This is a genomic window from Echinicola pacifica DSM 19836 (assembly GCF_000373245.1).
Lineage (GTDB): Bacteria > Bacteroidota > Bacteroidia > Cytophagales > Cyclobacteriaceae > Echinicola > Echinicola pacifica.
Genome location: NZ_KB890744.1, coordinates 1 through 48,198, shown reverse-complemented (window position 1 = coordinate 48,198; position 48,198 = coordinate 1). Strand labels below are relative to the sequence as shown.

Genomic DNA, 48,198 nt, shown 5'->3' with positions numbered 1-48,198 from the left:
GTGGAGATGAGCGAAGCAGTGGTTAACTTGACTAAGGTTAAAATAGCCCATTTCTCGGCCCCTGCTAAAGGATTAGGCGAAAAAATATTGAAATCATCAGCTTCATTGGCCGATGATGCCGCTAAGGGGGGAAGTAATTTAGTGTATCAGGGATTTGACAAAGCAGGGGTTGTAAGATATGTTGGTATTACTGAAAGACAGGCAGCAGTTAGGTTTGGTGAGCATCTAAGTTCAGGTACAGGGAAATCACTTTTAAGATATGAGGTTGTTCCAGGCGCAACTAATTTATCAAGGACAGGTGCAAGAGTTTGGGAGCAAGGACTGATCAATCAGTATGGTTTGCAAAAGAATGGCGGGATGCTTTTGAACAGGATTAATTCAATCGCACCGAAATATTGGTGGCAATACGGTATCAAATAATGGCAAGAGCAAACACGAAAATAGGAGACATTTTTTCTGTCAAAATAAATGACAGCAGTAAGAAATATTTTCAATACATAGTCAGCGACCTTACACAACTGAACAGTGATGTAATCAGGGCTTTTAAGAAAGTACATCCAGTTAATGCTAATCTTGATGATCTAACGGAAATTGTAAACGGAGAAGTAGAGTTTTATGCCCATTGTGTAACGAAACTTGGACTTAAAATGGGCTATTGGGAAAAGATTGGGAACACTAATGATGTAGGGAACTTTGATGATGTGCTTTTTAGAAGTAGTGGGGATAATCCACAAACTAAAGTATCCCAAGATTGGTGGGTTTGGAAAATCAACGAAGAACAAAGACAAGTCGGCAAGTTAGAAGGAGAAAACCGAAAAGCAGAAGTGGGAAGTGTTATACCGCCTGATAGCATAGTCCACCGAATGCAAACAGGGAAATACGATTTTGTCTATCCTGAATTTGAATAGGAATTAAGCCTCGGAGAAATCCGGGGCTTTTTTAATGCCTAAAAATTAGCTTTACCATCGAGTAAATCCTTCATCCGTTTTTTTGTCAGCATCGAGTTGATTATTTTGATAAGGGCATTTTTCTCTTCCTTGTCCAGTTGGTTAATGAGCATCAACTGTTCGTTAAGTGCGTGATTTTCCAGTTCAACCACGCTATTTTCATTATCGTTTAAAAGGTTATCAGCACTTACGGCAAATACCTTCATCAATCTTTGCACAATATCAATAGAGGGCAGTAAATGACCGTTCTCAATATCCGTCCGACAAACCCCATATTGATACAGGCATTATGAATACCTAATGTTGAAGGATGAAAAAGAATTCCAACCAAGCATATTACTCCCTGTTCTGTAAGTGGCAGGAATCGGGTTTAAGAAAGACCACTGCTTTTATTTTACTCGTCTGGTAGATCCACCTCCTCACTAAATGTCGGGATTGATATTTATACGGGTAATCTTCCTAACTTTGAAAATCCTGGTGATATTGCTAAGTATGTTGGTTATAAAGTCTTGGATGGTGCTTCTGCAGGAGGAGCGGGGAGTTTGTCAAGAGGGGTTGTTAATTTTGCACAAAGTGGATTTAAGTTTGGAAGTGTAGTTACGGGTTCCAATTCAGCGCTACAATTAATTGACAAATCTGCGGGACTGGCCGGAGGAGTGAAGATGAGCGAAGCAGTGGTTAACTTGACTAAGGTTAAAATAGCCCATTTCTCGGCCCCTGCTAAAGAATTAGGTGAAAAAATATTTTAATCATCAGCTTCATTGGCCGATGATGCCGCTAAGGGAAGTAGTAGCTTTTTAAGAGGCGGAAAAACTTTTTCACAGTTCAAAGCTGCAAGAGGTGGAACACAAACGCTTGCTAAAATTTCAACTTCCACAGGTACTCAAAGGATTAGTACTGAATTTCATCATGTTTTCCTAACTCAACGAATGCAACGTGCTTATAATTTACCGAATTGGGCAGTAAAAAATAGATTGAATGTTTGGAAGTTGAATACTGTTCAGCATTCTCTTATTGACCCATATAGGTATAATTTCTTGCGGGCAGGATTTAAGCCTGATGTTGGGTGGTTTGGAAAATACAACTGGTTTACAAAGTTTTAGAATAATAAAATGTTCGGATTATTTAAAAGAACTAAAGTAGAAACTTGGGAGACAGAATTGCTTCGCTATACAATAGAGAAGCTTCCCAAAGAATATTCAAGTTTAATAAGCCAGATAACAGATGGGTTATTTAGAGGAGTGCTTGTAGATGTAAGTGATATTACTGGTTATGTAGCTTTCACTTTTAACCATGATGTTTTAAAGAAGTATGATAAAGAAGGAGATAAAGATTATAAGCTAACCAATATCAAAGTTTACGATAATAAATCATCTGGTTCATTGCCGTATGAAATTTATATTTCAAGCGGTACAATCAGCGGATATTCTTTAGGAGGTAGCAAGAAGCGTGATATTGATTTGAGTAAAATTGATGTTTCAAGTTTTAAGAAGGAGTTAGTTGGTGAATCTGACTACAATCGCATTGTCAACCTGCTCAATGACGAAGAAAAAACAGTTGTGTCTCCCTCGGAAGTTTATTCAGTTTTTGTTGGTGATGAAGAGTATTTTCATCTCAAAGATTTAGAAGATGGAGATTTTATCGGAATGGATGCCAAGAAGATTATCTACAAGATAACTCATGACCCAATGGAAGTGAATAGGGTCGATAAAACTTTAAAAGAAATCTTAAGTTAAAGAAATGAATAGGGAGCCTCGCAGTAGCCGGGCTTTTTGCTTACAGAGCAGCGATCTTTTCCTGAATATAATCCTTGAAACTTTTATTGGAGACAAAAGTCTCAATGACCTTCAGTAGGAGGGTTTTTTCTTCCTCTTCCAGCTCCTTATTGAGCTAGAGCTGTTCGAGGGCTGCCTTGTCGCTTATAGAAATCTCATTGGGCACCCCGCTTTTTTCATCGAAATAGATCACCTCATCCCCTGACATGCCGAACCCTTTGGCGATCAGGACAAGGGCATCGACGGGATCTTCTGCTGGTTGTTTTTATTCTTGGAATATCAGGTCCTATGGGTATGGACCAGATCAGCCATCTGCGGCTGATATATACCTTACTTTACCTGAGTTTTTTGAGGCTGTTCGGAGTTTTATGGCGTTTTTTATTTCTATAAACCCCAATAGGGTAATAGCTGCTTTGGGAGGCAAAGCATACCTCTTTTTAATGTTCTTCTCTCACCTTATCTATTGCCAGGCTTAAGGTGTTTTTGATTGGTTTGAGGCTTTTCTTGACCTATAATATAAAAAAAGCGATGGGAGAACTACTCCATCGCTTTTATGGCTGCTAATTATCAGTTGGCTTATAATTCCTCTGTACATTCTATGACAGCATCCTCAGCTCTCAGTTCCCACTTGTCTAGCAGGTCAAACCCCTCGGCGCTGATGTTTTCAAGGGTGATTTTAAACTCACCATTGGCAGCATCTTCACCATAAGCGGTGTTTAATACGGGGCTAATCGATGGGCCTTCGTAGATAGAGGCACCTTCATAAGGGGTCTCTACTTGGATAATTTGGTCTCTCAGTTCACAAGGCATATACCTGAAATGCTTCCATTTCAACTGGGAAGTTTCGCCGTACTCTACATGGATGTTTTTGATAAAGCTAGTCTCATCAAATGTTCCCGGCTGTATGTCTAAGTGCTCCTGGGACTTTGCCACATATCCACCGCCGATTCTAACCCCGATACCGCAGTTTTTGGCAGTGATATTCTCCATTTCAAAGCGCCCATTTTGAATGGAATGAGGAGAGATCATTAGCGCAGCATTTCCATTGTCGCAGGATATATTTTTGCCTATAATATCAAATAATCCTCCAATTTGGAGTTCATTCATCAGCTTATAGCCCGTTTCTAATCGAAGGGTCACGCCACCATCGCCATGGATGTTTTTGAATTTTATATTTTGCCCTGCTTGCATTTGTACCAGCCCATAGCCATAGGAAGCCTGATAGGTGCTGGCATTTTTTATCATGCCATTGCGAGGGTAGAAGTATTCCCCTTCGTACTCTGCAAATCCAAAGGTGATCGCGCTGAATTTGGTGAGATTGTCCTGGATATCAATATTGGCCAGGTAAAATTGATCCACGTTATTGAGTTGGAAGCCTCGGATATTGCCATTTTCCACCTCTGACATATCAATGGTGAAACGGCCATTTACGCCAGTGATACTTACATTTTCCACCACGGCAGAATTATCTCCAAAATAAAATACCGAATAGTTTTTTCCTCCTTCTCTTTCCACAGGAATAAGAACGGACTCTCCCTCAATTTCAATATGGATATTGGAGGCCATTTTGATCTGTCCAATATGGTAAGTACCCTTGGGGATGTAGATGGTGCCCCCTTCATGGTCAGTGGATAGCTCAGTGATTGCCTGAGCTAGGAATGGGGTGTCATCCAAGGCATCACTGCCGTTGGCGCCATAATCGTCCACCAGGTTTACCCTGATTCCCACATCCCGATTTACATATTCGTCAATATCACTGTGGCCCTGGGGTGAATCCACGATGCAGCTGCCTATAAGCAGGCAAGATAATACTGATGGGATCAATGGTTTTAATTTGTTCATAATACTAATGGGTTATGTTAATTGAAATTATTTATGCTCCAATTTCCATGCATCCTCCATGTTTGTTGTATTTACTGGTTATTTAATTGTTTTCTTTGGTAAATATGAGTTATTATGCTTCTTTGTTTTACCTGTGAGCCTTTTTGGCTTACTATGATTGGGGGAGAGGCAGAGATGTAAGGGAGTGGAATTCCATTAGGAAGGGGTTCCTATGGGCATAAAAGCGCCTATTCACCACCAAAAGACAGGTTTTGGATTGGGAGATACATCATAATGATGGAGAGCGACTCATACCTTGATAAAAAATAGAATTTAGCTGTTCGAAAATAATAAATTAGATATACACACATACCTATTGTCAATAACCTAGAATACTATGAAATTAAAAAGAAGAACTTTTCTTCAAGGAATGGGAGCCTTGGTTCCTGCCATCATGCCATTGCCAGACCTGCAAGCTGGCCAAAAATTAATACATACCATTTCAAAAGAAGGGGCTTTTTCAGTGGATTTCAAGAAATTCCCCGACCGCGTATGGCCGGGGAAATCACTTTGGTCCATCCCTATGGAGGACTGGAAGGTGGAGTCTGGAGCCTTACGTTTTTTTGGAAAGGAAAAGGAGTCTAGAGTCAATCTGCTGGAATATCAGCTGGAGCCAGGCAAGGGTGATTTCACTGTTCAGGCTTCTTTGAATTATAAACAAGGGAGCAATGCGGATTTTTCAGCGGGCATTTCGGTGGGCTTGGTGGACTCCACTGATCCCGAAAGTGCCAAGTCGGCCTGTTATTTTGGGAAGGGGATATTTGGTGGTATTTCCTCTTCCGGGCACTTGGTCCTGGGCAAGGAGACCATCAGCCTACCTGCGCTGGATGAGGGGACCTATGAACTCACGCTCATAGGTCAGGACGATGGATCGCATACGGGACTGGAATTACATTTGTCCCAAAACCAAAAGCCCATAAAATCCCTAAGCCTGGACCACCCTGAAAGCCTAAAAGGCCTAATTGCCCTGACCTGCTTAGGCTCCAATACGGATGGGGAATGTGCCTGGAAAACCCTTAGTGCTAATGGTACTAAGCTTCTATACAGTCCAGAATCGTGTTTTGGGCCGATATTATGGTCCATGTACACACTGTCTAAAGGCGAACTGCGGATTTCCGCTCAGCTGCCTCCTGTAGCAGAGAAAGACCTAAAGCAAATCAGCCTGTATTTCAAGGAAAAAGGCAAATGGAGCTTATCCCAAAAAACGTCTATAGACCCTAAATCCTATGTGGCCACCTTCACCTATGCCGACTGGGAGCCGGAGGAGGATACCGCCTATAAGTTCCAGTACAAGCATGATGGAGATCTGCACGAGTATGAGGGTACGATCCGCAAGGACCCCAAAGACAAACCTCTGGTAATCGGCGGATTGACCTGTCAGCATGCCGCAGGGTTTCCATATCGCCCTCTGGTGGAGAATCTCAGCCGATATAATCCTGACTTACTGTACTTTTCAGGAGACCAGATTTATGAAAATAATGGCCAATATGCTATCAAAAGAAGCCCTGAGAGGGAAAGTATACTGAGCTATCTTGGCAAATGGTATATGTTTGGATGGGCGTTTGGGGAGGTGATGAGGGACAGGCCCACTGTATGTACACCGGATGATCATGATGTGTTTCAGGGAAATCTCTGGGGTGAGGGTGGCGAAGGGATCTCCATGGAGCAGTGGGAAGAAGTGATGGACGCCCATGGTGGACTGGTGCAGTCGGTGGAGATGATCAATGTGGTGAATCAAACGCAAACGGCTCATCTACCTCCTCCAGTGAAGCCTGCTAGTATGAAGGGTGGTATAAGCTCCTGGTTTACGGAGATGAATTATGGCGGAATTAGCTTTGCCATTATCAGTGACCGTCTGTTTAAGTCGGGGCCCGAAATGCTGAATATCGGTACGGGCAGGATCGATCATATCAAAAAGCTATACTCGCCAAATGCCTTGTCCAAAAAGGGCCTGAGCATGGTGGGCGAGCAGCAGCTATCCTTTCTGAAGGATTGGGTGGAGGATTGGGATGGGGCCAGCATGAAAGTCCTGCTGAGCCAGACCCTGTTTGCGAATGTCTGCACTCATCATGGACCTGCCAAGGACTTTTTGTTTGGGGACCTTGACTCGGGAGGCTGGCCAAAAGAGCAGCGTGATGAGGTGCTGCGGATTGTGAGACGTGCCAGTGCTTTCCATATCAATGGAGATCAACATATCCCGTTCTTGGTGCAGTACAGCATCGATGAGGATAGAGATGGCCCCTGGACTTTCTGTACCCCGGCGATATCCACAGGGTACCCGCGCTGGTGTGAGCCAGACCATGTGAATATGCCTTTCTCTGATCGCCCCCTTCATAATCTCCCCAATACGGGCGTTTATCGAGATGTCTTCGGCAATAGAAATTATATATATGCCACCGGCAACCCCCTTCCGCAACTTCCCAAAGAGCCTAACCGCTATAAAATGGCTGAGGCCAAGGCTTCTGGCTTTGGAATCATCACCATGGATCAGTCGATGCGAACCATCAAGATGGAAGCCATCAGATTTCTCGCAAACCTGGATGCTCCAAGTGCTGAAAATACTTTTCCCGGCTGGCCACTGACCATACAGCAGCTGGACTGTGATGGCAGGAAGCCCCTCGGCTACCTCCCTAAAGTGAGCTGCAAGGAGCCTAATCAACTGGTGAAGATCTATAAGAAAAGTGATGGTGAACTGATCCAGGCCATTAGAATCCGAGGTAAGGAATACGTCCCTCCTGTGTATCAGGTGGATCAGTATCGAATAGAAGTGGGTGAGACCTCGCCAGTGATTTTTGATGGAGTCGAGATCACTTTAGATGCTAAGGAAACCTTGGAAGCCTAAAGGAGCCTTACCGAATAAATGCCAGCTGCCCGAAGATGCTAAATCCTCGCGCAGCTGGTTTTTTATTGTTAGGCTATTTGATTGGATCTATTTATTAAGTCAAAAACGATAATCTAGCTACTTAGCCCTTCATTATTTACCAGCAAAAACCGAATAGGGATAGCCGATCTTTTGGGAGCCGCATTTTAATTATACCTATCAGCAGCGCCTGGGGGAGGCCTACGGGTGAAATAAGAGGTGGGCCTCAAAACCAAGTACTCAATCCTGTGGCGGGAATTAGAAGAAACCAATGATTTAGTGCCAATGAATGACTTAGAGCCCGTATTTTTCTCCAAAATTACTTAAAGACACAAGTAATTTATTAAGACATACAGCAGTAGATGGAGATAGGCTCATATTTGATCAAAATAATTTCAAGTATGCTCAATAAAATCCAAATAACCGCGATCCTACTATGGGGGATATTCTCTGTGAATTTTTTATCCTTCCCTGTACTAGGCATCACCACCGATGCTAAGAAAACCCTGAGTTTTGACACCTCTATTGCAGAGGATGCCACGCCGGAGGTATTAGAAAAAGTAATGAATTCGCCTGAGGTCGAGGAGATTTTCTTTGAACCCGGCACGTATCATTTTTACCCAGACAAAGGCCTGGAGATGTTCTGCCGTATCAGCAATCACAATGATGTCTTTGTGGCAACGGCATTTCCACTTCTAGACCGGAAGAATATCACAATAGATGGTCAGGGTGCCACCTTTATTTTTCATGGAAAGATGATTCCATTTATCGTAGAAAACAGTAAAAATATACAGCTAAAAAACCTTACGATTGACTGGTATATGCCTTTTCATAGTGAGGGCCTTATAGTGGCGAATGATGAGGAGAAGGGGACTTTTGATATGCAGATATCAACGGATTTTCCTTATGAAATCAGGGACAATCAGTTGATTTTCGTGAAGGAATATTACGAGCATACCATTGGTCAGTCCATTCTTTATGACCGGAGTCGCAAGGCTATCATGTTTGATACCGAGTCATATACGCCGGTCACCACCTCCAAGAAAGGCGGCGAGCAGTATTCCCTGGACAGCATCAGATACCGCTATAAGGTGGATGAGCGGGCACCAGGCCTCAGAGATATAGGAATGGAATCTCGCATATGGGTGGAGCAGCTGGAGCCAGGTTTGGTACGAGTGCATAATCACGGAAAGAAAATGCCTCCAGTGGGCATGGTGATGGCCATGAAAGGAGAGCAAGGCGAAAATCGCCTCGCCCCAGCCATCCGAGTGGTGGACAGCAAGGACTTCCAGCTCTCTCAGGTTACGGTGCACCATGCCGGTGGGATGGGCTTGATCGTAGAAAACACCGAAAATATCCGCATAGACCATATGGTGGTCAGCCCTTCGGGAGACCGCGTAGTCTCCACCACGGCCGATGCCACGCATTTTGTAGGCTGTAGGGGAGAGATCCATATTTCTGAGAGTCTTTTTGAAGGGCAGCTGGACGATGCAGCCAATATCCATGGCACTTACCAGGAGGTGGTGGAGAGGATCGATGCCCACCGTCTGGGGGTACGGATGGGCCATTACCAGCAGCAAGGGTTCAAAATCGGAAGGCCAGGGGATAAAATTGGATTTGTGAGGCTGAGCGAGTCTTTCTTTCCTTTCCACGAGCTGACACTGCAAGATACAGAGGTGCTGAATGGCCGATACCAGATTTTGACTTTTAGGGAATCTCTTCCTGAGAATATTGCAGCGGGCGACTTGCTAGAGAATATCGATGCCTACCCAGCGGTGATCATTGAGAATTGCAAAATTCAGGGTAATCGCGCCAGAGGCCTTTTATTGTCCACTCCCAGATCTGTCAAGGTACTTAATAACTATTTCCATACCGAAATGGAAGCAATTCTGGTGCCTGTGGAGAGCGGTCACTGGTTTGAAGCTGGCAGCGCAAGGGACCTGCTGATCGAAGGGAATACCTTCGAAAACTGCGTTCATAGTGGTCAGAATCGAGGGGTAATCCGATTCATCACCGATGATGATGAGGAGCATACCGCCTTCGAGAAAATACGGATCATTGGAAATACCTTTCGACAATTTGACCCCATGATACTTGAGGTCAATAATGTGGATGGGTTCCTCTTCAAAGCAAATACCATCGAGTATTCTGATGCCTTCCCAAGTCTGTTTCCAGATAATCCGGTGGTGAAAATCAATGCCTCCAAAGACCTGAATTTTACAGACAATACCTATAAGGGGAAAGCCAAAAAAATGATCGTGAATACCAATCAAAATCAAAATATAAAATTCGATTAAAGCCTATTCCTACTTGGGTCAATTTTATATTTCTCACCACTACTGCCACCTATCAAAACCTATAATTATTCTATTGTGATCACAGCCCAGGAAGTACCCGGTACTTCGCTGTGGCCTGTGAGAACAAGGCTGCTGTAGTCTTAAAACAGGCCTAAGGAGCTGTTAGAGCCGTGTTTTGCCTTGGGAACTGAGTTTGATTATAGTACTTCCCCTGTATCCTGAGCGACAAGATATATACTGGCGGATACATAGATGATGCGAGGTCACCATAGTTTTACTTAAAGGCAGGACTATTAGAAATGGACCGCTAGCGATTCCATTGATGAGGCTTTTTATCCGAGCGAGGGTTAAGCCGCTTTTTGCTTGCAAGGTCAATAGGCTATATCTTGCATGGATCAATTGACCGATAGTATTGAACTAATAATTTTTCTGAATGGAGGGTATTCCTGGTTTAGGCCTGGGGATATTTACCAATTGAGAATTAAAAGTAGTAGTTTTAGTACTGAGAAAAAGAAGTGAACGCACAATCATCTACCCAAATAATCTAATGAATATGGTACTCCAGCTGATGGACCAAAAGATAAAAATTACGGTGCCAGGTATTCTTGCTTTTGCACTGCTGATGCTATACCATGCAGATCTTTTGGCAGCGGAGACCGACACCTATCCTTACCCCAGTAGGCAGATTTCTATAGCCGATGGGCTAGCGCATAATGGCGTGACTTCCTTGCTTAAAGACAAGAAAGGATATTATTGGATCGGGACCTATGATGGGCTAAATCGATATGATGGTTCTGATTTCCTGACTTATCGAAATACCTCTGAGCAGAACTATTTTATTAGCAATCGCGTGAGGACACTTGCTGAGGACGACAGGGGCAATATATGGATAGGAACGGACGAGGGAATTACTATTTTTAACCAAAAAACCGAGTCGTTTTTTAACTTATACACCAATGCCAAGCAAGGGCAACTTAATAAAGGGCCCATCATCAGGAATCTACTGGTGGACCATGAGCAGGAACTGATTCTCGCAAGCTCTGAGCAGTTTGGGGTCCTGGTGTTCAGTGCTGATCTGGAGCATATAGGGAATTATCTTCCCCCTTCACTGGCCAATTCCGAGGATTTTGTCATTTTTAATATGGTAAAATTCCAAGATGCCAGCTATCTTTTGTCTAGTTCCGAAGGGCTATTTATCTTTGAGCCCTCCTCAGGAGAATTCCAAAAAATCCTGGCCTCAGCCATTCCGGAGGCCACTTATATCTTAAGCCTTCCTTCTGATCAGTACCTGGTGACTAGCTCCTCCGGAGCAATGGTAATCGATCATCTGTCCGGTGATTGGAAGTTGAAGACCAGGATATTATCAACAGAAAGTTTCAATAGTGTGGCCTATGATGAGCGCAAAAGACTATGGTTGGGCACGATCAATCGGGGGCTGCGGAGAGTAGATAATTTTCAGGAGGTAATACAAGGGGGCCGGCCCAAGGTGCAGACCATCGATGAGGAAAGGGGATTTATCCGCACCAGTGGCATCTATACCAGTGCAAATGACGGGGTATGGGTTACGACCTTTAATCACGGCGTATTGAGGTATGATATGTATCCCAGTTCTTTTCATAAGGTAAGCCGCAAGGCCAATTCCGTGGAGCGATTACAGACCAATGAGGTGCCGAATATTGCTCCTTTTGGTCAGTATGCCGCCTATATGACGGCACATCATGGAGGTGAGATTGTGTATGATTTCGTGAAGGGAGGATTTGAAAGTTTGCCGGCGAGCATGCCCATCCGCATTCAGGATGAAATCACGGGAGTGTATAGCAATGATAGAGGGGAAATGTGGTTTAAGCTGCGCAATAATGAGCTTACGGTTTTACGCCCCGATGGGACATACGATACTTCGCCAGTGGCAGAGGGAGTTACGATTCCTTTGGGATTACGCCTGGTGACCATGTGTGAGGATGATTTGGGGAATATTTGGGTGGCGAGCACCAAGGATTTTTATAGATTTCAATTGAATCAAAAGCGTGAAATTATCGCTGTTGACAAGCTGACGGATCATTCTTTCTTTAGGGAAAACGCAATTTATAAGATTAGGACGCTGTATTATGATGCCCTATTTAACTTTATCTGGGTAGGGACGGATGCCGATGGCTTGTTTAGAGTGAAATTAGAAGAGTCCACTGCGCTGGATGATATCCAGGTGGACCAGTACCTGAGTGACCCGACTGATCAATCTTCATTACCGAGCAATTTCGTCACTTCTATTATCCGTCTTCCCAATGGGGAGTTATATTTGGGTACCGAAAGAGGCGGTATCTGTAAGGTGCTGAATAACGATGCTGAAAATCTGAAATTTATCCGTTATTCGGAGAGAAATGGCCTTTCAAATAATGTGGTGAAGAGCATTTTATATGATGAGGATTATAATTTATGGATATCCACAAATATTGGATTAAATAGATTCAACACCAAAAGTCAAAATATCAGGGTGTATAAGCGGTCAGATGGCCTGCCATTTGAAGATTTCAGCTATGCTGCGGCGAAGCTGGCTGACGGCACGATGATTTTTTCAGGAATTACTGGCATCTGCTTTTTTCATCCGGATGATCTCCGCGATGATGAGCCCGTGCCGCCCTTCCAATTTGACAAGCTGACGGTTTCTGGCAAGACCATCTTGCCGGGTGACACTCTAGAGGGCAGGATACTCCTCAAGGAATCTCTGACCAATACGGAGCAAATAGACCTTCAGTATGATGAGAATGTCTTCTCCATAGATGTCAATTCCCTGCATTATGGAAATCCAGAAAATCACTATATAAAATACCAGCTGAGGCCGATCAATACCCAATGGATAGAGGTGAAATCCAGCCAAAAATCCATTTATTTTAGTGGTCTGCAGCCGGGAGTGTACACCCTTCATGTAATGGTGAGCAACTCCCTGAACGAGTGGGGAAATCCGCGCGCCTTGACCTTAGTGATCCATCCACCCTTCTGGAAGACCCCCTTGGCCTATTTTGCCTATAGCATCCTCCTTGGGCTTCTGGTTTTTGGAATTATCTTTACCATTTTGAGATTTCAGAAATTGCAGCATAATATCGAATTGCATCGCCTGGCTAAGGACGCTGAGACCCGCCTGAATGGCGCAAAACTCAGGTTCTTCTCCAATATTTCCCATGAAATAAAAACCCCCTTGACACTCCTTCAGGGTCCTGTGGAGTATTTATGCGACCGATTTAAGCATGATGCAGACGTGGTGGATAAGCTGGATCTGATCCATAGACAATCCCGCAAAATCTCCGTCTTAGTGGATCAGGTACATGACTTCCAGAGGGCTGAGGCCAATGCGCTGAAGATGCATAGGAGTCAATTTAATTTTGATCAATTTATCCAAAGAATCTATCAGGATTACCATTTTATTACCCGTCAGGGGGATAAAAAAATCTCCGTGCAAGGAGGAGAATCAGCTATTTATGTAAATGCTGACGCCGACAAGCTCGAAAAAGTCATCAATAACCTGCTATCCAATGCGATCAAATTTACCAATAAGGGGGATACCATCCGGATCAGCTATGAGCAAAGGGAGCAGGCGCTGCTGATCGCTGTGGCCGATACGGGAACAGGCATTCCGGAGGAAGATCAGGCCAGGGTTTTTGATCGCTTTTTTCAGTCTTCCTATAATAACTCCAGCTCCATTGGCGGATCAGGAATAGGGCTGGCATTTAGCAAGAGACTGATAGAAATGCATTATGGTACGATCCGCCTGGAAAGCCAGGTGAATGAGGGGAGTACCTTTTATATTTCGCTGCCGATTATTGATCAGGATTATTCCACCACACAGGATCAGCAGGTGCAGGAAAGTGAGCTGCTCAGACACGAAATGGAAGCGGAAGACCTCCAAAAAGAACTAAAACTAGACGCTACACCGGTAGATTTTACCAGCAATTTTGACAAGGCCGTGCTTTTCGTCGTGGAGGATAACCTGGAAATGCAGCAATACCTCGCCAGCTTTCTTGGCCAGTTATTTACAGTCAAATGCTTCAATGATGGTAAAGAATGCCTTGAAGCCCTGGAGGACGAGTGGCCAGACTTGGTGCTCAGTGATGTGATGATGCCAAATATAAATGGCTTTGAACTAACTAATCAGATAAAATCGAATATAAAANCCAGCCATATTCCTGTGCTTTTGCTAACCGCTAGCCAGACGGAGCATGACAAACTGAAAGGTTATGAGGGTGGTGCAGATGCCTATGTCCATAAGCCATTTGAGAAGACCCATCTGCTGGTGCGAATAGAAGCATTGCTGAATTCCCGATATCAGATCAGAAAAAGATTTGAGATTGATCTTCCGCTTACCATCACCAAAGAGGAAAGCAATGACCATGCTTTTGTGGACAAATTGTATTCGCTGATCGATAAGAACCTCGATAATCAGGATTTGGATCTTAATTCTTTTTCCAAAGAACTCTACCTCAACAGAACCCATTTTTACCAAAAAGTAAAAGCCCTGACCGGTCAAACTCCCTATGAATTACTGAAAAACTATAGGTTAAAGAAAGCCGCTCAGATGCTGTATCAGGAGCAATATACCGTAAGTGAGGTGTTTATGATGACTGGCTTTAAGAGCCGTACTCACTTTGCTAAGATTTTTAAGGATAAATATGAGGTCAGCCCTGGGAAGTACGCCGAAAAAATGAATGAAACCATTGGCTAGCTTGCAGGGAAATTCCTCCCCAAGGGAGAAGGAAACCCTTTCTTCCGTATTTTTTGGTAGTATAAGACCCGGCCAAGACCTAAGGTAGATTGTCGTGGATTATGATCACTTAAGTTTCTGAGCCCTATCAAATTTGAGGGATGCGAAAATGCGGTTTCTCTCATTTTCCTCTTACTTGAATTTTCTCGATGCTTCCGAAGCTCTTGGGGTACTGGAGCAAATACCTTTTGAGGGAATCCATGAATAATTGGTGTAAAAAATCTCCTTAGAATAATAATTGCTTAACCTACCGGAGGGCTGGCTCATCCTATTTGGTCCATAGGTTAGCGGGAACAAATGACAAGTAGCCATGCTGCAATAGGGCGGAATTGGACGCTAAATAAATGGATTACCATCACTGGGTTTAGGCTTGCTTGCGTATTTATTATCCTGGTCCAGGAACCTCAAAACCTGAAAAAGCAGGAGCTTGATTTTAGGGGATAATGCAAGAAATATATGCTCATGTCAATACTTTTAAGGTCTTTTTGCTAGCATTTGTCTCACTGGTTTTTCTCAACCATCCTTCTCAGACCTATTCCATATTCCTGAAACTGTGCGCGTGAACAGCCTCTGACAGGTGATAAACAGTTGTTTAATTCCGCTGATAAATCTCTTTTATCAAGATTCTAATTCGATAGAAAAATACAATTGAAAAATAGGGAAGCATCCTATGGTGTGAATCAATTTTTGAAATACCTTTGCCTTAATTTAAACTTAATCTAAATAACGATTAGGTGTTTTTTACCAATTGGTAGAAAAGAATTTAGAATGAAATTACGCAATCTACACGTACGATGAAACACACAAAGGAACTGATCCTGCTCTATATTTTTCTTCTGATGCATTTTCCAATTTTGGCTCAGCAAGTGCTAAAGGGCAAGGTGAAAGACGCCAAAGGGGAGCAGCTTCCGGGGGTATTGGTTAGAGATACCGCCACCAATAAGGGGACGGTGACTGATCTTAATGGAGAATTTAGTTTTCCCCTTACCAGCCAATCTAGCCTTACGCTGGAATTCACTTCTATGGGCTATCAGTCCACACAGGTGAACGTAAATCCCGAGACTAGTACCTATCTCCAAATCCAAATGGAGGAGAATGCGCAGGATCTGAACGAAGTGACGGTGACTGGGAAGTCCATCGTCAAAGAAATAAAGGAGAAGGCATTCAATGTGGATGTGGTGGATGCCCGCAAATTGCATAATACCACCCTGGATATCGGCCATGCTCTCGATAGGGTGTCGGGGGTGCGGGTGAGAGAATCCGGGGGAGTAGGCTCCACGATGAACTTTTCCCTCAATGGATTTACGGGCAAGCAGGTGAAGTTTTTTATCGATGGTATTCCTATGGATAATTTTGGTTCTTCCTTCCAACTCAATAATCTTCCCATCAATCTCGCCGAGAGGATAGAGGTCTATAAGGGTGTGGTACCAGTCGGTTTAGGAGCAGATGCCCTCGGTGGAGCAGTCAATATTATCACTAATCAAGCGGGTAAAAGTTACCTGGACATCTCCTATTCTTATGGTTCTTTCAATACGCATAAGACAGTCATCAACACGGCCTATGTGGCGCCTTCGGGATTTACCTTTCAGATGAATGCCTTCCAAAATTACTCCGATAATGACTATTGGGTGACCGTGGATGTGGCCGATATCAATACCGGAAAATATTACCCCGATCAGACCGTGCGAAGGTTCAATGATACTTACCATAATGAGACCCTGATCACTCAGATAGGCGTTCAGAATAAGCCCTATGCCGATAAGCTTTTGCTGGGGCTTACTGTGGGGAAGAACTATAAAGAAATCCAAACGGGTGCCAGACTGGTGAGTGTTTTTGGGGATTGGAATAGGAATGGAACCATCCTGATGCCTACCCTCAAATACCGCAAGGAAGACCTCATTACCAAGGGTTTGAATGTGACCCTGAATGCTAATTATAACTTTGGCTCGGAGCAGAATATCGATACCGTCCATCGTCGATACAACTGGTTTCAGCAATACCTGGAATATGATACTCCCGGCGGGGAGCGCTCTTATACCCTATATAAATACCAGAACAATAATGCTTTGCTCACGGCAAATGCGGACTATAGCTTCGGTGCCCATCATGCAATTTCCTTTAGCAATGTGATCAACTCCTTCGATAGAGAAGGCACCAATGAACTATTTCCCGACCAAAACCTCTATGAAAAGCCCCAAAAAAGCCAGAAGAATATCAGCGGTTTAAGCTATAGGTACCAAGCCAACGACCAATTCAATATTTCATTATTTGGTAAAAATTACCTGCAAGCTAATTATTTCGCTCTAGCCTATAATCCCAGCGGCAACTATGGGGATGTGGCTTACCGAAACGAAAAGGAAACGTTTAGCTACCAAGGCTATGGCTTTGCGGCTACCTATTTCTTCGGGGACAATCTCCAGCTCAAAGGCTCCTTTGAGAAGAGCTATAGACTGCCCGAGCCAGAGGAGCTATTTGGCGATATGGTCAACCTGCAGGGAAATCTCGACCTAAAGCCAGAGAGCAGCTATAACTATAACCTTGGCGCTAGCTACTGGAAAACGATGGGCCCAAGTCACCGAATGGAGATTGGGGGAAATGTCTTTTACAGAGATGCCAAGGACTTCATCCGCCCTCGCCTTAATAATAATCAAACCATGCAGGTGATGGATAACCTGTTCAATGTCACCAATATAGGGGTGGAAGGGGAGCTGAGGTATTTTTATAAGCAGTCCTTTACCCTTGGCGCCAATATCACCTACCAAAGTCTGCGAAATAACACCCAATATGAAGAGGGACAGACCGTGGAAAGCGTGGTGTACCGAGACAGAATTCCCAATATGCCTTATTTCTATGGCAATGCGGATGCCTCTTATACCTTTGAAAATTTCATCAAGGAAGGAAAACGATTGGTGATCGGGTATAATCTACTTTATGTGCATGCTTTTTACCTCTATTGGCCGAGTCTGGGCAGCGATAAGTTTGGCGTTCCCGAGCAGCTGTCTCATGACCTGAATATGACTTATACCTTCGGGAAGCAAAACCGCTTTCAGTTTACCGCAGAGTGCAGAAACATCTTTGACAAGAAAATATATGACAACTTCAGCCTTCAAAAACCGGGTCGAAATGTCAGTGGAAAAATCAGATATTTTATTTATTAATCAAGTGAAAATTATGAAAGTGAAATTTAATTATTGTGTCGGAGCAGCTGCTCTGGCCGCATTTGGGATGTTTGGATGTAGTGAAGATGAAAAGCCTACGGTGACCCCGGGAGAGGATGTGCAGGCTAGGTATATAATCGCATCCACCCCGACCACCTCGGAGGGAGTGGCTGATTATCTGCTTACGGCTGAGGATCTTAGCTCTGGTACCATCAGTACTGTGGGTAATGGCATCGAGCAGGATGGGACTTACCGCTATTATGTAACCAATAATAATAAGTTCTTCAGCCTGCTCTATGGACAGGGGAATCCTGGAGCGGTCACCACCTATCAGCTGGATGAAAATGGGGCCTTGCAGAAATTGTCAGATTTCCAGTCTGAGACCGTACAGGTGTTTGCACCGGTGAATGATGATATCCTGATGATGAAAATTCCTCGTAGTGGAGCAGAGGATGCCTCTTGGTATCAGCTGGATACCGATCTGCTGCAGATCAAAGCCAATGGCCTGACGAATATCGTGGATGTCGCTTCCAATGGAGAAAGAGCACATTTTACCTGGCTTACTCAGGTGGGCGAAAAGGTATATGCCCCCTATATGAGCATCAAAGGTTGCTGCAATGATACTTTCGGGACTTCTTACCCTGATAGCGCCTGGGTAGCCGTGTATGACTATCCCTCTATGAATTTGGAAAAAGTGATCAAGGACAATAGAATTAGCTATATCGGCAGGTATTTTACCAATGGACTTGTAGAAGTAGAAAACGGAGATGCCTATGCCTTCTCCTCCGCCGTGGCCACCAGCAATGGGGTCGCTACCTCCACCAGCCCCTCTGCTTTTGTGCGGATAAAAGCAGGCGAGACGGAGTTTGACCAGGATTATTATTTCAATGTGGAGGATGTGGCTGACGGATATCATGTCACCAACCAGACTTATCTTGGCCTAGGCAATTTCGTAGTGTTTATGCACAACGAAAAAGGTGCCTATACCACTGGGAAAAGATTGGGAATACTCAATGTGTATGACGAAACCTTCACCTGGGTGAGCGGTACTCCTGCAGTGGAAGAAATCACCAATGTCACCACCAATAATTACTCCCTTATGGATGGCAAAACGGCCTTCATTGGCTTCACCACCACTGAGGGATCCTATGTCTATCAGGTGGATGCACAGTCTGCCACTGCCAGCCGAGGGCTAAAAGTGGAAGGTGGCACCATCACAGCCATCAGCCGACTCGCTGTCGCCGAATAAGAAAGGTATTGACCAATTGGACTCCCGGGTTCAATTGGTCATTCTTCTTCATTTTTATCCATAAACAAGGCTAAACCACCTTGTGATGGGTAGGCCAAAACTCTCCTATTAAAGTAGACAAGTTCCTCGCCATATCTCTCATTAAGGGAAGATTAGCATTTTAATTAATGCTAAACTTCTAGTCCCAATTCCTCACGCCAAGTCTCTTTTCGGTATGCTTAAGAAAAAGAAAACAGTAAAAAATCGCTCCTTATTTTATAGAATATCAGCTTGGCTGCATCTGTGGCTTGGTTTGGTGTCGGGCATCGTGGTGGTTTTGGTGAGCCTTACTGCTGCAGCCCTTACTTTTGAGGATGAAATACGCTTGCTGTTGGAGCCATATGAAACAGTGCAGGCATCGGAAGGACAGGAGCTATTGCCTCCATCCGTGCTGGCAGAGGCGGTGAAGCAGGAATATGGCTTCCCAAGCGTGTATGGCGTGATGTATAGAGGGGAAGGACGAAGCGCCATGGTACCTTATTACCAAGATCGAAGGAATTACCGCCAGGTGCTGGTCAATCCCTATACTGCGGAGGTGCTGCACCTTCGGAAATTAAATGATGACTTTTTTAGATTTATGCTGATGGGGCATTACCAGCTTTGGCTGCCTCGGCCTATAGGGAAGCCCGTCGTGGCTTATAGTACCTTGATTTTTGTCATCACACTGATCACCGGCTTGGTGCTTTGGTGGCCCAAAAAGTGGACCCGCGCCACCAAAAATGCTAGCTTCAAGGTGAAATGGCCCGCCAGCCCAAAGCGTCTCAATTATGATCTACATAATGTAATCGGCTTTTACTCCCTTTTGATCGCCCTCGTGCTGGGCCTGACGGGGATGGTCTATGGCATGGACTGGTTCCGCAGCTCTGTATATTGGGTCGGCTCGGCAGGGGAGAAGGAGGTATTTGATCGGTTTAGTTCAGATACCACTTTGATGGCCAAGGAGGGTGTTTTGGAGGAAGATATTTTATTTAGCAAGCTAGTTACATCAGGTCTTGATGTGGAAGAGAACCGATTTAGTATGTTTTATCCGCGTGGCGAGGCCGGCGTCTGGAACTTACAGGTCAATCCAAGTCTGATAAGTACTTTTAGAAAAATCGATTATCATTACGAACAGCATAGTTTAAAACTATTGAAAGCAGGGCTGCCTTATAATGAGGCCAATGGAGGGGAGCAACTGATGCGCTTAAACTATGATCTGCACTTAGGCCTTATCGGGGGGATCTGGACCAAGATTATCGCTTTTCTAGTCTGCATTATTTCTGGCAGTTTACCGATTACGGGCTTTATCATCTGGTGGGGTAAGAAAAAGAAAGGAAAACCCCGTAAAAATAACCAAGGCCGAGCCAAAACTATCCCTCGGTCGAAAGTCCAAAAACCCAAAACAATGATTATTATGGAATAAGGGAGACTCAGCCTCCCTCTTATTTTTAGGTTCATCTATTATTATTTATAGATCCCTATTATCGTATAGTTTATTGATTATCAATTTGTTATAGGTGGATTGCTGTTTTTATGAATGCTGATTTTTAAAAAAAGTATACTCTTTTCTAAACATTCAGTTAGTTATTCCCGTTAGCTTAATCAATGGCACGTAAAAAAGAGTACCTGGAAGAGGAAGTAATTGAAAAAGCGATGGCCTTATTTTGGAAGAATGGCTATGAAACCACTTCCATGCAGCGTTTGGAGAAAGAAATGGGGATTAATAAATTCTCTATTTATTCCAGTTTTGGGAGTAAGAATGGGGTATTCGTTGAATGTCTTAATTGCTATAAGCAGAAACTGAATGTCCTCCTTGAGAAGCTGCTGGTATCTGATAAAGGGATCGAAGGAATCAAGGAATATTTCTATGATTTTCTGGAGTTTTCCAGAGATGAAAATAGCCCTAAGGGTTGTTTGATTACCAATACAGCCAATGAATTGGGCGATAATGCCGAGCCCGAAATCAAAGCCGTGCTGCTTAAGTTCATGAATGAGGTGCGTGCGGTATTTGCCGAAGCTTTAAGTAAAGAAGGTCTAAGTCCTGATGATATTGAGTCGAAAGCGGACTATTATATTATCTCTATGTTTGGCCTTGCTTCATCCTCAAAGATCTTCACTAAGGATCAAATCAGTACCTATATAGAATCTATATTTAATAAGGGCTAACCTTATTTTTATTCAATAACTAACTAATCGTTTAGAAATAAAATTTTCATTATATAAAACCAAATACTATTATGAGCACTACCGAAAAGAAAGACCAACTGACAGTACACACGATCGATTCAGCACCGGAAAAGAGCAAGCCTTTATTGCAGAAATCTAAGGATGCTTATGGCTATGTGCCCAACCTCCATGGGGTATTGGCGGGGTCTCCACAACTTTTAGAGGCCTATCAGAGGCTACATGAGTTATTTTCCAATTCTAGCTTCGACGCTGATGAGCTTACCGTGGTATGGCAGACCATCAATGTGGAGCACGAATGCCATTATTGTGTGCCTGCTCACACCGCCATTGCTCACTCCATGAAGGTGGATCAAGAGATCATCGATGCTCTTAGAAATAAAACTGAGCTGCCCACCGAGAAGCTTCAGGTTCTTCACGAAACCACTTTGGCAATCGTAAAGGATAGAGGCTTCATCTCTGAAGAGGTAAGTCAAAAGTTCTTTGATGCGGGCTATAATCAGACCAACTTACTGGATATCATCCTTGGCTTGTCCCAAAAGGTGATCAGTAACTATACCAATCATATCGCTGAAACTCCTTCGGATAAGGCATTTGAAAAATATGCATGGAAGAAGTAATCTTTTTCAATGGCACTGATCCCAGCGATCAGTGCCATTTTAATTTTAATTGGTTTAGGACAAAATCAATTATCCTAAGGCCCTAAATAGTATATTATATAACTTCCTAATGCTGATTTCAGGGGTATAGAAGTTGTGGTACCTATTAAGAGGTGGTGTGAGGTAAGGAAATTGCCTATTTAAAGGCGATTTCCATTTGAATGGGGTTATCTTGGCAGGTCCATCCGGACGCATTTTCCACCACCAAATTACTTTGTAAGCATGATCTTTGGGGATTCCACCCATTGTAGACTAGGCTCAGGAGAATCCCATGACAAGGCTAATCGCTAGACTTTATATGACGAGAGACAGCAAATTTTAGGCAATTCAACGAATTATGAAAAATACTGAAGAACAACGACGTTCGTTTATCAAGAAATTAGGGATCCTCGGATCCTCTGGACTTATAATCCCAAATCTTATGATGGCAAATACCACAAATAGCGCTAAGAATCCACTCATTATCGGCCGCCCAAAGGTCTTGTTTTTTGATGTCAATGAAACCTTATTGGACCTTACGGCGATGAAAGAAACCGTGAGTGAGGCCTTGGAAGGACGATCTGAATTACTATCACTGTGGTTTACGACTATGCTGCAATATTCTCTGGTGGTCTCTGCTTCGGGTCAGTATGAGCACTTTGGCCATATTGGTGCCGCAGCCTTGCAGATGGTGGCTGCCAATCATGATATCGATATCTCCGAGGAGGAGGCACGTAAGGTGATCTCCAAAGCCCTGCAATCCTTGCCCGCTCATCCAGAGGTGAAAGAAGCCTTGGAAATGCTTCGTGCAGATGGGTATAAGTTGGTTTCTTTTACCAACTCCTCCAATGCAGGGGTGAAAAATCAATTTGAATACGCCGGCTTGCTGGAGTATTTTGACGAAAGACTGAGCGTGGAGGATGTAGGGAAATTTAAGCCTTTTTCCGAAACCTACCAATGGGCATCGAAAAAGCTAGGTATAGCCCCAGCTGAATCCATGCTGGTCGCTGCTCATGGCTGGGATGTCGCCGGGGCGCAGTGGGCCGGATGGAGAGCTGCCTTTATCGCTAGACCAGGAAAACAGCTCTTTCCTCTCGCTCCAACACCGGAAATCGTAGAGACTGATCTGCTAAAAATAGCCAGGAAGCTGGTCAAACTTTAATCCATATAGGCAGCATAAAGGAATGAAGGCCTGAATTCTATATTGATTATATGGCGGTGACTTCTCACTTTCAACTGATAGATTTCAGTAGAACCATCCTTTTAGAGGATACCCATTAGCATGAGGGTTTTGGCGAATAGCCATTTGATTTCTATTCAGACCAATTCATGGCCTTGATTTCCGAATGGCTCCCAGACTTTAGCAAAAAAAGAAGGCATAGCTCTTTATGAAAAGTGCTATGCCTTTTTGATTTTTACCCTGTGATAAGCCCTTTCTTTTGTTGTATAGATTTCATATTCCCCGCTATTAATAGAGTCCTTATTAGGCTTTAAACTCAAAAATGAAGCAGAGGGAAGTACAATTGATCACTGCCACCGAGCTTTCGGGGAAGAACAAAAAGGCCGGATTGGATGGAGATTTATATTCGGCAAATGCTGAGGAGGTACCCTTATGCTGCTCGGTTTTTATGATCAGTTTGAGTTCTTAGACCTACTATTGGAGCAGTATTCTAATAGATAGAGTAAGGGTAAAATACTGGTTCAAAACCCCGGTTTTTGGCTGGGAATACTTATTTTTAATTTTTAATGAACCTATTAATAGTATTATGATGAAGCGTTTTCTTTTAAGCAGTATAATTTTGCTCATGCTAATGAGCTTCAGCCAATCTGAAAAGCCAAAAATACTCATCATTGGGGACTCTATTTCCATAGGTTATACCCCCTTTGTGGCGGATTATTTTCAGGGAAAGGCTCAGGTCACCCATAATGCTGGCAATGCTAAATTTACCGCCAATGGCCTGGCTCATATTGAGGAGTGGCTGGGAGCTGAGGAATTTGATATCATCCAGTTCAACTGGGGCTTATGGGACCTGTGCTATAGGGATGCTCAGATGGATAGAGACAAGGTCAATGGGACGCTGACGGCCTCCCTGGAGGAGTATGAGCGTAATTTGAGGGCTTTGGTGTCCATCCTTAAGGAAAGGTCCGATGCCAAACTGATTTTTGTCACCACCAGCTATGTACCCAAAGAGGAGCCTGGCAGGTTTGATAAGGATGCCCAGCGGTATAATAAAGTGGCGAAGCGGATCATGCGGGAAAATGATATTGAGGTCAATGATATTTATTCATGGACCAAAAAGATCCACAAAACCGCTGGAAACGGCCCTGATGATGTTCATTATTCCAAGGAGGGATATGAGCAGATTAGCCAAAAAATCACTTCACAACTTCAGAAGGCTTTGGCAGAGCGGATGAAATAAGGGTTCATCCGCAATCACCAGGCATCTTTTGAAGTCATGAAGGAGGAAGCTGATTAATGAGAGGGGTAAGTGACGATGGACTTATTGTTTTGGAAAAGGCCATTGTCCAGATCTCCTTCGCATTCTTCGATTAGGGGTTTTTTGAGTTCCTCTGCTTTTTCTGGATTCATAGCGATGATATTATTTTCTTCCCGATAGTCGTCAGGTAAATAATAGAGCTGATAAAGGTCTTTTTTGGAGAAATAGCGGATTTTCCACCCTTCATTAGTGACCAAAGCAGGTCCCATAAAGGAGGAATAGACGATATAATCATGTTCTTCCACTTTCTTGCCCAGCAATTCAGGCAGGTAAGAAAGGCCATCCTTATTGGGCGGAAGGGCAGATCCCACGAGGTCTGCCATAGTTGCCATGAAATCATAATTGGTTACCAAGGCCTCAGAGCTGGCGCCAGCCTTGATTTTGCCTGGCCATCGGGCGATCAGCGGTACGCGCACTCCACCTTCCCAGTTGCTACGTTTTACTCCGGCCATGCCGTCATTGCCATCGAAGACATCTCCGGCCAGTTCGCTATAATATTTGGTATTGACATCATCAAAAAACTTCCCCGTTTGCATATTCCTCACCGGTTTGAGGATACGTCCTTCCTGGGAATAATAGATTTCGTGCCCATTATCAGAGGTGAAAATCACCATGGTATTGTCATCAATCCCCAGGGCTTTCAGCTCGGCCATAATGATACCCACATGGTCATCCAGCATCTTTACCATGGAGGCATATTCTTTTTCGATTGGAGTGAGACGATCATCATGCAGGTATTCCTCGGCCACTTCCGGGATGGATACTGGGCCGTGAGGAAGTTGGGTAGGGTGATAAAGGAAAAAAGGTTGATCTTTATTGTCCCGTATGAAGTCCAGTATTTTTTCTAAAAACAGGTTTTGCGAATACTGCGCTTTTCCTTCCATATTCCAGCGCTCTGCATAGGCTTCTGGCGTCTCATGTTCTATGCTTTTGCCACAGTTTACGAGGGTATTTCCCTCGATTTCTATAAGATGACCATCTTCAAATAAAAATGGAGGATAAAATCCATGACACCGCTCATGATCTAAATAGCCATAATAATAGTCCCATCCGTGACGCTTCATTTCCTGGTCCGTAGTCGCAAATCCCCATTCCAATTTGCCGATTTCTCCCGTGGTATATCCTGCTTCCCGGAGCACCTGAGGAAGGAAAACCTCTTCCTCTGGAATACTCCCAATCTGCTCGTTTACCATGGTTTCGATAGCGTCCTGGGTCATTTCGCCGGTAGAAATCTTTTTGTAAATCCCCCCTTGGGTGATTCTCCAGCGATCTCCATGCGCATCATGGTAGCCAGTGATCAGGCTGGCTCGTGCTGGCGCACAAAGCATACTCCCATAAGCATTCTCAAATCGCATTCCCTCCTGAGCCAGCTGGTCGATATGTGGGGTTTTGATGATCCCCTGGCCCTCTCCGGAAAGCAATCCCCGGCCTAGATCATCCGCATAGATAAGGATAATATTTGGGCGATTCGAATCCCTATTGGTCTGTCCCCATGAGGAGAAACAATGCATTAATAATAGGCCCAAAAGGGGCATTCTGATATAGTGTTTTAAGGTCATTTTATGGAGGTAAATATTGTTTTTATTCAAAATATAAGGGTAAATGTCTTCGGCGAGGTGGAGGCATTGGCTTCTAAATGCCCCTCATATTACCACAATAAACTAATAAAGCCCCAACGAACTCTTTATAATCCCAAAATCGTAGCCTAGGCCTGCTGCCCATTAGGATTTTGATGGGAATGATTTTAAGAACTTTGGTTTCCACTTATAAAGGTCTTGTGACGCCTAAATCCAAAATTAGGGAATTTTGGAGATGGATTCCTGATTTATGCGGGGAATGTTATTACTGGTCAATTTTCAATTTCCCCGTCCTTATCCTTATATAAATAAACGATTTACCTGCTTGCTTTAGCCATATTTCATCAAGCTCCTCAGTAATTTCTTCTAATTTTTCTAATTGCAACATTGTTTCATAAATGCTAATTTCTATATTTGCAACACTGTTGCATATAATGAGTTTTGTTTATGAATTTTGTTTTAGGCTTTTTATCATTTTTCTGGATATCTACTGGCTCAGCGGAGGCTAAGGAGCTGGCTAGGTCAAGTCTGGACATGCCAGTCAAAACCGCCCCAAGGGATACTTCGGTGCTTGAACTGCCTAGCGGGTTAGTAGAGCTGGAGGAGGTGACGGTTGAGGGTTTAGGCGCTCAGCGCAGGAGAGAAGAGGTGTCTATTATTTCATTTATTTCAGAGGATTTTATAAGGAGAAATAGGTCAGGCAGTCTGATGAAGTCCCTGGAGCGAATTCCGGGGATCAGCAGCATAGGCGTGGGCTCCGGGGCCTCCAAGCCACAGATAAGAGGGCTGGGGTTCAATAGGGTGATGGTGGTGGAGCATGGCCTGAAGCATGAGGGGCAGCAGTGGGGCGCAGATCATGGCTTAGAGGTGGATCAGTACGGAATTGGCGAGGTTATTTTGATTAAGGGACCTGCATCGGTGCGCTATGGCTCGGATGCCATTGGAGGGGTGCTGGATATCCAGGCATCCAACTATCCGGAAAGAAATACCGCTGGTGGTGAGCTGTCCATGGGAACTCAGTCGAATATGAATTGGGCCGGCGGGTCTGGCCACATCTATTATACCTCGGACCATTGGTGGCTGGAGGCAAGGCTGACGGCAGCCACTTATGGTGACTTTAGGGTGCCCGCGGACACTGTACATGTATATAATTATCCTGTGGCTTTGGATCAAAATAGGGTGAGGAATACCGCCGGAACTGAGCAGAATTGGGCTTTCAACTGGGGTTATAAAACATCCAGACTACGCAATGTCCTTAGCCTATCCCGGGTAAGTACCAGAGCTGGATTCTTTGCCAATGCCCATGGGCTCGAGCCTCGGGCGGTGAATACTGAGCTGCATGATCAGTCTTCCACAGATATTCTGCTGCCGATGCAGGAGGTAAGTCACCTGAAAGTGGCGGATCAGCTAAGGTTTACCTTTGATAAAGCTCTATTGGAACTGGATATGGGATGGCAAATCAACGATCGCAGCGAATGGGGCCAATATGTCAATCATGGTTTTATGCCAGCCAATTATCCTTCAGATCGTAGCGATCCAGCGGATTTGGAGCGGGCTTTTGATAAGTCAACGGGCATCCTCAATGCGCGGTCAGATTGGTTCCTGAATCGCCATCAGCTGCAAGTGGGTCTTGGCGCGGAATATCAGAGAAATAAAATTGGAGGTTGGGGGTTTTTGATTCCTGCTCATGAAAAACGAGCTATTGGACTGTATGCGCTGGACAAATGGCGGTGGACGGAGCAGTGGCTGATCGAGGTCGCCGCCAGATTTGATTATCATAAAATTAATATTGAGGCTTATCAAGATTGGTTTCCTTCAAGCACCTCGGCTTCACCTACCCCTGGAGATTATCTCTATCGGGCGAATGAGTTGGAGCGGCAGTTTAGCAGTATAGTGGGATCGATTGGCTTGACTTATACGCCCGGAACATGGACTTATAAGGGCAGTTTTGGTACAGCCTATCGGGTTCCTCTTGCCCAGGAGTTGGGAGCAAATGGCGTCAATTATCATTATTATAGATTCGAAAGAGGTAATGCGAATTTGGATCCTGAGCGCTCTTTTCAGCTGGACCTGGAGGCGAATTATCAGACGGAGAAACTGACCTTTGATTTCAGCCCCTACCTCAATTATTTCACCAATTATATCTACCTCAACCCCAGTGCTGCCTACGATTATTTGTACGGTGCTGGAAATCAGGTTTTTAATTATCAGCAAGCGCAGGTGATTCGGTATGGGGCAGAATTTCATGTGGACTTCCGGCTGTTACCCCAATTACATCTGGACCTTGGAGGGGAGGTTTTGTATAGCCAGCAGGTCAGTGGGTCAAAGAAGGGGTATTCACTGCCATTTTCTCCTCCCGCCTCCATGATCGCTGGGATAGAAAAGTCGTTTAGGTCCACCGCTTGGCTTACAGCCCCTTTTATAGGAATCGATTATCGCCTTACCGCGAGGCAAAATCGGATTGTCCCACCAGAAAAAACTAGCCCGGCTTACCAGCTGCTAAGCATCAAAGGAGGGGGAGATCTGATCTTCTGGGGCCAGCAAATGACCCTGAACTTCCAAGTGCAAAATGTATTAAACACAGGCTATATGAATCATACTAGTTTCTATCGACTGATAGACCTGCCTGAGCAAGGTCGAAACCTCGTTTTTTCCCTTTTGATTCCCTTTCAACTTTAAATAATTTAATAATGTATCGCATGAAAAATCGCTTTGTACCCCTGAACAAAAACGTTTATTGGCTTCCTCTTTTTATAGGTATCGGACTAGGTGCTGTTTTTTCCTGTAGCCAGGAGGAAGATATGGAGCCACGGCCCGCCTCCTTCAGTGAGCTGGAGATAGGATCAGGGGATAATAGGACGCTGACCATCGGGCAGGATTTCCATCTCAATGTCCAGGTTCTCGCCGAAAACCTGATCGAATCCGTGGGGGTACGCATCGAGCAGCAAGCCGATAAGCTTTATGACGCTCCCTGGAATTTTGAGATCCAGTGGGAGGAGTTTGAAGGCCTCAAAAACACCACTGTCCATAAGCATTTTATGATTCCTGCAGCTGCGGTGGAGGGAGAATATCTCTTTACCCTCTATATAAAGGACCAAAATGGATCCCTGATGGAAGAGTCCTATCTCGTCCAGGTGCGGGCAGCAGAAAACCCGTCCTCCGATTAGCGCTAAACTTTCAGTGAGAATTCTACCCCCCTCAATAAGGTCTGGAAGAGGAGGATAAAGAAAGCCATTTTTTCTTTGTTGACCTGATTATTAAAACAATAAAACAATTGCTAAACAAAAGAGGATGAGAATAAAACAATCGGCAATTCTGCTAATAATGATAGTATTTGGCCTAGGATCCTGTACGGAAAATGACGCTGTGGATACTCAATATCCAGAGATATCGATGGATTTTGCAGAGGCTTTCCCCAGCCAATGCGCTCTAGTGAAGCGGGGCGAGGACTTTATATTCAGGGCCCGGTTTTCTGATAATTTCCAACTCGGTTCCTTCAGCTTGGATATTCATCACAATTTTGACCATCATACGCATAGCACAGAGGTGAATGACTGCGATATGATGCCTACCAAAACTCCTGTGAATCCCTTTTTGCTAATCGAAAGCCATGCCATTCCCGCAGGGAAAACTACCTATGAGGCGGAGCTCAGTATTTCCGTGCCCGAAGATATTGATCCGGGAGATTATCATTTCCTAGTCAAGTTGACAGATCATGAAGGCTGGCAAAGCCTGAAAGGGATCAGTTTACAGATTCAATAAAATAGTACTGAAGGTCTTATAGATTCATCGGTTTTCAGGTGTCTGCACTTATGAGTAAGACTTACCTAATCCTAGGGATATTCCCTAGGAAGGGGGAATTATTGCCAAAAAAATAATATGCAACATTGTTGCGAATAATAGTATTAATTACATAACCAATTAAAATTCAAACTATAACAAAAATGAAAAGAATGAGAAAAGTTATTATTGCCAGTTTAGCATTTGCAGTTTTAGGGTTTTCGTGTACAGATGAGGATAGCCCGGTGATTCCTGAGGAAGGGATAGAGAAAGCGAGTCTGATATTTACGGAGATATCTGGTGGAGAGGGATTAGGCGCACATGGAGATCACTTTCACGGGATTGATGATGCGGTGGAGGGCGAGTCGCAGGTGATAGAATTTGATGCTTTGGGAAATGCCAGTTCTGGCGGTCATCTCCATTTGGATCCGGATGGGATCTATAAAGTGGCCTTAGAAGCCTGGGATTATGCTGGGAATCGGGTAGAGGGCGATTTTGTCCAGAACAAAGAGACGGCCGATCAGTATAAGGCCTTCCTGGTGGGTGGAAATATACTATTAAATGCGGACACAGAGGATGAGTCCGGAGCGATATTCCAAGCCCGTGAAAAGGAGTATGGTGAGGGTACGCTGGTGGATGGAAAGTATGAAACGACGGGAGTGCTGACGTATTTTACCCTAGGTCATTCCAATTCAGCCCAGACTCATGCGGTAACCTTTATTATGAGAAAATTCACCGATCCTGCCACAAAGTCAACTGTGGAGCGCTCCGACTGGAACAGGTCTGATTATGCAGAAGCCTTTGCAGGCTCAGATATCCTGAAGTTGAACTTTGAGATTCATGCCTCAGAGGAGGACCATGAGCATTAAGCGAGATAGGGGAAAGGGGATTGAAAGCTTTTCATCCTTTAACTTTAAAAATTAAAGGATGAATTGGGTTTCTGGTATCCACCTTTTAGAGAGGAAGTGATTAATTAAGGGTCCCTTCTGATTTCTGATCAGAAGGGACCTTATCTTTTTTACTTATTTTATTACTATTAGTCTAGGGATAGAGTCCTAAATTTAAAATTATTTAGTTGAATTAGATATGTTTTTTATATTAGATTGGACTCGTGTTATATTCCTTTTATAGGTGTGAAAGCTAAGTATATCCTCATCTCAGGAGATACTCTTGAATAATAAATTGCTTTTTTTTAGTAGGTGATGTTTACTTGCCGCCATTGACTTTTCTCTCAAAATAGTAGTTCAATAATTCCCTGTATTGCTAAGGGGATTATAGCGGGATTATACTATAATGTATTGGTTTTTAGGGTATAGTGTCAATTAGGGTGATTATTGGATGCTAAGGTTCTTTGAGATTTACTTCATTTGAAATTGGAATTTTGGAAAAGTTAGTAGGGAAGAGTGAGGTGAAAGTAATGAAAATTTATTGGATCAATCAAGGAGTGTGGGAGGTTTATCAATTTTTGTTAGGTTGGAGGATAAATAAAATTTTCTGTATTTTTAAATTAAAAAACATATTTAATTGAAATTATGGTGCTGGATAGAAAGATAGTGTTATATTAAGGCTCGTAATTGTTTAGGTATTTGACAACATCTAATAAGTGTTGTTTTTTATTCTACAATTGATAAAACGTTTTACTAAATTTTATTTAAGCCCAAAATGATATGAAGCAATTAATTATCAAAAAGGCGAGAGCGCTGGTCCTATTGGGGATTTTAATTTTGCTCTCGATCGATTTTCAAGCGGTGGTAGCCTTAGAGATGCCGCAGGATGTGCAGAATACTGCACCTAGGGAGAGGGTGGAAGGAGTCGTATTTAGCAGCACGGATCAGCTTCCGCTACCTGGGGTGACGGTGATGGTCAAGGGGACTGCGAATGTGACAGTGACGGATATGGAGGGAAAATATGCCATAGAGGTGAGTCAGCAGGATGCAGTTTTAGTATTTTCCTTCGTGGGATTTGTCAGTCAGGAGCTCCTTGTCTCCGATCCCAAGGTCGGTCGGATAAATCTAGAGGAGGATATTGCTGACTTGGATGAGATGGTCGTGGTGGGGTATAGGTCTCAGAAGGGGGCCACCATTTCAGGAGCTGTTGCACCAGTAAATATTGAGAATCTGGAGAACAGAAGGGTGCCCAATGTCACTCAGGCCCTTCAGGGACAGGTGGCAGGTGTACAGATTACTCAAAGCACGGGAGCACCTGGAGATGAAGTAGAAATCCGTATTCGGGGCAATGGAACCATCGGAAACAATAACCCTCTTTACGTGATTGACGGAGTTCCGAGTCGGGATATTAATTTCCTGAACCCCTCAGATATAGCTTCCATGACGGTGCTTAAAGATGCTGCTGCGGCTTCGATATATGGATCGAGGGCTTCAGGTGGGGTGGTAGTGATCACCACCAAAAGTGGCACGGAAGGGAATCACTTCAAGGTAAATTATTACAGTGGCATACAGAAAGTAACCAATTTGCCCACCTTGCTAAATGCAGGTCAGTATATGCAGACCGTGGAGAAGGCTTGGGATAATGCTGGATATGGCGGCGTCAATCCTTACACCGCGGACCTGGGAAGAAGTGATTTTGGAGATGTCAACTACCTTGATGAGTTATTTGAATTAGGCCGAACCAATAATGTGGATTTTTCTGCTTCAGGAAGTAATGATAAAACATCTTATTTGATCTCAGCAGGGTATTTTAAGCAAAATGGAATAGTGGTCTTTGATAATGACCTATATAATAGGATCAATCTTCGATCAAATGTGAAGTCAAAATTGACCGACAGGCTTACTGTGGGGATGAATTTGCAAATAAGTTATGTCCAGCAGGATAAGATATCCTCCAGCGGTGACTCTCCGGGGATCATCCGGCATGCTTTCTTGAGGCCGCCGATTATACCTGTTTACAAAAGTGCGGAGGACCCCACTTATAGTCCGGAAAATCCATTTACTGATCTGCCATTCTATAGAAATCCCTCGACTTACGAAAGTTCAAAGTATGAGTTGAGTCAGAATCCTATAGCCTTGGCTTATTTTACCGATGATGTACGGTCAACATTTAAAACCTTTGGAAATATATTTGGAGAATATTCCTTTTTGAAGGACAAGTCACTGAACTTCAGGACCAATCTAGGGGCTGATGTCAACTTTTTTCATAATAAGGTATTTGGTGTCAACTATGGTGATGATGATGGAGGAGGAAATGAATTTGATAAGGGGCTAGGTAGGCAAAATCGCCCAAATGGACTGGATGAAAGCCGAGGGCAGGAAATTACGATTACCTGGAATAATAGCCTGACTTACGATAAAACCTTTGGTAAGAATTACATTACCGCTTTGGTGGGAAGTGAATTTATAAGTAATAAGGCAGAAAACCTTGGGGCTTCCAGAAGACGTTATGATTTTGTTGACCCAAACTTCCGATACATCGATTTTGGAAATACTGAGCGGGACTTATGGAATGGTGGTTTTGCCTCCGAGTGGGCCTTGTTTTCTTATTTTGGCTCGGGAACTTACGTCTATAATGACCGATATATGGTCACCACGAATTTCCGGGCGGATGCTTCCTCCCGATTTGCTTCCAATAATAAATGGGGATATTTCCCTTCTTTCTCAGCAGGCTGGATGATATCGGAAGAGGATTTTTTACGGAATAGCAGCTGGCTATCCGAGCTAAAGCTGCGCGGAAGCTGGGGCAAGCTTGGAAACCAAGAGATTCCAAATTATGCCTATTTGACTTTATTCAAAAGGGAGCAAGACAGGTATCTGATCAGTCGGTATGGCAATGCAGACCTGAAATGGGAAACCACTGCGCAGACGGATATAGGGTTTGATTTGGGCTTGTACCAAAACAAAGTTTACGCAAGCTTTGATTATTTTAAAAAGACCACCTCAGATATCCTATTACCCATTAATCTGCCTAACCTGGTTGGAGAAGTGGCTCCCACTTTTATCAATGCGGGAGAAGTAACTAATAGTGGGCTGGAGCTTGCACTTTCGTATCGGAATAGGGATAATATCTTCAAATATTCCATTACTGGCAATATTGCGAGCCTCAAAAACGAAGTAACAGGCCTGCACCCCAACCTGCCTTATCTGGATGGTAATGTGACCAGAACCCAACGTGGCCATTCCTTGAATGCCTATTATGGTTTTGTGCAAGAGGGCATCTACCAAAATGAGGAGGAGGTAAGCCAACACCTATTTGGCACTCCAAATCCTGCACAGCAAGCTGGGGATATAAAATTTAAAGACCTGGACCAAAATGGGCTTATCAATGATAATGACCGCGATTTTATAGGAAACCCAAACCCTAAAATCAGTTACGGCACCACGGTAAATATGAATTATAAAGCCTTTGATTTCAGTATTTTATTTCAGGGAGTGGCTGGTGTGGATCGATATAATGACCTCAAAAAAATCATCGATTATGACACCCGACCATTTAATTTCTCCGACAGGGTACTCAGCAGTTGGGATGGAGAAGGGAGTTCGAATACCATTCCCAGGGTAAGTTTTAGTGATAATGGAAGTAGTAATATCTCTGATATTTTCGTGGAAAATGCCTCTTATCTAAGACTCAAGAATATTGAGTTGGGCTATACAATAAGCAAAGAAAAGCTATCAGACATTGCGGGCATGCGATTTTACATTTCTGGCCAAAACCTGCTCACTTTTACTAAATACAGTGGTCTGGACCCTGAATCTACCGATCTAATCGATAGGGGAACTTATCCTCAGTCACTAACCATCCTATTGGGGGTGAATGTTAATTTCTAATTCTAGCTATCATGAAAAACGTCATAAAAATACTCGTCCTATCTTCTCTCAGTTTTGGAGCTTGCGACTCCTTCCTGGATAAAGAACCCATAGGACTCATCACGCAAGATCAGATCAATACGGAGCCGACGGAATCTTCGGTGACCTCTTCGGTAAATTCTTCTTATCAAGTCCTCTCCAATACCTTAAATATAATTGGGGAGTGGAATTGGCTAGGAGGAACCGTATTGAGGGTTGATTTTATCATTTACGATATTGCTTCCGGGGATATGGAGAAGAAATGGAATCCTGACGGAGATCAGGCATGGATGGATCAAGTTGCCTCCTTTAATTTCACTTCATTGAATGGGGCTTTTAATGGGACTTGGACCTACGATTATGAGGGGATCGCCAGATGTAATCAGGCCATTGCGCTGCTGGAGCAGGAAAATCTAGCTGCACAGACGGGGATGAGCCCTTCCCTTCAGGATAGATTATTGGGAGAGGTATATTTCTTAAGAGCCTACTATTACTTTGAGCTTACCAATAATTTCGGGGATGTCCCCTTATTGACTAAGCCTTTAGAGAATTTTGAGCAGGCTTATGAGGTGGCCGGAAGGGTGTCAAAAAGTTTGGTAGTGGAACAAATAAAGGCTGATTTAGAAAGTGCAGCGGTCTTATTACCCACAGCGAAATATTCCAGTGAAGCTGAGCCATGGAGAGTTTCATTAGGAGCGGTGAAAGCACTGCAGGCTAAAATAGCCCTGTTTGAGGAGGACTGGACTAAGGTGCTTCAGTATATAGCGGAGATAGAAAGCTTGGGATTCTATGCACTGAACCCTCATTATTTTGATGCATTTGAGGTAAGTAAAGAATATAAGGAACAGGAAGTAATATTTGCTTATAACCATGAACAGGGATTAAACCCGAATAAAGGAAATGGGCTGGGAGCGCTGATGGGCTGGGGGTTTGTGGCACCTTCGGAGGATTTTTTGGCAGCTTTTGAGCAAGGAGATCCGCGCAGTGGCTATACCGTAAATCCAGAAAGACAATTGATCCATAAGCTGCTGGGCTCCACCGATGGGGAGTATAAAGGGAATGATGATTCTCCAGGAAATAAAATTTACATCCGCTATGCTGACGTGCTATTATGGAAAGCCGAGGCTTATTTGCAGCAAGGAGACATAAATCAAGGCCTTCTGCTGATAGATCAGGTCAGAGCCAGAGCTCGCAATACACCTGCTTTAAGTGGTTTACCAAATACAGGAGCTATTTTGCCTCCCTTATCCAATAAGGGCCTTAGCATGGAAGAGGCTATAGCGGCATTGAGGCAAGAAAGAAGAGTGGAGCTAGGTTTTGAGTCGCAGCGTTTCAACGATCTTAAGCGCTGGGGGATTGCCAAATCCAGTCTCACTGCCTTGGGCAAAAATTTCCAGGATTATCATATGCTCTACCCTGTACCTCAGGGGGAAATCGATAAGTCGGGCGGCAGGATTGGCCAAAATCCCGGATATTAGAAAGGAATAGAATGGCATTTTGGAAGTGGGGTAAGTTGCCGTTTTTTGAAACCAAATCAATCAAATAAAATATGAAGATGAAAATAAAATATATAGGGAGGCTATTCCTACTTCTAGGTATGGGGATGGGCTCAGCCGTCATGGCTCAGGAGAAAAGCTGGATGCTTGGGCCTTTTTTGCGAGGAGATGATCCTCAGCCAATCATCAGCCCCACCAGCGAAACGGTTTTTGAGGACCCAATGTCTGGCGAAAGCGTGCACTGGGAGTCCATGGCGACCTTTAACCCAGCAGCTATCGTAAAAGACGGGAAGATCCATGTGCTATATCGTGCCGAAGAGAAGCTTGGAGAAAACGAAATTGGGGGACATACCTCAAGAATAGGTCTTGCTACTAGCGAGGATGGAAGGGAATTTATAAGGAATAAAGTACCGATATTCTATCCAGCAGAGGATAATCAGAAGGAATTTGAATGGACAGGAGGCACTGAAGATCCGCGCATAATAGAAACTCCGGAGGGAACTTACGTATTGACCTATACCCAATGGAACAGAGAGTATCCACGGCTAGCGGTGGCCACCTCCTCGGATCTGCTGCATTGGGAGAAACATGGGCCTATCTTCAAACAATGGAAAGACGGAAAATACCATAATCAAGAGACCAAGTCGGGCGCTATCGTCACGGAGCTTCAGGATGGAGAATTGGTGGCAGCGATGATAAATGGGAAGTATTGGATGTATTATGGCGTTCCCCATATTTGGCTGGCTTCCTCAGAGGACCTGATTCACTGGGAGCCAGTAGAGACCTATGAGGGGAATTTGGCTCCGGTGCTGAGCCCACGACCTGGGTATTTCGATTCCTGGTTGGTCGAAGCTGGACCGCCCCCTGTACGCACCGCTGATGGGATCGTGGTAATCTATAATGCTGGCAACTCCGCAAATATAGGGGTAAGTGATCTGGGAAATAGGGTATATACCGGTGGTCAGGCACTATTTGATTCCAAAGAACCGTGGAAGTTATTGGACAGGTCTGATGAGCCGTTTATCCAACCCGAGCTGCCTTTTGAGAAATCCGGACAATATAAAGATGGTACTACCTTCCTGGAAGGCCTTGTTTACTTTAAAGAGCAATGGTTTTTGTATTATGGCACTGCCGATAGTATGGTGGGGGTGGTCGTTGGGGAAGGAGAAAATTAGACTGTATCGGTTCTTCTCTCATTAGATTAAATAAGGGGAGTATAGGCGTTTGTAGGGTTTTTTTGTCAAGAGAATTTAGCCCCCAGACACTTACCTATTATATCTTCCTTAGTTAATTTCCAGCAATACACAGAGGAACTTGCTCGGTGGGATTGGAAAAAAAACTGCTGATCTTCCTTTTCCATACCTCTGTGTGTTGCCTTTCATTCTGCGTGGATCAACTCACTGGTTTTTATTGAGAATTTAATAAAGGACAAACTTGTCCTTTATTAAATTCTCTCTTATATTTGAGCATAAAGAGAGCGGTAAAGAGGGGAGACTTATAAACATAAACTATAGGAGCATGGAAGTAGCAGCAATTAATGAAGCGATCACCTATGGCGACAGTCGCCCAGTGCTAAAAGTAATGTTGGATACGCCTGCGGTGAAGGAAATTCGGATAAGTTTCCGGGAAGGGCAGGAGATGAAGGAGCATAAAGCGGGGTTTCCTATTGTGGTCTGTGTGATGAGGGGAGCTATCGATTTTGGACTTGGGGAGGAGCTGCTTCACCTAAAGACTGGAATGATGGTCGCTTTGGAAGCGGATGTTTTGCATCATCTGACTGCTCGAGAGGACAGTATAGTAAGGCTTTCCTTAATTAAAATTGACAAGAATAAATAGTTTAAAAAAGAAGACGTTAAATGGGTTTTTTCTCCAAAACATGCGAATACGCCATGAGGGCGGTTATTTATATTGCCGTAAGGTCTCAGGAAGGCCAGCGAACAGGCATCAGGGAAATTGCTGAAAACATCAATTCTCCAGAGCATTTTTTGGCTAAAATACTACAGAAACTCAGCCAGCAGGGGCTCGTGCTGTCCATAAAAGGCCCCCATGGAGGGTTTTATATCGATGCGCCAGGACTCCAGCGCCCCATGGCAGATATTATCACTGCACTCGAAGGCAATGAGCTATTTACCGGATGTGGTATGGGTTTGAGCTATTGCTCAGAGAATAATCCCTGTCCACTCCATGAGGATTTTAAAATAGTCCGTAATCAAATAACCAGCATGCTTTATAAAACCACCATCGGAGAATTTAACAGAGAGCACCTAAATGGGAAATTAACATTGAACAAATAATTTTTTGTCCAAATAAAGGACAAATTTATCTTTTATTAATAAAGTATCAGTATGACTAGAGAACAGAAACAATTGGTAAAGGACACCGTGCCGGTGTTAAGAGAGAACGGTGTTTTATTGACCACTCATTTTTACGAGAGGATGCTGACTCATAATCCTGAGCTGAAGCATGTGTTTAATATGGGCAATCAGACCAATAATAAGCAACAGCGGGCTTTGGCGATGGCGGTATTGGCTTATGCCGAGCATATTGAGGATCCTTCTGTCCTGATGCCAGTGGTGAATAATATTGGTCATAAGCACACGAGTCTGGATATTCGTCCGGAGCATTACAGTATCGTGGGGCGCCATTTGATAGCCTCCATTCAGGAGGTATTGGGGGATGCCGCTAGTCCCGCTCTTGTGGATGCGTGGACTGTGGCTTATAATCAGCTTGCTGCCCTGATGAGCGGCCATGAGCAGAAGCTCTATGATCAGCAGATCAATGAAAAGGGTGGATGGACAGGATGGAGGCCATTTATCGTCAGGAGAAAAGTCAAAGAATCTGCCGAAATTACTTCTTTTTATCTCTATCCGTCGGACGGAGGAGCGGTGGCAGATTATGAGTCTGGGCAGTTTATAAGCCTTCGATTATTTCTTCCGGAGATGAACTTGCTCCAGCCTCGACAATACAGCATTTCCTGTGCTCCAAACGGTGAATATTACCGGATATCCGTTAAGAAAGAAGCAAATGGCACTCATCCAAATGGGATGATCAGCAATAGGCTTCACGATCATATTGAGGAGGGCGATTCAGTGGAGATCACTGCACCCGCTGGCACCTTTGTGCTAAAAGACAGCCCCTCAAGAGCCAAAATATTTATAAGTGGTGGAGTAGGACAGACACCCCTGCTTTCCATGGTGGAGAAGCTTAGCCTAGCGGATAGTGAATCCACCGGACAGATTTTATGGATTCATGGCTGTAGAAATGAGGCGGTGCATGCCTTTAAGAATAGATTGTCAGAATTGACTGATTCACATAAGCATCTCAATCAGCATATTTTTTATGAGCAACTGGATTCCGCTGATGCCTCAGTTCATACTGGTGTGGTGGAACTAAGCTTGATCAAGGATGAGGTGCTTAAAGACGGAGCGGATTATTATATCTGTGGTCCCGCCCCCTTCATTACCAAGCAATATGAATACCTCAAAGCCGAAGGAGTACCGAGTGAATCCATTCACTATGAGGAGTTTGGTCCAGCTTCCTTATCCTTGAACTAAAGGAGCAGCCTTAGGAAGTAAATCAAGTAGTTTATTTATGAGAATATAATTAAAGCGGGATGTGTCGATCCCGCTTTTTTGGGTTAAAAGCCCCTGTAAAAAATGTGTTACCCTTTATTATCGTCAAATAATTTGACAAAATAGTATTAACCGAAAGGCAAGGGTTCCCCTTACATTTGAGGATTATTAGTTAACGGGAATCTCTGGGTGTTTCAGAATTTGGAGCGTGAAATGGAATTCTTGGTGCTAAGTTTCTATATATTTTTGTTCCACTAAATTCTTGCTTAAATTAATAACTTTGTTGGCCATTGGTGTATTTTCTGATGGAATTTGATCCTAAGAATTTGGCAAAATATCTTCCCATAGGTGGTCTATAAGTGTGAAAATAGTGTGGGTATTTTTGCTCATCCCATCAAGATACACCCTTTGTGGAGTCAGGAGTGGTGCAATATGCTTTAATATGAATAAATTTAATTTTAAAAGACGCAGTTTTACTCAGGGGCCCCATATTTTAGGCCCCATATTGATTTTGGCTGGTGTTTTTGCTTTGGTGAGTCCATCAATTTTTGAAGCTGAAAATTCCCCAGAAAAAGTGTTTGGGGTAGGGGGAGGAGCAATTCTACTGGGGATGCTGATAATAAACTCCTACGGAGGAATGCTAATCGACCTTACCGAGCAAAAGTATATGGCCTATTTTTCGGTTGTAGGTTATAAGTTTGGAACATGGGTACCCATGCCTGAAATAAAAAGAATAAGTGTGTTTTCGAATAGTTATATTAGAATCAATACCCCAAATGGAATCAGTCCCACGTTTTCAGGAAAAGTACGGGATTATGTGGTACAAATAAGCTCCTATGATATGGAGCCCCTCTTCTCCTTCACGTATAGCAATAAAAGAAAAGCCATCAAGCAAGCCGAAAAACTAGCCTCAAAAACTAATTCCGAGCTGAACATCCATATCGCTGGATGATAAAGGGAAATGATCGCTGCCATGTCTCGGTAGTAGCCGAGAAATTTAATTCTGGAGCTCGGATAGCTAGTATTTATTTGAAGCTTAGCCCCACGATTTAGGTAGGAATTCTGTTAAAGTTTGTGTTTTGTCATGCTTATAGCTTACCAATCTCTTTTCTTGAGGATTTTTCTTTTTGGAATATAAAGGAGGGATGATTTTTATACTCTAAATGTTCGAAATCCCATCTTATTCATTGGTTATATATATTGTTATTCTGGGAAAATGGGCGGACCTGGAATCGAATAAACTCAATTTAATTAGTCAATTTTCCTACAAAGTCAACAGTTTCCTTAGCTCCCAAAAAGGTCGGCGGAATCTTTTTATATATTTTCGAGTTGAAATGATTTTCCATGAAATTTTAAAATCATCCGCAAGCATGCTGGATTGCAATCATAGTTAACGTAAAATAATTTTTTAGTTTTGTTAAAGGGTCTAAACAAATCCTTTTGTCTCGATAATTAAGTGAAAAGGCTGTTTTTCTAACTAAAACCAATTCATTATTTATCTGATGATTTTCTAGGTCATCACTATCAATTAAGGCAAATAGAATTTGATTTTCAGCAATAGTGATATAATTTAATTTCAAGCTTAAATTCTCATATATTAGGTCATCATTGATGATGGAAAGTGATTTCATTGTAAAAGTAATGTTATAGTAAATCCCTATTCAAATAGTTGAATAGAAAATATTAATTTTTCTTTTATTCAACAGGCTCTACGATATGCCCCTAAGCTCGAAGTACAGTGATTAGACCTGCCTTATAAAATAAGTGATTAGCACCCACGGCAACTAAGCAATTATATTGTGAGATTTTATCTTCAATGGATGGTAGCCACAACTGATTTCTCTTGTAGATCTTCTTTTTTCGTTTGATATTTAAATTATTCATTTTCATATAGCAAAATTTTTAAATATATGAAAAGTATCCTCTACCTTATTATTTTACTATGTGTACTGCTTGTGACCTGAATTTTTTCGGCAAGGATAGTAAGCCAAAAACTGAGTTGGAAAATCTTCCTTCAATTACCCAAACCGGAGAAAATACATTTGGTTGTTGAGTAAATGGGAAGGCAATGGTTTCCAATAATATACAATATGTCTCGGCTATTTATCAGGGAGGGGGAATTCAAATCAGTGGTAGGATGGATACAGGAGTTGTAGGTCAAAGTGTTGGTTTTACTGTCCTGGATCCTTTCGAAGTAAATCATAATTACGATGTGACTGACCTACCCGCCGTTAGGGCAAGATTTATGGAATATTCAGAAAGTCAAAGATGCAGGCATGAAGCTACAGATATTATTGGGGGAAATATCAACTTTTCAAGAATTGACAAGACCAACTTTATTGTTTCAGGGATATTTGAGTTTTCTACTGTTAGTGGAACCTGTGATACTGTACAGATAACAGAAGGACGTTTTGATATTAAATACATCCCTTAACCATTATTTTAATTCTTTTTATTACTCCTTTACGATATGAGAAAAATTACATCCATCTCATAAATTTCTTCCATCAAATCAAGTTATGCAACAGTTGGCTGAGATTAATTATTTTCTATTTTAGAAGACTTTTTTTTGGAAAAGTCCAAAAGTTACCTAAATTGAATTAGTCTTTTATATTCTCTGTTTTTATTTAATTGATGACCTATTTTTATCGATTAAAAGGTTAATTGTCTTAGTGAAAATTTACTGAAAATTAGAAAATACGGTATAGTATTTTAAAAACCTAATACTCAAATTGAATGAAGTCAATTTTAAACATCGATATTTTCATTTCATGAGAATTCAATGGAAAACGGCAAATTCCAATAGATTACTTGAATCGCTTTTTGGGTCTATCTCCCCTATATACCAAAGGAGAAAATTTCATTTTAAAAATTATTTGTTTTTCACAATAAAAAATACTTTATGGTTTTGAATCAGTATAACTTCAAGTTTATGAGATATTTAATATTAATCGTAATTATTGGTGTCTCTATTGCGTGCCAAAGTAAAACCTCAGATCTAGGGGATGCTGAAATAGCTTATTCTGTTGATACCGTAAGGATTGACTCTAAAGGTAGACTTCTGGATCTAAAAAGGTCTATTCTAATTTCAGCTTTGGATGAGAATAGTAAATCGATCTTATTATTTAATGAAAATGATCACTCCCTCGATGAGATAAATCTTGATCAGTTGGAGTTTTCGGGCACTTATCCCTTAGAGGTAGAAGGTCCTAATGGTACAGGGAAGAATGTTAATTCTATTAATTTACTGAAGGACGGCTTATTATTTATCAAATCTAATGTAGTATCAGCTATATTTAATAAAGAGGGTAAGTTGCTTCAAAGACTAGATTGGAGAAATTCTCTTGATTCATCTGGGCAAAAATATAATGATGTACCAAACACCGAATTTCTCCTAAATTCTAGTGGCCTGAGAGCATTTGGATTGAATTATGCTTCTGGTTCTAATAAGGTTTTTTTAGACGTTTTGTGGGTGCAGGATTCGATAATTAAAAGGTTTGACGCAGATCCGAAAGATTCATACAAGAGTTTCATCTTGAAATCGGAAGATCCTCAATATTTTGCTTTAATGAATCCTTATGTTTATCTAGGTTATGAAGGGGGTGTGATAACAGTAGGGCATGAGTTTTCAAATGAAATTACTCTATGGGATTCCGACGGTAAATTTTTGAAAACTGTTGAATATGATCCCAATTTGACACCAAAGCGTGTGAAACCTTCTGGAATAGTTGATTATCCCACTGCTGATCTTTTATTCAAGGATTACCAATCTTACATGGAGCAGGTTAGATTTGGCCCTCCTGTATGGGATAAAGTTAATCAAAGATATTTGCGCTTGTCCGCAATAAGGAAATTTTCAGAAAGTCGTGAGGAGGGGGCATTAGTGCCTAAAAATACTGCAGAAGTGTATTTGTCCATCTTTGACAGTGATTTTAATTTAATTTCCGAAGTATACGTGCCCGAGTTAGATCTTGAATCCAAGAAGTACTTTACAAAAGATGGGGATCTTTGGGTATTCCAGAATTTGGATGATGAACTGGGATTCTTGGTGCTAAGTTTCTAGATGTTAGCTACAATCTTGGGGGAATGGAATGTATTCTGAATAATTTATTCATTTAGTGTTTTAAATCAAAATGTAATTATGTAAAAATGTAAATGATTAAAGATGGTTTTCTATAAAGAATATATTTATTCTGATTCTTACACAGAATTATGAATATGGGAATTTCGCCCGTTGGAACGACAACTTTTTGATTTATATTCACCATCCAAGGCCTACACAAAATATTTATGCCAGCTTGGTGTTCAATGTAAATTTGAAGTTCAGTTTTCTTAATCTTGTTCAGCAATGTGGGGCAGAGCCGCGTTTCGAAAACCCAAGCCGCCCTACACAAGACCTTTAGCGCCAATACGGATGACCGGATGGTTTTGTGTTTTGCATGGAGATTTATTTGTCGTAATATCAAAATTTCATTTAGAGCGGAATTTACCAAATCGGGCCACTTTAAAAACACTGAAACCCTATTACATTGCATTGGGAGCATGGAGGGTAAATCATGCCAATAAGCAGGTATTGAAAATCTCATTACCTGCTAAAAAGAGGCATTGGATGGGTGGGATATTTGCCCAAATTCAAAACATAAGCCCTCCATTCAATTATTCTAATTCATAATGCGGGTTTATGCTCATTTGAATGCCCTAGCAAGAGTCACCATGATTGGTGTGACTAGGGTAAATGTAAATTGAAGCCAATACCACTAGATGGTTAAGTTTCTTTTTTATTGAATTAGAATATTGATTCTCAATAGGTGTGAAGAGGCTAAGGTTAATTTTGGCTTCTTCTATAATTAACTAAAAAACCATATGATGCGCTTTTTATTTTTATTAATTCTAAGTATTTCGATGTCATGTCAAAACAGGAAAGGTGAAGTTCTTTACGACGATTTATCGTATTTGATTGATACAGTTATTATTAATTCTAAGGGGCGGCTTCTGGATTTGGATTTGGATATTTTAAAATCAGATTTAAATGAAGAAAAAAGTTCGATTTTTTTATATAATAAGTTCGATCATTCGATTGATGAAATAAACCTTGATGATCTTGAGGTTGTAAGTAATTATTCGTTTGAAGCTGAAGGACCTAACGGAACGGGTGAATATATTTATGATATTTATTTTTTAGAAAATGCTTCACTATTCATCAAATCAAGTACTGGGTCTTCAGTCTTTAATATAAACGGTGAGCTTCTGGAAAAAATTGATTGGGTAAATGCATTAGGTTTAGATTCTTTAGCATATGGTCAAATCCCTACTTATGAGGTTGCTATCGGTTCTAGCGATTTGAAAGTCTTTGGATTAACCTATGATCAATCAAATAGCAGTGTGTATTTTGATGTTTTGTCAGTACAAGATAATTCAGTGGCTCGATATGATATAGATACAGAGAAGTCCTATCATGATTTTGTTTTGAAGATTGATGATCCATATTCTTTCTTAGATCCAAGAGTTTATAATATGTCTGAAAATGATTATATTATAGTAAGCCATCAATTTTCAAGTGAAATTTACTTATTCAATTCAGCAGGAAAACCAGTGAGAACTATCAATTACAGCCCTAAATTGACATCTAGTCGTGTCAGAGATTTTAATTTTAAGAGCCTTTCAACATATGGTCAGCTACAAGATGAGTATCAAAAATTATTGGAACAGGTACGGTTTGGACCTTTAGTGTGGGATGATGTGAAAAAAAGATATTTTCGTTTATCTGCCACACGAATTTTTTCTAATATTCGAAAAGAAGAAGATGCTTTTCTTCCAGAAATAAAAGAAACGAAGGTGTTTCTATCTGTTTTCGACGCCGATTTTAATCTCATTTCGGAGTTGAATGTTCCTGAATTAAGGTCTGAAAATGTAAAGTATTTCGCCAAAGATGGAAAGCTATGGGTTTTCCAAAATCTGTTGGATGAGCTTGGGTTTATCGTGTTGGATATTTAAGTCTAGTGATTTAATTAAATTCCCTATATGGAGTACTTTTAAGTTTTAAGTAGAGCAATTTTTAAATATAGAATAGCTGATTAATAATGTATAAGTCGATTGAAATTCAGTGCTGATGAAATTATTGTATAATAATTAAAAAAATTAAATTACTTGAAATCCTCTTTTCCGTTCTATAAACAACTCGATTCCAAAGACTGTGGACCAACTTGTCTTCGGATTATTTCCAAACATTATGGAAAGCTAATTTCACTGCAAGAGATTAGAAAATTGTCCGAAACTACTCGATCCGGAAGCAATTTGCTAAAGCTGAGCAATGCGGCAGAGGCCATTGGGTTTAAAACCATTGGGGCTTAGTTAGATTTTAAGAGATTAGAGCAGGCTCAAATGCCTCTGATTGTACACTGGGACAAGAACCACTTTGTGGTAGTATATCAAATTAATAAGGGGAAGGTTTATCTTCCGGTGTATGGGTGAATGTGATGCCTAACCTAATATATTCTACTTAAGGATTATTAAATACCTAATTTATTGATCCTTTATAATTATCTGGCAGCACTTATTTCTTTAATGTTTTAAGGATTACAGAATTATAATAATTATTTGAGTTTTCAAAAATGCTAAGCACCTCAATAAATTTACTATAAATTATGAAAATTGTAAATATTAATATCTTGTTATTCTTTTCTTTATCCATTTTTTTTTCATCCTGTGGAAAAGCTGAAAGGTCCAATTCTAATAATAAATTTAGCAATCTAGAAAAGAGTAAGATTCTTTCTCAAGATTTGCTAAATCTGGACTCCGATACTTTAAAGAGTTCTTATCAAATGGAAATTAAGGTTCCTGATAATAATGATAATGAAGTGTTAATGTCTGAAGTAATTGATAGTGTATGGTATTTGAAACTCGGGGAAATTCCAAATGATATTATTTCTGATTGGATCAGTGAAATAGAGATCCATGATGAAAGAATATATTTAATGGATGGCCAAAAAAATGAAGTCTATATCTTTGATTTCTCTGGAGACTTTCTCTTTTCAAAAAATGTATCAGGACAAGGACCTGGAGAATTTATAAGAGCAAGTAGTTTTGCCATTGATTCCTATAACAATCAATTGGTTATTCATGACGACCGCCTTTCTAAAGTGCTGTATTATACGTTGGATGGAGAGTTTATTAAAGAGCAAAGGGTTTATTATCGCTTTTTAGATTTTGCATATCTCAATAGCAGCATGAGTGCAGTAGATCTAAATAAGTCAGACAATAATCATCTCGAAGAAATCAGAAACAATCAATTGGCAATTGTGGATACTACTTGGAAGGTGATAGCTAAGGGTGGTTCTTATAATGCTACAAATGAGCAAGATTTTTATTTTACTGGGAAAGTTTTTAGTAAAAAGGGAGAAGAAGTGTTTTATCTTCGACCTTTTTCAAACATTGTATATTCATTTCAACAAAATAAATTGACACCTTATTGCTACATAGATTTTGGAAATCAAACTTTGCCGCATGATACAAATTTCAACTTTAAAATGGCAAGTGATTTTGCAGAAGAATATTCAAATTACTCATATATAGTAGGTAATGCTTATTTTTTAAGTGATGTTACTTATTTTGAACATTATTATGGAGGTGGTAGAACCGCCCATCTTTTTAGATCAAATACTACGGGGAAATTGTTTCATGGGAAAATTAATAATGACATTTATTCGTTAGGTTTTTTTCAGGCATCAACAGCTATTCCTGAAAAGAATGTTTTGGTAAGTTACACATCTTCAGAGCAGGTTTACGCTAATAGAAAGATGATCCTTGAGAGTGGTACCGGTGGGGAAGCTCTTATTGATATGGTGTCAAACACAGAAAGCACAGACAATCCCGTCTTGATTTTTTATAAGTTAAAGACAGATTTTTAAACCTAAAAATAATTTGAATTAGAAGAAATTAATTTTGAGTTTAATCATTCTAACATATATGTGGATTGGCTATTGACAACCATGATTTTCATAAGTTTATTATATTTACTTCATGTTGCTAAAGATAAAATCTAACCTCAATGTTATTGAGTTATTAGTTATAAACCCATGTTATGCTCTTTCCGCTAAAAAGTTTGACTAGTTATGCTGCGATTTTAATTTATAAAATTCATTTGGTGTTTTCATTTCTAAAGCAGAATGACGTGCATAAGTATTGTATAACAATGATTTATTTATCACAACATCCATCACAAAGGCTACGCGGAGCTTTTCCCCATTCCAACATTTAATCGAAGTAATGTCGCTTGCCCATGGGGTGTTGGAAACTTCTACCGCTATTTGACCGGTATGAGGCCCTAACTCTGGGCACTCCATAGGTAGACTTGCTTACAGTAAGCTTGAGAATTGCTGCTTTCATCTGCTCACAAAGCGCCTTCTGAGCTGTTCTTTTACGAGCAGGATACTTCTTTGTCTTATAGTAAATGGTAGATTTGGCTACTCCCAAAGTCTTGATAGTTCTGTTAATACTCACTCTGAACTCCCCGGCTAACGATTCAATTTCTTGTTTCGTAGTTGATCCATTTCCAACTTTTTTTTTAGAATCTTGATGTCCAAGGTAGATTCACCAAGAGCCTTCTTCAGCTCTTCATTCTCTTTTCTGAGTAGTTCTAATTCTGCTTTGGTATGTAAGTCCCCTTGATTCTTAATACTCATAATAGCTCCTGATTTAGCGTTGGATCGCCAATTGTACACTT

37 protein-coding genes and 1 pseudogene are annotated in these 48,198 nt (G+C 42.0%); 31 read left to right on the top strand and 7 right to left on the bottom strand.

Annotation, left to right across the window (positions count from 1 at the left end; genetic code table 11):
- On the top strand, window positions 1-420 hold a 420-nt coding region (locus B050_RS0110595), incomplete at its 5' end, for a hypothetical protein (protein ID WP_026235798.1).
- Window positions 420-908 (top strand): hypothetical protein, encoded by a 489-nt coding sequence (locus B050_RS0110590; RefSeq protein WP_018473895.1) that lies wholly within the window; start codon window positions 420-422, stop codon window positions 906-908. The genes B050_RS0110595 and B050_RS0110590, both read left to right, overlap by 1 nt.
- Before the next feature lie 38 nt (window positions 909-946).
- On the opposite strand, the gene B050_RS22265 is transcribed toward B050_RS0110590, so the two are convergent.
- The gene (locus B050_RS22265) at window positions 947-1,153 is read right to left on the bottom strand and encodes a hypothetical protein (RefSeq protein ID WP_018473894.1); all 207 of its coding nucleotides are present in this window, start codon (window positions 1,151-1,153) and stop codon (window positions 947-949) included.
- A gap of 555 nt (window positions 1,154-1,708) precedes the next feature.
- Between B050_RS22265 and B050_RS0110575 the strand changes: the two genes are divergently transcribed.
- Together B050_RS0110575 and B050_RS0110570 are read left to right on the top strand one after the other, a co-directional pair.
- Window positions 1,709-2,050 (top strand): hypothetical protein, encoded by a 342-nt coding sequence (locus B050_RS0110575; RefSeq protein WP_018473892.1) that lies wholly within the window; start codon window positions 1,709-1,711, stop codon window positions 2,048-2,050.
- A gap of 9 nt (window positions 2,051-2,059) precedes the next feature.
- Window positions 2,060-2,683 carry a hypothetical protein gene (locus B050_RS0110570; RefSeq protein ID WP_018473891.1) on the top strand — a complete coding sequence of 208 codons (624 nt, stop codon included), beginning with the start codon at window positions 2,060-2,062 and terminating at the stop codon, window positions 2,681-2,683.
- Window positions 2,684-3,298: 615 nt separating this feature from the next.
- Here the strand turns inward: B050_RS0110570 and B050_RS0110555 are convergent.
- Entirely contained in the window at window positions 3,299-4,564 is a 1,266-nt protein-coding gene (locus B050_RS0110555; protein ID WP_018473888.1) for a glycosyl hydrolase family 28-related protein, read from the bottom strand.
- A gap of 376 nt (window positions 4,565-4,940) precedes the next feature.
- Here B050_RS0110555 and B050_RS22260 point away from each other — a divergent pair, with 376 nt between their 5' ends.
- From B050_RS22260 to B050_RS0110485, 11 genes are all read left to right on the top strand, one after another.
- Entirely contained in the window at window positions 4,941-7,445 is a 2,505-nt protein-coding gene (locus tag B050_RS22260) for an alkaline phosphatase D family protein (protein WP_018473887.1), read from the top strand.
- 419 nt (window positions 7,446-7,864) lie between these two features.
- Window positions 7,865-9,760 carry an alpha-1,3-galactosidase-related protein gene (locus tag B050_RS0110545; RefSeq protein WP_205744986.1) on the top strand — a complete coding sequence of 632 codons (1,896 nt, stop codon included), beginning with the start codon at window positions 7,865-7,867 and terminating at the stop codon, window positions 9,758-9,760.
- A 547-nt stretch (window positions 9,761-10,307) separates the two neighbouring features.
- On the top strand, window positions 10,308-14,471 hold the full coding sequence (locus B050_RS0110535) for a hybrid sensor histidine kinase/response regulator transcription factor (RefSeq protein WP_018473884.1): 4,164 nt from the start codon (window positions 10,308-10,310) through the stop codon (window positions 14,469-14,471).
- An 833-nt stretch (window positions 14,472-15,304) separates the two neighbouring features.
- A complete protein-coding gene (locus B050_RS0110525) occupies window positions 15,305-17,668 on the top strand; it encodes a TonB-dependent receptor (RefSeq protein WP_018473882.1) in 2,364 nt (787 codons plus the stop codon).
- Window positions 17,669-17,681: 13 nt separating this feature from the next.
- Window positions 17,682-18,917, top strand: coding sequence for a DUF4374 domain-containing protein (locus B050_RS0110520; protein ID WP_157492718.1), 1,236 nt, complete (start codon window positions 17,682-17,684; stop codon window positions 18,915-18,917).
- A 214-nt stretch (window positions 18,918-19,131) separates the two neighbouring features.
- Complete coding sequence (locus tag B050_RS0110515; RefSeq protein ID WP_018473880.1) at window positions 19,132-20,358, top strand: PepSY-associated TM helix domain-containing protein; 1,227 nt, start codon at window positions 19,132-19,134, stop codon at window positions 20,356-20,358.
- A 182-nt stretch (window positions 20,359-20,540) separates the two neighbouring features.
- Complete coding sequence (locus tag B050_RS0110510; RefSeq protein ID WP_018473879.1) at window positions 20,541-21,101, top strand: TetR/AcrR family transcriptional regulator; 561 nt, start codon at window positions 20,541-20,543, stop codon at window positions 21,099-21,101.
- Between the two features lie 71 nt (window positions 21,102-21,172).
- On the top strand, window positions 21,173-21,739 hold the full coding sequence (locus B050_RS0110505; RefSeq protein WP_018473878.1) for a carboxymuconolactone decarboxylase family protein: 567 nt from the start codon (window positions 21,173-21,175) through the stop codon (window positions 21,737-21,739).
- Window positions 21,740-22,115: 376 nt separating this feature from the next.
- Window positions 22,116-22,919 carry a haloacid dehalogenase type II gene (locus B050_RS0110495; protein ID WP_018473876.1) on the top strand — a complete coding sequence of 268 codons (804 nt, stop codon included), beginning with the start codon at window positions 22,116-22,118 and terminating at the stop codon, window positions 22,917-22,919.
- Window positions 22,920-23,259: 340 nt separating this feature from the next.
- Window positions 23,260-23,406 carry a hypothetical protein gene (locus tag B050_RS23440; RefSeq protein ID WP_018473875.1) on the top strand — a complete coding sequence of 49 codons (147 nt, stop codon included), beginning with the start codon at window positions 23,260-23,262 and terminating at the stop codon, window positions 23,404-23,406.
- A gap of 162 nt (window positions 23,407-23,568) precedes the next feature.
- Window positions 23,569-24,177 (top strand): SGNH/GDSL hydrolase family protein, encoded by a 609-nt coding sequence (locus B050_RS0110485; protein WP_229802488.1) that lies wholly within the window; start codon window positions 23,569-23,571, stop codon window positions 24,175-24,177.
- Between the two features lie 53 nt (window positions 24,178-24,230).
- On the opposite strand, the gene B050_RS0110480 is transcribed toward B050_RS0110485, so the two are convergent.
- A complete protein-coding gene (locus tag B050_RS0110480; protein ID WP_018473872.1) occupies window positions 24,231-25,814 on the bottom strand; it encodes an arylsulfatase in 1,584 nt (527 codons plus the stop codon).
- Between the two features lie 465 nt (window positions 25,815-26,279).
- Between B050_RS0110480 and B050_RS0110470 the strand changes: the two genes are divergently transcribed.
- The 11 genes from B050_RS0110470 (at window position 26,280) to B050_RS0110415 (ending at window position 40,428) form a co-directional block, all read left to right on the top strand.
- The gene (locus B050_RS0110470; RefSeq protein WP_018473870.1) at window positions 26,280-28,511 is read left to right on the top strand and encodes a TonB-dependent receptor; all 2,232 of its coding nucleotides are present in this window, start codon (window positions 26,280-26,282) and stop codon (window positions 28,509-28,511) included.
- Between the two features lie 20 nt (window positions 28,512-28,531).
- Entirely contained in the window at window positions 28,532-28,999 is a 468-nt protein-coding gene (locus tag B050_RS0110465) for a DUF4625 domain-containing protein (RefSeq protein WP_157492716.1), read from the top strand.
- 124 nt (window positions 29,000-29,123) lie between these two features.
- Window positions 29,124-29,594, top strand: coding sequence for a DUF4625 domain-containing protein (locus B050_RS0110460; protein ID WP_157492715.1), 471 nt, complete (start codon window positions 29,124-29,126; stop codon window positions 29,592-29,594).
- 191 nt (window positions 29,595-29,785) lie between these two features.
- Window positions 29,786-30,481 carry a hypothetical protein gene (locus B050_RS0110455; RefSeq protein ID WP_083923265.1) on the top strand — a complete coding sequence of 232 codons (696 nt, stop codon included), beginning with the start codon at window positions 29,786-29,788 and terminating at the stop codon, window positions 30,479-30,481.
- 798 nt (window positions 30,482-31,279) lie between these two features.
- Complete coding sequence (locus tag B050_RS0110445) at window positions 31,280-34,390, top strand: SusC/RagA family TonB-linked outer membrane protein (RefSeq protein WP_018473865.1); 3,111 nt, start codon at window positions 31,280-31,282, stop codon at window positions 34,388-34,390.
- Between the two features lie 11 nt (window positions 34,391-34,401).
- Window positions 34,402-35,886, top strand: coding sequence for a RagB/SusD family nutrient uptake outer membrane protein (locus B050_RS0110440; RefSeq protein ID WP_018473864.1), 1,485 nt, complete (start codon window positions 34,402-34,404; stop codon window positions 35,884-35,886).
- Window positions 35,887-36,005: 119 nt separating this feature from the next.
- Window positions 36,006-37,079: a glycoside hydrolase family 130 protein gene (locus B050_RS0110435; protein WP_044202264.1), complete on the top strand. Its 1,074-nt coding sequence runs from the start codon at window positions 36,006-36,008 to the stop codon at window positions 37,077-37,079.
- Window positions 37,080-37,422: 343 nt separating this feature from the next.
- On the top strand, window positions 37,423-37,740 hold the full coding sequence (locus B050_RS0110430; RefSeq protein WP_026235794.1) for a cupin domain-containing protein: 318 nt from the start codon (window positions 37,423-37,425) through the stop codon (window positions 37,738-37,740).
- A 20-nt stretch (window positions 37,741-37,760) separates the two neighbouring features.
- Complete coding sequence (locus B050_RS0110425; protein WP_026235793.1) at window positions 37,761-38,198, top strand: RrF2 family transcriptional regulator; 438 nt, start codon at window positions 37,761-37,763, stop codon at window positions 38,196-38,198.
- Between the two features lie 51 nt (window positions 38,199-38,249).
- Window positions 38,250-39,458, top strand: coding sequence for an NO-inducible flavohemoprotein (gene hmpA, locus B050_RS0110420; RefSeq protein WP_018473860.1), 1,209 nt, complete (start codon window positions 38,250-38,252; stop codon window positions 39,456-39,458).
- Window positions 39,459-39,918: 460 nt separating this feature from the next.
- On the top strand, window positions 39,919-40,428 hold the full coding sequence (locus tag B050_RS0110415) for a DUF2188 domain-containing protein (RefSeq protein WP_018473859.1): 510 nt from the start codon (window positions 39,919-39,921) through the stop codon (window positions 40,426-40,428).
- A gap of 406 nt (window positions 40,429-40,834) precedes the next feature.
- Here the strand turns inward: B050_RS0110415 and B050_RS0110410 are convergent, their stop codons facing one another.
- Together B050_RS0110410 and B050_RS23805 are read right to left on the bottom strand one after the other, a co-directional pair.
- Complete coding sequence (locus tag B050_RS0110410; protein WP_018473858.1) at window positions 40,835-41,107, bottom strand: hypothetical protein; 273 nt, start codon at window positions 41,105-41,107, stop codon at window positions 40,835-40,837.
- A 91-nt stretch (window positions 41,108-41,198) separates the two neighbouring features.
- Window positions 41,199-41,360, bottom strand: a complete 162-nt coding sequence (locus B050_RS23805) for a TraB/GumN family protein (protein ID WP_373294420.1) — start codon at window positions 41,358-41,360, stop codon at window positions 41,199-41,201.
- 253 nt (window positions 41,361-41,613) lie between these two features.
- Between B050_RS23805 and B050_RS0110400 the strand changes: the two genes are divergently transcribed.
- From B050_RS0110400 to B050_RS0110375, 5 genes and pseudogenes are all read left to right on the top strand, one after another.
- Window positions 41,614-41,910: a hypothetical protein gene (locus tag B050_RS0110400; RefSeq protein WP_157492713.1), complete on the top strand. Its 297-nt coding sequence runs from the start codon at window positions 41,614-41,616 to the stop codon at window positions 41,908-41,910.
- 498 nt (window positions 41,911-42,408) lie between these two features.
- A complete protein-coding gene (locus B050_RS0110395; RefSeq protein WP_044202262.1) occupies window positions 42,409-43,539 on the top strand; it encodes a DUF4221 family protein in 1,131 nt (376 codons plus the stop codon).
- A gap of 800 nt (window positions 43,540-44,339) precedes the next feature.
- A complete protein-coding gene (locus B050_RS0110385) occupies window positions 44,340-45,470 on the top strand; it encodes a DUF4221 family protein (RefSeq protein WP_229802487.1) in 1,131 nt (376 codons plus the stop codon).
- Window positions 45,471-45,623: 153 nt separating this feature from the next.
- Window positions 45,624-45,947, top strand: a pseudogene (locus B050_RS23255) (cysteine peptidase family C39 domain-containing protein).
- A 173-nt stretch (window positions 45,948-46,120) separates the two neighbouring features.
- Window positions 46,121-47,383: a 6-bladed beta-propeller gene (locus B050_RS0110375; protein ID WP_044202243.1), complete on the top strand. Its 1,263-nt coding sequence runs from the start codon at window positions 46,121-46,123 to the stop codon at window positions 47,381-47,383.
- A gap of 346 nt (window positions 47,384-47,729) precedes the next feature.
- On the opposite strand, the gene B050_RS23430 is transcribed toward B050_RS0110375, so the two are convergent.
- Both B050_RS23430 and B050_RS22255 read right to left on the bottom strand, forming a co-directional pair.
- Window positions 47,730-47,975, bottom strand: coding sequence for a hypothetical protein (locus B050_RS23430; RefSeq protein WP_157492711.1), 246 nt, complete (start codon window positions 47,973-47,975; stop codon window positions 47,730-47,732).
- A gap of 14 nt (window positions 47,976-47,989) precedes the next feature.
- Window positions 47,990-48,198 (bottom strand): hypothetical protein (locus B050_RS22255; protein WP_044202242.1); only part of this gene is annotated, 209 nt, incomplete at its 5' end.

Excerpts from the sequence above, each read along its gene's own strand:
- B050_RS0110410 (WP_018473858.1), bottom strand. The coding sequence starts at position 41,107 with ATGAAATCACTTTCCATCATCAATGATGACCTAATATATGAGAATTTA.
- B050_RS0110415 (WP_018473859.1), top strand. The coding sequence starts at position 39,919 with ATGAATAAATTTAATTTTAAAAGACGCAGTTTTACTCAGGGGCCCCAT.
- B050_RS0110470 (WP_018473870.1), top strand. The coding sequence starts at position 26,280 with ATGAATTTTGTTTTAGGCTTTTTATCATTTTTCTGGATATCTACTGGC.
- B050_RS0110510 (WP_018473879.1), top strand. The coding sequence starts at position 20,541 with ATGGCACGTAAAAAAGAGTACCTGGAAGAGGAAGTAATTGAAAAAGCG.
- B050_RS0110435 (WP_044202264.1), top strand. The coding sequence starts at position 36,006 with ATGGGGATGGGCTCAGCCGTCATGGCTCAGGAGAAAAGCTGGATGCTT.
- B050_RS22265 (WP_018473894.1), bottom strand. The coding sequence starts at position 1,153 with ATGAAGGTATTTGCCGTAAGTGCTGATAACCTTTTAAACGATAATGAA.
- B050_RS0110555 (WP_018473888.1), bottom strand. The coding sequence starts at position 4,564 with ATGAACAAATTAAAACCATTGATCCCATCAGTATTATCTTGCCTGCTT.
- B050_RS0110465 (WP_157492716.1), top strand. The coding sequence starts at position 28,532 with ATGAAAAATCGCTTTGTACCCCTGAACAAAAACGTTTATTGGCTTCCT.
- B050_RS0110445 (WP_018473865.1), top strand. The coding sequence starts at position 31,280 with ATGAAGCAATTAATTATCAAAAAGGCGAGAGCGCTGGTCCTATTGGGG.
- B050_RS0110485 (WP_229802488.1), top strand. The coding sequence starts at position 23,569 with ATGAGCTTCAGCCAATCTGAAAAGCCAAAAATACTCATCATTGGGGAC.
- B050_RS0110570 (WP_018473891.1), top strand. The coding sequence starts at position 2,060 with ATGTTCGGATTATTTAAAAGAACTAAAGTAGAAACTTGGGAGACAGAA.
- B050_RS0110375 (WP_044202243.1), top strand. The coding sequence starts at position 46,121 with ATGAAAATTGTAAATATTAATATCTTGTTATTCTTTTCTTTATCCATT.
- B050_RS0110440 (WP_018473864.1), top strand. The coding sequence starts at position 34,402 with ATGAAAAACGTCATAAAAATACTCGTCCTATCTTCTCTCAGTTTTGGA.
- B050_RS0110400 (WP_157492713.1), top strand. The coding sequence starts at position 41,614 with ATGGATACAGGAGTTGTAGGTCAAAGTGTTGGTTTTACTGTCCTGGAT.
- B050_RS0110505 (WP_018473878.1), top strand. The coding sequence starts at position 21,173 with ATGAGCACTACCGAAAAGAAAGACCAACTGACAGTACACACGATCGAT.
- B050_RS0110425 (WP_026235793.1), top strand. The coding sequence starts at position 37,761 with ATGGGTTTTTTCTCCAAAACATGCGAATACGCCATGAGGGCGGTTATT.
- B050_RS0110430 (WP_026235794.1), top strand. The coding sequence starts at position 37,423 with ATGGAAGTAGCAGCAATTAATGAAGCGATCACCTATGGCGACAGTCGC.
- B050_RS0110385 (WP_229802487.1), top strand. The coding sequence starts at position 44,340 with ATGATGCGCTTTTTATTTTTATTAATTCTAAGTATTTCGATGTCATGT.
- B050_RS0110395 (WP_044202262.1), top strand. The coding sequence starts at position 42,409 with ATGAGATATTTAATATTAATCGTAATTATTGGTGTCTCTATTGCGTGC.
- B050_RS22260 (WP_018473887.1), top strand. The coding sequence starts at position 4,941 with ATGAAATTAAAAAGAAGAACTTTTCTTCAAGGAATGGGAGCCTTGGTT.
- B050_RS0110520 (WP_157492718.1), top strand. The coding sequence starts at position 17,682 with ATGAAAGTGAAATTTAATTATTGTGTCGGAGCAGCTGCTCTGGCCGCA.
- B050_RS0110590 (WP_018473895.1), top strand. The coding sequence starts at position 420 with ATGGCAAGAGCAAACACGAAAATAGGAGACATTTTTTCTGTCAAAATA.
- B050_RS0110545 (WP_205744986.1), top strand. The coding sequence starts at position 7,865 with ATGCTCAATAAAATCCAAATAACCGCGATCCTACTATGGGGGATATTC.
- B050_RS23805 (WP_373294420.1), bottom strand. The coding sequence starts at position 41,360 with ATGAATAATTTAAATATCAAACGAAAAAAGAAGATCTACAAGAGAAAT.
- B050_RS0110525 (WP_018473882.1), top strand. The coding sequence starts at position 15,305 with ATGAAACACACAAAGGAACTGATCCTGCTCTATATTTTTCTTCTGATG.
- B050_RS0110515 (WP_018473880.1), top strand. The coding sequence starts at position 19,132 with ATGCTTAAGAAAAAGAAAACAGTAAAAAATCGCTCCTTATTTTATAGA.
- B050_RS0110480 (WP_018473872.1), bottom strand. The coding sequence starts at position 25,814 with ATGACCTTAAAACACTATATCAGAATGCCCCTTTTGGGCCTATTATTA.
- B050_RS0110460 (WP_157492715.1), top strand. The coding sequence starts at position 29,124 with ATGAGAATAAAACAATCGGCAATTCTGCTAATAATGATAGTATTTGGC.
- B050_RS0110455 (WP_083923265.1), top strand. The coding sequence starts at position 29,786 with ATGAGAAAAGTTATTATTGCCAGTTTAGCATTTGCAGTTTTAGGGTTT.
- B050_RS0110495 (WP_018473876.1), top strand. The coding sequence starts at position 22,116 with ATGAAAAATACTGAAGAACAACGACGTTCGTTTATCAAGAAATTAGGG.
- B050_RS23440 (WP_018473875.1), top strand. The coding sequence starts at position 23,260 with ATGAAGCAGAGGGAAGTACAATTGATCACTGCCACCGAGCTTTCGGGG.
- hmpA (WP_018473860.1), top strand. The coding sequence starts at position 38,250 with ATGACTAGAGAACAGAAACAATTGGTAAAGGACACCGTGCCGGTGTTA.